Source organism: Caldisphaera sp., assembly GCF_046536515.1.
Lineage (GTDB): Archaea > Thermoproteota > Thermoprotei_A > Sulfolobales > Acidilobaceae > Caldisphaera.
This window is the reverse complement of record NZ_JAWDMQ010000005.1, coordinates 1-50,778: the sequence shown is the minus strand read 5'-3', so window position 1 is coordinate 50,778 and position 50,778 is coordinate 1. Positions and strand designations below refer to the sequence as shown.

The following is a 50,778-nucleotide window of genomic DNA, read 5'->3' as shown; positions in this document are numbered from 1 at the left end:
ATTAAAAATGGTGCCGCTATGCCTCGCAGGCATATGCCGCGGCCGGGATTTGAACCCGGGTCACGGGCTCGAAAGGCCCGCATACTGGGCCGGGCTATACTACCGCGGCACCATCCAGAAAGTAATGAAAAAAGGTTCTAAAATCTTTCTATTCTTAATCCATGAGAAAGATTTTTATCTATCCATAACTGTTTGCTTAAAGGCATGCAAAAACTTACAAAAATCCTTCTAATGTTTTAATAAATCTTATCTTTACAATATCCTTAACTAAAGGAATTGCAACATTATATATTGGAATATTTTGAAGAGTTGCATAAGCTGTTCCCTTATGCGCATGACCGTGAACTCCTACATCAGGTCTGGTCTCAATTATTATTTTTTCCATCTTAGAACTATATAATTCCCCATAAGAATAAGGATTCTCTCCTTTTAAAGTAAGCCTGGATAAAGCATAATGAGACAGCAATATTGTTTTCTGAGAAATTGTTTTAGCTTTAATTATCAATTCCTTAACCTTTATTACTCTTTTATTATAAATTTCTTCTATGTTGCTAATGTTTTTAATTTGCCATCTAGTAGGTTTATCTAAAGCTCCTGGAGTACCTATTACAGCAATAGAAATATTATCGCATGTATAAAGCTTGTAATCATCAACTATCCAATCTATATAAGAGTATTCACCCTTTAACTTATCCCATAGCTCGTTCCACTCATCGTTTCCAAAGGTTGCAACTATCTTAGAGTTTGGAAACTTATTAGCTATAGATTCAAAAACAGTTTTAGCCCCTTCAAATTTTCCTTTATCTATTATATCTCCAGCAAGGAGAAACAAACAAGGCTCTTCCTCAATTTTATCTAATGAATTTCTAAATATGTTAAAATAATGCGGATAATGAATGTCTGAAGATGCATATATTATTGGTATATTATTGGACCTCAGTACTGCAATATATCACCACCTTTCAGACTGCCCATCGGCCTTCATCGGTCCAATTATTAGTTGTTAATTTAGGTTTTTATCTTATTACTGGTTTTGCCCTTCTTTTTCTTCCTTTTTAACTTCTTGCTCTTTTTTCTCTTCTTCCTTAAACTCAACTTTTATATTTAAGTTTATTTCCTTAGGCTTTATATATTGATACAAATCTTTAGTCAACAATTGCATTTTTGACTCAAGGTCATTAACGCCTATTGTTTCTGATGGTAGATTTATGTTTATTTTTTCTTGGTCCCCATTTATCTCTACTTTGTTATTAGGTATACCTAGCCACCTTTCTACCAAATATTTTACTTTATCGCTAAAATCTTCTATTTTTTTAACTACCTCTAAGTCAATTAAAAGCTCCTTCCCTGCTAAAGGATGGTTAAAATCTATGTATGCAAACCTTTCCGCAATCCTTTCTATAACTCCAACCCTTCCACCTATTTCAACTTGTTGGCCTATTCTCAAAGGTACATTATATCTCTTTAATTGCTTTACAGGTATCCTTAATACTAAATCTTCCCTTCTTTCCCCATATGCTTTTGAAGGTTCTGCCTTTATTTCTTTCTTTTCTCCTACCTGCATTTCTTTTATTGCTTCATTAACTGCCTCTATTAACTGGCTTTTCCCAATAACAATCAAGTATGGACCGTATTTCTTATTAGCATCAAAAATTCCTGATTGCTTTGCAACATCTTCATATGTTGTCTCCTGAACTAAATACGTATCGCCGTTCTTTACCTTGATTGTGTAATTTATTAGCACGAAATCTCCATCATTAAATACCATCTTATCCACCTCTTCTTAAATACCAGCCCAAATCTTTTACTGGCTCAACTATTTTAATTCCTTTTTTCCTATTAATAACTTTACCTATACCCCATCCTATTGGCTCATCAATTTCATTTAAAACAACGCTTAATCCTATTTTAAATGATATAATGTTATCTTTAACTTCTTTTCCGTATAAGAATTGCTTTTCCCCCTTTTTATTTAATTTTATGCAATCTATTTCGTTATTGCATAGCCTGGAAACTCTTCTTAACAAAGTTAATCCAGGATAAAATTTACTATTTTTAATATAGCCTAAATAAAAACCAGTTGTATAAATAGATTCAAAGCTATTAATTATGCCTTCTAGCTGTATTGGTAAATCAAAAACATCATTATACTTTTCTCCATCAATTTTTAACTTTTTAGGATTTGAAACTATAGAAGAAATGCTTAAATTTAATTCTGAGGCAAAATTATTTAAAGCCTTTAAATCCTTATCATTTAAATTTACTAATTTTCCACCTTTCTTAGCTTGCATATAAAGAACCCCTCAGTCCCATGTCTATGAGGCCATAACCTAATGCAATTTTTTACCCTATCATCAAACCTAACTCCATTAAATTCTTCATATGCTTTATCTCCAATCGGAGAATCTATTTTAATAACATCGAGCTTTCCTTTATTTAATACCTTATCTATAACATACTCTCCTTCTTCAATTGCTGTTGTACATGCAGCGTAAGTAATTTCTCCATTAGGTTTAACAATATCTATTGCCTTGCTTAACAGCTCGTATTGCAATAAATGTATTTTTTTCATATCTTTTCTTTGTCTGCTCTTTTTCCTCTTAGGATCTTTTCTAATTATTCCCTCACCCGATGATGGGGAATCAAGTAAAATCATATCTGGATTCTTTATAGAGACTTTTCTTGCATCACCTTCTAAAATTACATAGCTTGAAAAGCCCATCCTTTGTAAATTTGATCTCAAAGCCTTTATCCTTTCTTTTTTTAATTCTACAGAAACTAATTTTACGCTATCCCTTGTTAATTGAAGTATTTGACTTGCCTTTCCGCCAGGGGCAGAAGCCATATCTAATATAAAGGAATTTTTTATTGGATTCATTAAATACACAACAAGCATAGATCCAGGGTCTTGTAAATAATAATATCCCATCAAATATTCATGAGTTGCACCAACATTATATGGAGACTCAATTATTTCATATCCATGAGGCAAAAAAGGTATTTTTTGTATTTTAAACCCTTTTCCTTTTAGCCTCTTCTCTAATTCATCACATGAAATTAAGAAATCATTACACCTTATAGTTTGAGGCATAGGTACATCATTAATTTCCAAAAGATCTACGACCTCTTCCCCTAATAATTTTATATATCTTTCTACTATGTAATCTGAATAGCCGTATTTTTCTGCTAAAACCTTTGCCTCATCGCTAATTTCATAGTTAAATATTTTATTTTCTTTTTCGGATTCGTTCAAACTAATACCCGATTAAACTTATAGTCTTGAGAGCTTTTTTATATTGTGGGGATATTTATGCTAGAAAATTACAACAGGCTAATATTTCCGGGAAGATTCCAACCATTGCATATAGGACATATAAAAGCAATAGAATATGCCTTAAAGCTTTCTAAAGAGGTAATAATTGTTGTAGGGTCTGCCCAAGAAAGCTATACAATAAAAAATCCTTTAACTGCAGGAGAAAGGATTGAAATTATAAAAAACGTTTTAAATAAAGAGTTTGGCTATGATTATTGCCAAAAAATCTATATTGTGCCTATAATGGATATAGAAATGAACAAAGTATGGGTTCAATACCTTAAAATGCTATTGCCAGAATTTGATGGAGTAGTGTCTGGAAATCCATTAGTCTTAAACTTATTTAAAGATATGGGCCTTAAAGCAATTATGCAGCCTATGTTCAATAGAAATTTGTGCAGCGGGACTAATATAAGAAACAACATAATTGAAGGTAATGATGAATGGAGAAAATGTATTCCTGATTATTTATATGAAATGCTGGAAAAATATGGCTTTACAGAAAGGCTAAAGTCTTTATCTAAGGGTGATTAAAAAAATTTAAGTCGGTAATCTTAACAATAATATGGTGAAAACTTATGGAAATTCAAGTTTTAGATGTACCGGTTCCTGAGGGGACAAATGTAATAATTGGAAGAAGCCACTTTATAAAAACTGTAGAGGATTTATATGAAACTATGGTTACAAGCTGTCCATCAGCCAAATTTGGAATTGCATTTTGTGAAGCGTCTGGAAAAAGGCTTATAAGATATGAGGGTAACGATAAAGATCTAACAAAACAAGCAATAGATACTTGCAATATAATTTCATCAGGGCATGTCTTTGTTATATATTTAAAGGATTCGTGGCCAATAAATGTACTAAATGCTATTAAATCTGTCCAAGAAGTAACATCAATATACGTTGCAACCTCTAACCCAGTTAAAATAGCAATTGTTGATTCAGGTGAAAGTAGGCTAGTTTTGGGTTTTTCAGACGGATTCAAACCGTTGGGAGTTGAAAAAGAAGAAGATAAAAAGGAGAGAAAGGATTTGCTTAGAAAATTCGGGTATAAGCTTTAGTAGATTAAAACAATAAAATTAATATATTATTATATAAAATTAACTGGGTACAAAAAATGGAAAGGCTTGCTATTGCAATAACTGGCATGCCGGGAAGCGGGAAAAGCATTGTAGCTGAGAAGATTGCAGAAAAGATTGATGCTGAACTATTTATCATGGGAGATTTGGTAAGAGAGGAGGCAAAGCGTAGAGGTATGGAATTAACAATTGAAAACATTGAAAACCTTGCTACTCAACTAAGAAAAGAATATGGAAAAACAGCTGTCGCTAAGCTTCTTTTAAAAAATTTGGAAAGCAAGAAAGAAAAATTCATAGTAATTGATGGTATAAGAGGAATTGAAGAACTAAAAGAATTAAAAGCAACGAACGATTTTGACATATGCCTTGTTTCCGTTCACGCATCTCCTTTAACCAGGTATAAAAGATTAAAAAATAGGAAAAGAGAAGGTAATGATATTTCATGGGAAGAATTTTCTTTTAGGGATAAGAAAAACCTAGAATATGGTATAGGCAATGTTATAGCAGTTTCTGATTTTATAATAATAAATGAATCCAATTTAAAAGAGCTAGAAGATAAAATAAACAAAGTAGTAGAGGTAATAGAAAGTGGGGAATGGAAAAATTATTGTAGAGGCGGAGCTGAGGCCTACTGAAGATGAAGAAAAGGTAATAAAAGCAATAAACAACGTATTTACTTATGAAAATATGGAAATAATGGATCAAGGAGAGTATAAAGTTATAAGGTGCTATTCAAATTCTTATAATTCCTTAAGGAAATTCCATGATTTGCTAAGAAAGCAAGCAATATTAGATGCTGCAAGATCATATTTTTTAAAAAGGGTAAGGGGTAATAAATTACAAATCCTTTTGCATAAACAAGCATTATATCAGGGAAAAGTTAGCTTCATTTCATGGGATGAAGAATCTCCTTTAGGACCAATAAAAATAACCATTGAATCTGATAATATCAATGAAGTTATAGATTGGCTATCCCCTCAAACTGTTAGAGGAAAACCTTTATGGGAAAGGGGCGTTCCAGATTAATAACTTATAAAAATTATAAGACAAATCTATATTTAGCCAGATCCCAGGTTAATATAGTATTTTTAAATTCTTCTTTTGCCTGCTTTTCAATTTCAATAGCTTCAAACCCTTCATACCTAGAGCTTACATGGGTTAATATTAACAAAGATGCCTTAGATTTTTTTGCTGATAAAGCAGCCCCCCTTCCTGTACTATGGTAAAACCTATCTGCTTCGTCTTGATAATCATCGGAAAAAGTAGATTCGTGAATTATTACATCGGAATCCTTTATGCAAGAAACTACACTATCGCAAGGTTTAGTATCTCCTGTATAGCTTAGCCTAAAAGGATTAATTTTAATTAACATTTGCTCATTATTTGATTCAAGATACTTTTCTATATCAGGCCCAGGACTAATGCCTTGTTTTTTCATCTCTTCAACATTTATTCTAGGCCTTAAAATCCATTCTAAAGTATAACAATAAGATTCCCTAGAATGGCATGAGGGATACCAATATATATTAAGTTTATCTCCTTTTTGATTAAAAAGTTCTAAAAAACCATTAGAGCTTATTTCATAAAGGTTTATACTAAAACCTAAGTTATCCCCTTCTACTTCAAGGGCTTCTTTAATAAACTTTATAACATCTTTTGGAGCAATAATGTTTAAAGGTATGTTTCTCGTATTCAAATACATAGATTGTAAAAGACCAGGTAAACCATTTATGTGATCACCATGACCATGAGTTATTGCTATAGTATTAATTCTCGTTAAAGGTATATCTGCTTGCCTTAATCTATGTTGGGATCCTTCTCCAACATCTAACAATATTATATTACCTAACCAATCTCTTATTACATATGATGCAGTAAACCTATTTTCACCAGGATATGCTCCTCCAGTTCCAAGTGTTGTGAGCTCAATCCATCTAGACATAGTTTTTCCCCATAATCTTATGATTTTCTTCGTTTGTTTCCATTAGATATTATAGATAATAATTTTAAAAACCTTAACTAGTATTTTTCTTTTTTCCAATCATAACCTTAAACTTATAATATTGTTTTTCCCAATCTATCTTAAAGCCTATCACACCTATTGCAATGAAAAGAGCTGTTAAAATTATAGCTACATCAGGCTTTGATATAGAAAACAAATAAGATGCTAAAGTAATTACCTTTAACTCTATAAATATTTCAATTGTTGTCTTAAAAAACTTTGCAATTAAAGTTATTAAAATCATTTTTAATAACGATATTTTAACTGCTCCTCCAGCTATATAAAGATAATCGTCAAAAGGCAAAATAGGTATAATAGATAATATAAATAGTGTTAATAAAATATATTTATCTGGTAAAGACAATAGCAATTTAACATTTTTATTCCTTAATAAAGGTTTTTTAAATAAGAAACCGAACAAATAAATAACTATTTTTGAAAGCACTGCCCCCAATGAAGCTAAAATTATGAGTTCCCAAAAATAACTATAATTAAGCTGAATTATTGCTGTTGCTGTTATTATTGTATAAGGGGGACCACCAAAAGGAATTGCATTAGATATAAAAGATATCCAAAAAACTAGCAATGTATAATAAAGAAAGGCATGATCCATAATCCAACTACTCGCTCAACCTGCTAACGGTTTCTACCTCTACATCTTCTACTCCTTCGACCCCTCTAATTAATGATTCCAGATCTTCTGTCCCTCCTTCAGTATTTTCAGGCATGGAAACCAATAATATTAATGCTTTTAATCCAAATGCAACAGGTTCTTCCTTGCTATCTATTATTTGGTAACCTGATGGAAGGGATTTTTGTATATCATTTTTAAGGTTATCTAATTTAATTTCAAGAGAATTGGGCATAACTTTTAACAAAACAGCAACTTTTGCCATAATATATCACCTAAGGTCCTATAAATCCGCAATTGGGACATTTATATTTCATACCTTGTTTTCTGCACTTATTACATCTCCAAATCAATGCTTTTCCGCAATTGGGGCAATAAAACGCTACTGCCTTTTCTCTTGGATGAATTATTTTACCACAACTAGTGCATATTGGGGGCTGAACTGTATCAAGCATATCTAATTTCTTTATTGCTGTGACTGACATCTCTTATTGCACCTCATTATATTCTAAAAACAGAGTTTTAAAACCTTGTTATCTTAAACAACTTCATATTATTAAAGTGAAAGCTTACTTAACCAGTTTTTAAAATACGAATTTTTTATTTAATTATAAACAATAAAATGTAAATAATGCTTTTTAAATTATTCAGAACCAGAAAAATTACTTTTTAAATCAATTTTATTTTTATTTAATCCTTTTTTAACAAAAATTATCCTAGACTTTCCAGGAATTTTTTGCATAATTTCATTTTCATCTAATGCAAGCATATATATCTTTTCCTTATCATCGAGCTTAGAAAATTCTGTTTTTAATTCCTCAGCTACCTCTTTTTGACTCTTTTCACCCGGTAAAATTTTTGCGTAAACTATGGACTTTTGTTTTATGTTTTCTTCATTGCCTGAAATTATTATTGGTATTCCTTCTTTAAATGCTACCCCAATATAAAGTTCTACATTAAAAGGCTTTAAAAAATTCTTTTTGCCATATATCATAAATGATCCTTTAGATAAATATTCTCCCGATGGTGGAGATTTTGAGACTTGGTTACCGTAAACCCAATAAACACCAATACTCCCCATACCTGCCTTCCAAGCTTTACTATAAGCAACAGCTAATATTGCTGCGTCATTAATATCATCATCTTTCACATCGTTATTATCAGTAAACAATACAACTGAAGGAGAACCATGAATATCTGCATGTATGTATATATCCTTATCATTCAAATATTTCTTTACTATGCTTTCATTTTGATCTGCATCTTTTCCCCCTATTGCTAAGAAATTATTTCTTGTTATTATCCAATGATATTTTTCATACCATTCTTTTCTCCTATTTTTTATTAAATTTTTAACTTTTTCAACTTCAATTTTCAATTCCAATTCGTTTAATCTTTTCATCATATCATCTATAGAGCTTATAGCCTTCTTAGACTTTGATTTAAGCTCTCCTGCTTCTTTATATAACCTTATAATTGTCTTATCTAAACTATCATCAAAATATACTTTTATCAATTCACCGTTAAAATCAATAATTGCGTATTTTTCTTTATTATCTATTTTTACTACATTTTTACAATTTTTATTATTTTTATTTATGCAATTAACTATTTCCTCTATTGCTGAATAATTCTGAGCAATTATTTGAGCATCTTTCTCTAATTTTTGTGATTCTTCAATATATTTTGATGAAAGGATTTTATTCTCTTCAATGCTATGCAATATTTTAGATTTCTCCTCCTCAATTTTTGTGTTAACAACTTCAGATACCATATTAAAATAATCATCTAATGCAATATCAAAGCTTTCATATTCTATCATTTTACCTCCACTTTCCAAAACGCTTTTCGACAAAAATGGCGTTGCTTGTATTGGCTTTTCATTAACAAAATAAACATAACCCTTACCTTCCAAGCTCATATCTATTAACTTTTTTACATTATTTATAATTTGTTCTATATTAACCTTATCAATGCTTAAAGGATTAGCTTCTTTTGATATGCCGGATAAATAAAGAGTTTCTTCAGCAACTTCTCCAGGAAGATTTAATCCCATAATTAACCCTCTTGCTATATCTTTATATTTAGATATGTTGTTTAAAATTTCCTCAAAGTTTAATTCCCAAGGTTTCTTTTCAATAATTTTAGGAAAAATATAGTTCATTTTTGTTTTTATTTCTCTGTCCTTAAACCTTAGATACTTCGTTGCACCTAAAATTTGATTTTCTTGATTAGTTAAAACTACAACACCCTTAGGTAAAATTTCAGCAAACAAATTTTCACTAGAAAAACCTATTTTTACAAACCTGTCAAATCCTATTTGTTCTACAGAATTAATTTTTTCATTTCTTATATACTTTCTCAAAAGCATAGCAAAAGGCTTATTTACAAATTCGCTTGAAGGCCTTATTCTTTTAGTAAAGTGAATTCTTGTTGAAGGCTCTATTAATAAAAAATCACTTATTTTTGTTTTTATCTTTAACAATACAAACCTTCCTTCATAATATGCATTATCCACTCTTTGCCCCAATATTAATTTTCCTGATGTGTTTACCCATGAATAAATATCAAATGAAGACATCGTTTTTCTTGCCATAATTTTTCCCCATAATTACCAAGTTCTTTCAGTTTTCCTATCCTTAAATATCCACTTAAATTTATCATAAATAAAACAATCAATTATAACGTTTTTACCATCTTTAATTACTGAAAGACCGTCTAATGGATTATCAGGAGGTGAAGGGAGCCATTTTGGTTTTGTTGTTCCAGAATATATCATTTTTTTACCTAATTTTTTCCACCAATATCTTCCATAATACTCATATATTACTTTATTTTTTCCATTTTTTATTTTATATACTTTATGCACAGGCTTTAGATAATAACCCTTTTGCGATATCTCAGCATTGTATTTATATATATTTTCCTTTATATCATTAAGCAAGCTAATTATATCCAAATAGCCATCATATACTATTATTTTGCAACCGTGGGGCTCATTCGGCTTTTCCAGATCATTCCTCAAATAAGGTCACCTCGTCGCAAGGCATTTCATAGCCCTGTTTTAATAATTGCATTATGTGTATTAAAGCTATTTATTGAAGGCATAAGCCGGGGCCGGGATTCGAACCCGGGAATAACGGGTCTCAGCAAACGATGAGCATGGCTACATTATTACTGCAGCCCGCCGCCTTGGACCGCTCGGCCACCCCGGCCCATTATTAAAAGGGTTACAAAAATATTTAAATTTCATTTAAATTAGCTAACTTAACAATCTTTACTTTATTTATGTCAATACAAACATAAACTTCACTATTCTCATCAAATTTTTCTTCTGAAAATATATTTAAGATTTTATCATAAATTTTTACAGAATATAGAAAACCGCGTGATGTTAAACTAACATCAACAATTTTCCCTAATAAAAAATTATCACAACATTTACTAATGCAAATTTTAGCATCTTCAGGTCTAAAGGCTGCATAAACTTTATCATCGTAATTATTTTTTAATTTATAAAATAAATTTTCAAAGCCATTAAAGGAATTAATCCCTATTATATTAGAATAGCCCAAATACTCTGAAAATTCTAAGGTTTTTGGATTATTAATTATATCAACTGGATTGCCCATCTCAATTATTTTACCTCTATACATAAAAAAAAGTTTCGTAGATAATTCAAAAGCGTCCTCAATAAAATGGCTTACATGTATTATGGTTGTTGTTTTTAACTTTGTAATTTTCTTCAATACATTCCTTAAATTCTTTTTAACATTTGGATCCAAATTAGAAAGAGGTTCGTCCAACAATAAAATTTTAGGCTCAACAACCAATGCCCTAGCTATAGAAATTAATTGCTGTTGTCCCCCGCTTAATTCTTTTGGCTTTTTATTTAAAAGATCTTCTATATTTAAAATATTTGATATCTCTTTAATTCTTCTTTCTCTTTCAGTCTTATTTAATTTCATCAGTTTAAGGCCATATTCTATATTAGATTTTGCGTCCATATTATTAAAAAGAGAATAGCTCTGAGTAACATAACCTATTTTCCTCTTTTCTATTGGTAAATCAGTTATATCTTTACCATATAATATAATTTTACCAGATAATGGCCTGTAAAATCCTAGTATTGATCTAAGCAATGTTGTTTTTCCACTTCCGTTTGGCCCTGCTATAACATAGTATCCATATTCCTCCAATCCTAAATTTATTGGGCCTAAAACAAAATTTTTTAGTTTTATAGTTAAATTTTGTATTGTTAGAGCTTCCAATTCATTCTCTCCTCAAGTTCAAAATTAGCCTAAAAATAATAAATATCCCAATTACTATTACCAATAATGCAGCAGAAAATTTTACTGCATCTATTAATCCTAAGCCTACATAACTTTCATAAATATATACAGAAGAGGGATAAACTGTTGTTTTGCCTAATAATACATAATAAGCTACAATAAATAAAGCCCCTGCCTCTGATGTTGCTCTAGCCCATGTTAAAAGAGCACCATTTGCAACAGATCTCCATATATTTGGCAAAATTACATTAAAGAAAGTCCTCATTTGAGAAGCGCCCAAACTCCTTGATATAAGTTCTATTTCAGGATCTATCATTTTTATTGAAGATTCTATAATTCTAATTGTATACGTTGAAGAGAGATAGGAAACAGCTAATATAGCCCCCAATAATGTATCTAAGACGTTAATCCCAAATTTATGCAAAAAAGGGCCTAAACCGTATTGAGATGAAAAGGCTAATACTATCATTATTCCTACTACAACATGAGGTATTACTATTGGTATATCTATGATTGTTTCTATTACACTCTTAAACTTAAATTCATATCTAGCTATTATATATCCCAAAGGCAAACCAAATATTACAGCAAATATTGCTGCTGTAGTAGATATAATTAAGGTAACGTAGACAGCTGAAAGAAATGAAACATTTTTTAACGATGATATTATACCTTTACTTCCTACCAATAAAAGAACTGTAATTGGATATATAAAAAACAGTAAAAATATTAAAGAAAAAAGAAAAGAAAAAATAAAAAATAATTGTATTCTCCTCAATTCTTTCACTCATGGGAATATGCTCATCAAATTGGTTTGATTAATTGGAATAACAAAGGGTTTAATTATAGATGGCACGCTCGAATAATTTCCATAGACTACTCCAGGCACTATGGGTTGTATGCCATAATTCTTTAATACTTGTTGTCCTTGTGGGCTGTATAATAATAGAATGAAGTTAATTGCTGCTTGAGGATTAGGCGCATATTTAGGTATAGTTATTGTATATACAACGGGATTGCATGTAAAAGTCTTAGTTTGACCTAACTCTGACCAAGTAACATTGACGTTATGATAATAGTTTACATAAGATAAATTTCCTAGGTTTATTAATGGTGGTAAAGTTATGTATGTAATATTATATCCTTCACTTTGGTAGCTCTCTGTTTGAGGCAATGCATTAGACATGTATGCAGATAATATAAAAGGTATTGAATTGTTTGTTGCCATCAATGTTAACAAATCTGTCTCAGTATTTCTCATTTGATATTTCGAAGGGTTATTGTAAACTGAATCATATAAATACGATGCATTATTGAAAAATGATAAAGCAGCTAGCTTCAAGACGCATTGTGCTTGGTACCCGCTAGGATCTGTAAATGGATTGGACACTCCAACAACTATAGATGGATTTAAAGCAATAATTGAAAATATCTCCTTCCACGTCTGGTTCCATTGGCTTGATAAAGGTTGCATATTTTGAGACTCTTTCCACAAACTATATACTTGCCTTCCTGATGCTGTTTGCAAATCAACAATTATAACCATTTGAGTTACCCCAAAAGCTATTTCATAATTAGCTACATTTGGAAATAAAACAGATGGAATTGTTGTTGTGTCTGCAGAAGCAACTATACTAAATTCCTTAGTTGTATTCTCATTTTGTGCAACTTCTCCGCTACCCTTAAACATAGGAGTTCCGACGCTTAATCCTGCATTATATTCACTTAACAAATTAATTAATTTACCAAAGGCAAACTTTAATGTACCAGCAGCTCCTACTGTGAATACGCTTAATTGTTGAGTAGTTGTAGTCTTAGTTGTTTTTGGTACAGCATAATAACCTATACTAGCTCCTATTACTAATCCTACTATTAAACCTGTTATCAAATAAATCCAAACGCTTGCCATTTTTTCCCTAAATATTTATAATATGTTCATTCATAAATGAATTATTGTATCGATTATCAATATATAAAAATTATTTGGTTTCGTTTCTCAAATATTGCTCTATTGCCTTCCTTATAACCTCACTTCTATTACTTTTTGTTCTTATAGTCATCTTATCTAATTTAAACAACGTATCTGTATCTATTCTAAAACTCACTATTCTTAATTCTTCTACTTTTCTATTTAGTTCACTCATAGTCTCACCGATCATAAGTAATACCTATGATCCTTTTTAGCAACCCGAGTATAAACATAACTATACAATTAATTGAAAATAATAAAATTTTACCGAAAGTATTCTAAAGAAAAGGTTAAATTTCAAACATACTTCTCAATTAACAATGGGCCGCCGTAGCTCAGGAGGTTAGAGCGCCGGACTCATACGGCCTTTAACCGAAATCGATAAAGCCTGGGTAATCCGGAGGTCCCGGGTTCGAATCCCGGCGGCGGCATTTTTTAAAAAAAAATTAATAATATATGTTTACTATAGACTTTAACAGAAACGGCGCATATAAACCAATAATTATTAATGCTAAAGCTGAAATAATTAAAGCTGCTGTATACCCTTTTCCAACAGTTATCTTATTTTCACCTTTAGACAATATCTCTCTTGATGCTATTATATAATACACCGCGCTTATTCCACTGTTTATTAACGCTATCAATACAAGCCATATACTATAACCGGATGCCGATAAAAACAAATAAAGCTTCCCCCAAAATCCTAACAATGGTGGTATTCCTAAAAGACTGAAAAGTAATATTGAAGCAGATATGGCTGCAGCTGGATTTGAAGAAAGTAATCCGTGCAAATCGCTCAATTCTCTTTTTGTCTTTCCGACGAAAGCAAATAAAGGCGTCTTTGCAATACCATACGCTATTGATTGTAAAGCAACAGCAAATAAGGCCAATCTTAGAAGACTCATTTCTGAGTTACCTGAAAAATACGCTGCAGCAGCTATGGCTGCAAAAATATAACCAACTTGAGCCATGCTACTATATGATAATATTACTTGAAAATCTCTTGTTGTTAAAGCAGCTATATTACCATAAATCATAGTTGCAACTGATAAGAAAGCTATTAAAAGAGCTGCGTAACCTGCTATTGAACTTATACCATTAATGGAAGATGTCATTATAATTATTGACCTCGTTATAACGGCTACGAATCCTAACTTAATTATACCTGCAACAAATGATATGCCTCTACCATCTCCTCTTCCATATACGCTCGGTAGCCACCAATGGAATGGGAATAGACCTACCTTAAATCCTAACGCTGCAATAAGCAACAAGATTGTTAGTCCAGCAACGCTAAAACCAAATTTTGTTGTAGGAACTAAAGAAGTTAATAAGAAGTTGCTAGAATCAGGCCTTGGAGATATTGCAAATGTTGCTACCCAGAAGGCTAATATTAAAGTACCTATCATACCTACCATAATATACCTTATAGACGCTTCCTTGCTTTCTTTTCCATCAGGTAAAGAAACAAATACATAGCTGGCAACAGAAACTAAAAGCCATGATGCCAATATCATTAATGCATCTGTCGATCCTGATAAGAAAAACAGACCAAATAATACTAGAGGTATTAAACTATATAGTGCAGGTCTGCTAGACCATTTAAGTCCGTCATTGCCTATTGCAACTATGTAAATTATAGATGCTATCGATGAACCTAGCAATATAAGAGAAGTGAAAGAATCTTGAATTACTAATCCATTATAAAATACAAGGTAATTTTCAAAGCTAGCATATAATGATAATATTGATACAACAAAAAATGTACCTATTCCTACAATTCCTATTATTGCAGGCCATTCACTTTTATCATTCTTTACACCTAATATAGGAGAAATTAAACCCATTGCTAGTGTAAGATATAAGAAAAATTCAATAATTCCTTTTTCCCACATCATTTATCACCATCCAAAGAATACAATCAATATTACAATACTAGCCATAATTATGTAAAGGGCTATTAAATAATCAGTCCTCCCTCTGAAAAATGCCCTTAATCCTTTCGATGCTAATTCGCCAGCCTTAGGTATAACGTAATGGTAGAACAGATCTATGGCTGTGTTGATAACTCCCATTAACCATGATAGGCCCATGAATGAATATAAAAACAAATAATAGATAGCTGAGTTTATGAACCACCTATCATATAAGAAAGTATGTAATGATTTTAGAACAGAGCTTCTATCTAGCATACCCATAAAGTCATACCTTCTTAAATAGAGGTAGGCTATTATTGCAAAGTCTATAACAATCAATGTAGTTATAATAATTGTTGAAGCATCAACAACTACATTAAATACTGGAGATGCTTGTATACCAAGGGTTTCAAATATCCCTATTTCTAATCCCTTACCTGTATAGAACCATAAAATACCTAAAATAAGTGCTGCTAAAGCCAATATTGTATATGGGGCAAGCATTAATACTGGCGCTTCATGCAAATGATGTTCTTTAGGCTCTTGATATGGTGGGGAATGGAATACCCTTATAATTAACCTAGATATATAAGCTGCCGTGAAAAACACTGCCAAAACTGCGAATATGTAGATTCCTAAATAGCCAGTTTTCGCAACGTTTTCTAAAACTAATTCCTTTGCAAAGAAACCGCTAAACGGAGGTATTGCTGCTAAGCTAAGGCCTGCCAACCACATTGATACTGTTGTTATTTTCATATATTTAGAAAAGTTACCCATGTTATCGATAAATCTGCTATCAGTTACATGCAGTGCATAACCAGCTATTAAAAATAGTGCAGCTTTAAATATTGCGTGGGCTAAAAGCATTGCTATGCCTGCTAGTTCTGCATCTGCCATAGCTGCATAATTATGCGTTACAACAAATAATCCTCCTGCTGCGACAGCTAATATCATATACCCTAAGTATTCAGCAGTTGAATAAGCTAAAATTAATTTAAACTCATTGCTTACTATAGCCATAGTTGCCATAATAAATACTGTTGTAACAGCTAAACCAGCAACTATATAGAAATATTCCTGTGTTTGCGTCACTGCTAAAGAACTTGCAGCTATAGCGCCAACGAAGAATATTGGAGCAAAACGCAATACATAGTAAACGCCTGCTTTAACCATTGTTGCAGCGTGTATCAATGCTGAAACAGGTGTTGGACCTGTCATAGCTGTTACTAACCATTCGTGGAACGGGAATTGTGCACTCTTAGCTAATGCACCGAGTGTAAATATGAGCAAAAATGCAGTTAGCATTCCTTTAGATGCTAGTAAACCCATCCAAGTGCCTGCAGTAGAGGCTATAGTAGGAATGCTAAAGCTATTTGCAATGAAAAATAATGAGGTAAATCCAACTAGGAAACCTACATCACCGACCCTAGTAAACAAAATAGCTCTTATACCGCTCGTGCTTGGCTCGAAATACATTGGTAATCCTAATGCCTTTCTTCCTGGGACTCCTACCCAATACTCCTCTTCATCAGTATACCAATGACCTATTAACGCATAGCTTGCAAGGCCTGTTCCCTCCCATCCTATAAACATTAATATCATATTACTTGCAGTCACTAACAAAAGCATGCTGCCAACGAAAAATGATATAAAGAAGAAATATCTTTGAACTCCCCAATCTTTTTTCATATATTCTATGCTATATACTGCTATCAAAAAGCTTAGCCATGAAACTATTGTAGACATAATTGCTCCTAAACCATCCAAATATGTACCAATTTTAATTTTAAGAAGGCTTACCCAATACGATGATGTCTCGGCAACTATTATTTCATGCTTTATTAAAACATCGTATAATGCTACTGAAGATATTATTGATGATATAAATATGCTCAAAACGCTTATTATATCATATACTTTTTCATTTCTGACATTTAATAGCCATAATAAGGCTAAAATACCTGCTCCTATAAATGGAGAAAGCCATATTGAACTCCATTCAAACCAATTTGAATATACAGTAATCATTTTAATCACCTACCTAAAAATGATATTATAAAAGTTATTACCGATGTATTTAGGCTTGATATAAGAGGATTTATAAACAAGAAAAACACAAAACCAAATATAGCAACGCCTAATATAGACAATTTAAAGACATCTATGCTTTCCTTACCTTCTATTTTACTTCTAGATTTGCCATAGAATATCCTCCTCATCATTATAAACGAATATGCACCTGTTAATGTTAGAGAAACTATAAGCAACGCAGTAAAACCTATAAGAGAAGCCAAATTATTTAACATATAAGATTGAACTAATCCCATAACAATTAATATTTCACTCCACATACCGACACTAGGCGGCAATCCTGTTAAATTCATAAATCCAAATAGAGCTAAAGCAGCAGTTAAAGGATATTTTCTGGCAAGCCCTCCCATTTTAGTTATATCCCTAAGATTTTTAAGCTCTGTAATAAACACTCCTGCGGACATGAATAATATTGCCTTACCTATGGCGTGAGATAAATATATCAGCATAGCCCCAATAATACCATATGATGTCAACGTAGCTAATCCTAATAACATATAGCCCATCTGGCTTATGCTAGAATACGCTAAAAATCTCTTAAAGTCTTTTTGCCTTAAAGCAACTAGTCCTCCGTATATTATTGTAACAAATGCGAGACCTAACAAATACGGCCTCCAACTTAGCATAGTAGTTGGGAAAAACTGGAAAACAAATCTAGCAATAGCATATCCGGCAAGGCCTATCAAGTTTGGTGATAATAAGGCTGAAATAGGCGTAGGCGCCTCTGCATGTGCATATGGCAACCACATGTGAACTCCAAATACTGCCATCTTAACGAAGAGACCAATGAGCATTAAAAGAGCTATAACTGTTGTTGCGCTACCCAATATAGCTTCTTCAGACCCTACAGGGACTAAAGAACCATTTGATAGTGTCATATAATTGAATGAACCAACTAAATACCCAAAGTATAAAATACCTGTTAATAATAATACTGCTCCAATGTGGGTCCAAACAAAATAAAGTAGAGAAATCTTTTTCCTATCGCCGTAACCGTAATATGCAATTAATAAAAATGATGAAATTAATGTACCTTCTAAAAATACGTAAAATTCAATTAAGTTGCTAGAATAAGCTATTCCAAGCATTGTAACTGCAAATATATTATATAAGAAAGCATATGCACCTAAATTAGGAACCCTTTCATTCTCTTCTCTCATTTCTTCAATCCTTTTGGTCATATATTTAATACCATAAAATGATACAAAAGCTGTAACTATTGATATACCAATTACAATAGGTGCAGATAAACCGTCTATGCCAAGATAAAAGGTTCCTATCCTGTATGACATAAAATTAATATATACGGGGTCGACTATACTTTTAGATATTTCTCCAGTTGCGTAATAAGATAATACTAACGCTAGTGGGACTAATAATACAAATCCTGACAAGTATATTAAAGCTTTGACGGCACTCTCATATTTACCGAGGAGCCAAGCCAATATACCAAGCAATATCGGCAACAAAATAGTTAACCATAAAGCTGGAAACGATAACAACACCATCAAACACCTCCTTCTTCAAGATCTTCTGAACTAACTGATTTGGATTGTCTCATATATGCTACCAAAATGGAAACTACTACTATTACTTCTGCTGAAACAACACTTATTATAACTATACCAAAATAAGTTGCCATTACGGCATTAAAAGATAATAAGGATAAAACCAAAACCAATAAACCATTAAATATTACTTCTATAGATAGGAGCTGCCTAAATAAACTTCTAGAAGAAGTAACACCGTATGCTCCTATACCTATAATTATTGCTGATACTATCATAACTATAACTCCAGTTAATTGATCTATAATTATCATTCCTTTTCCCCCCTCCTTGCTATGCTTATAGCTTCAACCAATGTAGCTGCCTGGGCAATAATTATTAATGCTATTACTGGCAAGTAATTAGACAAAAGACCTGATGCAGCTTGAGTAACTGAAACGTATTCTGGATATGAATACAAATTATAGAGTTTTCCAGCTATTGCTATTATACCTATTGTAACAGCTATTGCAGATGCTGCAGCAAAACCCAAAAAGGGTTCCTTAGATTCCCTTCCTCTAACGCCTATCATTGAAATTGCTATTATTATAAACATAACAGCTGCCCCTACATAAACCAAAACCAGATATGCAGATACTATTCCGAATCCTAACAATGCAACTAATGCAGCTATTAAAGATGCTAAAACTGCCAGCATTGAGCTAGCATAAACTAAGTCTTTTACTTTAATAACATAATATGCTGATATTATAGCTGCAACTCCCAATAATAAAGCAAATAATGGCAAAGAAAGTGTGGGATTCATTGGCTTGCACCTCCTTTATTAATTGACTTAGGCTCAGGATTACTTGCTTGCTGTTTTGTTGTATCTGGCTTAGTTTGCTCCACTGGTTGAGCAGTTACTTTTTCCTCTTGCCTTAATTTTACCAAACCTCTTTTCTCATCAAATACATATCTAATTGGTACACCTTCTTTCGCTGAAATATTTTCCGGTTCTTTTTGAAAATCTTCTAAGGATAATATCATGTCACGCATGTTCATATAAACCAAATCATGATATGGAACATGATATAATGCCTCTGTTGGGCAAACATCTACGCAATAACCACAAAATATGCACCTATTATAATTTATAACTGGGAACTTTTTGACCATCTCTTTCTTTAACCTTTTATCAAAAACTTTTACAGATAGCATCTTCATTGCTCTAGCCGGGCAGATTCTAGCACATGAAGAACAACTAATACACTTGTCTTGGATTAAAACTATAAATCCCCTATAACCTTGCCTTAATTTTATATATTCATGAGGGTATAACAATGTAATCCTATTAGGGTCAAAGAAATACTTTAAACCTATAGCTAAAGCTCCTATGTTACCTGCAAAAACCCTACCTAACGGATTCTTTTTAGGATTCCTCTTTAAAGCAACTTTTGCCGGCATTTAATTCACCTCATATAACTCCAAAATACGCCTCTGCTAAGCCTAAACCAAATGCAGCTAATGTTAAGGGTATCAGAATTTCCCATGCTATCCCTAAAGCCTGATCAACTCTATACCTTCCATAAACGCTTCTCAAGAAACTCATTATAGCCATAACTATTAATGCCTTTATCGATACAATAAGGCTTGGTATAAAGTATCCAGTAATTATTCCCGGTACTGGTTTATATGGTGCCCAGCCTCCTAAAAATACTAGAGCAATTAAGATGCTAAAGACCCACCTTTTTATATAACCTCCTCCCATATTAAGCCCATATAATAATCCAGTGTATTCAGTGTAAGGACCTGCAACTAACTCACTTTCTGAATCTGGTATCTCAAATGGGAATCCGCTTGTTGACATTAATACAGCTATGAAAACAGCTAGCAGAGCTATTGGATTCAATAATCCTAACCATTTTCCGGACATTTGCATATTTACTATATTTACTATGTTAAAGGATTGGGTCATAGCTGCAGCAGATAAAAATCCTAAAACTGCAATCAACTCATATGCTGTTATTATGAAGGACTCTCTTATTCCTCCAACAACGGCAAATTTATTATTACTTGCCCATGACATCAAAACTACAAACAACGGAGACAATGTGCTTAATGCTACCGTTATTAATAAGCTATAATCAGGCGGTATTGGAAAATAAGTCCTGATTGAAGTTAAAGGAACTGCCTCTAAAGGTAATAGAGCCAAAATTATCATTACTATAGGTGATAATATATAAGGCAATGCATCTACTGTCTCAGGAATAATAATTTCTTGCAATGCGTATCTAGTTAAATCAGCAACCAGCTGTATAGCCCCTCCAATCCTTGGGGCAATTTCTCTCGGCCCATACCTCATCTGCACAAATGCCGCAGCTTTTCTTTCAAACCATATTATAAACAAAGCAACTAATAGGGCTGCAATTAATCCAGGTATAATTAAATACTGGTATACTGGAGGATAAAATATTATATCATCAATTATTACCCTATAAACTAAATACCATACATTCATAAAAATCACCTATCCCATTCCGGTGGGAAATAATCAAAGCTACCATATATTGCTGGTAGATCCATTAACCTATGACCTGGCATTAAGTATTTGAACGCTATCACATTCCTGAAAGAAGGTGACACAACTCTTACTCTATACGGAACGTCCTTTCCATCGCTTTCTACATAATAAACCATTTCTCCTCTTCCTGCCTCAACTCTTGCAAAAGCTTTTCCTGGAGGTACTTTGAGAGAAGCAAACAACGGCATCAGCTTTATCCTATATTTGCCAGCATATTCTATTTGGCCTGTATAAACATCTTTATATAATTTTGGAGCAGTCTTCCAGAACTTCTCATGCATGAAGTTTTCCCTTGGATGCTTTTCAAGCCAGTCAACAACTTTATCAATTATGTTAAGGCTCTGCCTCATTTCTTCTATCCTTGCCCATGCTCTTGCTAAAGAGTCCCCTTCTTCAAAAACAGGTATTTCAAACTCTAAATCTCCGTAGGCTTCATATGGATCGTTAAGTCTTACATCATATCTTACACCGCTAGCCCTCAAATTAGGACCTACAATACCTAATTCAGTTGCTAAATTCTTTGACATTACTCCAACATTTTCTAACCTGCTCCTTATATTTGGATTATTTAAGAAAATCTTTGCGTATTCATTAAGCCTGTTCCTCATATACCTAGTAGCCTTCCTAGCTCCTTCTGGAAAATCATCTGGTATATCTCTTCTCACTCCACCAAAAACAGGATACGAATGAGTTAACCTAGCGCCAGACATTTGCTCTGCTAAATCAACAAACACTTCTCTATCTCCAAATGCCCACATATAAAGTGTGGAATGCCCTAAAAATACTCCAAATATACCTGTGCCATATAGATGGCTAGCTATCCTATTTATTTCACAAAGTAATGTCCTTAAATACCTTGCTCTTTCAGGAGGTTCTGTGCCTAATAATTTTTCTACAGCTTCAACATATGGAAGAGTTATATTACATGCATCAAGTATTGCCATCCTTTCAAATAAAGGAATATTCTTTATCCAATCCCTACCTTCTGCTAGCTTTTCCATTGTTCTGTGGACAAATCCGATATCAGGATCTACTCTTACCATTATATCTCCATCTACTTCTACTATAATTCTCATATGTCCTGAACCAGGATGAGCTGGTCCTATGTATACTTCATAGGTGTTCTTAGACAATTCACTAATTTCCATGCCAGGTAAATGAGGAATTCCGGAACTACTTGCTTCCATAATATCACCACCATTTATTTGTATTATATGCTATATAATCAGCTTCTATATCATCGCTCTCTTCTTTAACAACATAGTCCTTTCTTAATGGTTTCAAAGCCGCTATTACAGGAGTTAACAATAGCAAACGCAGATCTGGATGGTCATCAAATACTATACCAAAGAATTCGTAAACTTCTCTTTCTTGAAATTCTGCACTTACCCATATTTTAGATAAGCTTGGAACATGAGGGTTATCTCTATTAATTACAGTTGATAATCCTATAATATATTTTGAAAGCTCTTCATTTAAATAGCTTGAAATATGATATGTTATCTTAAATTGTTTTTTTCCTATATAATCAACTGCTGTAACAGATTTCACGTGATCAAATCCAGAATCCTTTAGTTTCTTAGCAGAATCTACTAACTTATCTGTTGATACCAATACGTCTAAATACCCTTTGTTTTGCTCAATGCTAATTATATTATCCTTTAACACATTTTTAAGTAAATCTTGTATTGATATCAACTTTTTCACCTCTCCAACCACACAAATCCTCCTTAGGAATGATATTTTTCATATCCTCACGCTTTGCTTCCTTTAGCCAATTAGTCGCTATAGATTTATTCCTTAGCAATTTTTGCAATTCAATAATTGACCTTGATACTGCCTCAGGCCTTGGAGGGCATCCAGGTATGTAAATATCTATGGGTATGACTTGCCATGGCCTAACTATATTATAGCTGTTATAGAATATTCCTCCATCTAATGAACATGCACCCATAGCAATTGCGAACTTAGGATAAGGCATTTGATCCCAAGTAATCCTAACAGAGCAAGCCATCTTCTTTGTAACAGTACCTTCTACAATAATTAAGTTTGTTTGCCTTGGAGAAACCCATGGAAGAGATCCATACCTTTCGTTATCAAATCTGGGTCCCCATGCAGCTCCTATTTCACATCCGCAACAACTAGTCATTAAGTGAACAGGCCATAAGCTAAATGCATTAGCCCAATCAACCATCTTTCCAATAGTTCCTTTTAAAAGAGTCTTTTTGGCCATCTCAGCAACAGTATCTAAATCTCCTATAAAGACTCTACCTTTTTCCTCCCCATTCCCTTTTTCCTCATTTTTACTCATATTCATAAATCACCTCAATCTAATATCCACTTCTTAATTTTTTTAGCCTCATATGCCGCATATGCTAACAAAGGCGCAAATACTAAAACTAATACTAAGTATAATAGAAGGGCATGAAATATTAATGTTTTAGGAACAATAGTTATAAAGGTTAGAAGAACAACAGCAGGCTCCATAGCTAAGAACATGACTAAATATCCAAAATACTGGAAAGAAACTTTTCCTTTACCAACTCCTTTCGGTGGGTTAGCAGATTCAAAAGGTAATTTCTTATAAGGCTCTGTTTTCTCTACTTCCTCACTAGCCTTTAATAGCCATTTCAAAAGATATATTACCGCAACTAATAACAAGAAAACAACTATTGGCACTACTATCATTGAGTTCGCGCTTATTACAAATGTATTATAGGCTATTGACAAATTAAATCCACCCTTCACGTATCAAATAAGTGTTAGTAGTTTTATTTATTTTTTTACCTTTGCATTGTATAGTTGTTTTTGAAAAATCTTTATAAACTGTTTTTGAAAAAACAAAAATAATATCCTCCTAGATAAAAAACTTGAATGAAAAAACGTAAAAATAAAAGGAAGAGGCATAACAAAAACTATGGGGAGAAAATTGGTAGAAAGAGTTCCGCCTGAAGCTGAGGCAAAATATAATAAATATTTGCAGTTAAGAGATTCATATAATGTTATAGTCCAAGAAAGGATGAATGCAGAATCATCACTAGGAGAAATTGAAAAAGTATTAGAAAAATTAAAACTATTGGGACCTGATGCAGAACTTTACAAAATGACAGGATTTGTCTTAGTAAAGAGCAAGAAGGAAGATTTAGAGAAAGAGCTGGAAACTAAGAAGGAGGACTTAGAATTAAGGATAAAAGCACTTAAAAATCAGGAATCCATGGTAAAAGAGCAAATAGACAAGATTGCAGTTGAATTAAAACAATTGCTATCAGGTATTGGGAGCCCTGTGAGCAAAGGAGGAATTGGGGGAGCGGGTAGTTAAGAATAGGTAATTATTTTGATAAAAACCAATTCACAAAATTTTTTATCAGAATTCATCGAAGAAATAAACAACGGCAAAATAGGTATTTCTTTTCATTCTAATGCAGATTTAGATGCCTTAGCCTCTTCTTTAATTATATATCAAATATGTAAAAAGTATAATGATAATTGTTGCATCGATACAAAACCTGGTTTATCAAAGGAATCAAAAATAGCATTAAAAGAATTAAATATTAATATTAATGAATGCAATTCGGATTATGACAAACTAATTATTTTAGATGCAGGAGGCATAGAACAGGTCTCAGAAATTATTTCTAAACCAAGAAGAGGGGTTTTGATATTAATAGATCATCATTCTGAAGGGGAATTACATAAAAACTCAAAGTTGTATTATATAGATAGCGAAGCTTCCTCAACAACAGAAATAGCTGTTACGTTTTCAAACAAATTGAATCTTTCATTTAATGAAAGTATTTCAAACTTAGCCATATTGGGCATAATATTTGATAGCAACAAATTAGAAAGGGCTAGAAAAAATACATTTGAATCCTTAGTTTTTTTAACAGAGCATGGAGATTATAAAAAATCCATATCTATATATTACAATATTATTAGATCTTTTGAAGAGGACTTTTCAGTTAGAATTGCAAAACTTAAAGGCCTTTCTAGACTATTAGTTGGAAAAGCTTGCGGGAATTTAATTGTTGCCTTAACGGAAATAGGTTCTTACGAATCTTTAGTGTCAAGCAATATTATACAAAACGGGGCTGACGTCGTTTTCGTTATAAAAAATAAAGAGAGTAATAATAGCAGAATTTCTATTAGAATTTCCGACAGAGCTTTGTTATATGGGATAGACGCATCTTATATTGCCAAGATATTAGGGGAAAAGTTTCAAGGGGAAGGTGGAGGTCATAGAGGGGCTTCAATAGTTTCCCTTCCAAAAAATGTTAATATTGAAAAGGAAAAATTTTTCAGTTATTTAATCAATTTTATAAATGGCGTGTGCAACAAAAGTGAAATAAAAAATGGAAGCAAAAAAGTATAGAGTTTATGCAGATTCTAGAGAAGAAACATCTGGTGTGCCAAAATTATTAGAATCGATGGGCATTATGGTAATTAGGAGACAATTAGAAGAAGGGGACTATATGATACCTGAAGGGATAATTATAGAAAGAAAAAGTGCTCCTGACTTTGTAAAATCTTTATTTGATGGAAGATTATTTGAACAGGCAAAAAGAATGCTAGCAAAATATCAAAACATAATTTATATTGTTGAAGGGGATTTTAAAAAATCATTACTATATTATAGAAATAGAGAGAAACAAATACAAGCCGCTTTAGTAACCCTAATAATGGAATTTAATGCTAAAGTTCTTTGGAGCTTGGATCAATTGTCTACAGCAGAATATATAGAATCTATTGTAAGAAAATCTTTTTTAAATAAAGAAAATAACGAATCAGTTATACATAAAAAACCTAAGCTAGACGAAAACAGGCAATGGCAACTTTATATATTGCAATCTTTTCCAGGTATTGGGGAAAAAAATGCTGAAAAATTATTAGATCATTTCGGCTCTTTAGAGAAATTCTTTAACGCAAGTCTCTCTGAATTAGCGAGCATAATAGGAGAAAAAAAGGCATCAAAAATTAAAGAACTTATAAAGATACCTTATAAAAAAGGCTCCAAAGAATACAGCTCTCTAGAAAATTATTATGATGATAAAGGCTGATAATTTTGAGTCCTTTTGAATATGTATCTAAGTGGTTTGTATTTAAGGCTTATGGTCATGAAAATGTCAGGGCGACACATAAATCTACTATAGAAATTACTAAAGATAATTTTCTTACAACAAGAGGAGATTGTATAATAGGAATAAAATCTGAAGTTTCTGCAAAAGATTTTCCTGAATGGCTAGCCAAAGATATAAAAAATAATAATAAAATACTAGTTGTATTCTGCACAAATAATCATTGTGATAGCTTAATAGGTTATGGCGATAAAAGCATTATGCTTTCTCATGAAAACAAAATCATATTTAGAAAGAGCAATTATATAGAGCCTGCAACTGTATTGATAAAAAGTAATAAAGCTGCAATAGACCTGAATAGAAAGTTAGTTGATGATCTCAGAAGAAGCGAAGAGATTAAAATTATGATTACAACCCTTAAAATCTAAGTAAAAAGTTATATTATACCTATGATAATTTTTAGTCAGAACTAAAGTGAGGGTAAAATTTGAGCAAAAAGTATCAAGAATTAAAGAAGACTAATGCTTCTCAAATACTATCAATTATTAATCTATTAATAATTCAAATAGAGAATACTTATGATGAAGATTACAACCTTTTCGATGCAAAAGTAGAAAGAGATGTTACGGATTTAAAATTAATGCTTAAAAAAATTAATGAAGGCATAATAGATCTTAAGGTTAATGTTCCATGGGAATTTGAAGACTATTTTGCTGAAATCGATGGCAAAAAAATTTCAATAAAAAAAGACCCAACTATTAAGGATTATACTAGTATAAAAGATGTCTATAATTTTATACCTTATATCCCATTTAAAACAGAATTAGATCTTATAAAATCCTTCGCAAAGAAAACTAGCTTAACAAATATAGAATTTTTATTTTTGTATGACAACAAAGGTTATTTATCAATATTAGAAGGGGAACTGCTCAAAGTAAGAATTCCTTTTATAAGAGTAATTTTTAATATGCATACACATCCAGAAGGGCATTGTGGTTTTTCTGTTCCTGATATAAATAGTGGAGTCGATTTGTTGTCAGAAGGTGGATTAGCAACTTCTGTTATAACTGAAAGTTGTGCTATTGTAATGTATAGACAAGGTTTGATAACAGAAAACGATTATATAAAAATTAAATCGAAAAAATATGAAAACGTTATTTTTGACTCAATAAAATTTACAAAAATTTTTTACTAAGGTCCTAATAGATCTTCAAGCTTTGGAGGTTTAGGTGGTAATCCTTTTCTATCCCTAATTTTCTTAATTAAATCTTCAAGTATTGAATCTGGTACTGGAGCCCATCTGCTGAATTCTGTTCCCCAAAAAGCTTTACCAGCTGTAGATCCTCTTAATTCCTGAGATGTGTCAAAGCTTTCGGCAACAGGTATTTCAGCGCTTACTGAAACTTGCATACCTACTTGCTTTACATCTAACACCTTACCTCTCTTCTTAGTTATTATAGCAGTTACTGGACTTAAGTAATCCATTGGAACTTTTATATCCAATTTTTGAATAGGCTCTAAAAGGGTAGGCTTTGATGTTAACATAGCGGCCCATATAGCATTTCTTACAGCAGGATATATTTGCCCAGGACCTCTGTGCACAGGATCTTCGTGTATTTCAGCATCGTGAAGCAATACTTTAAGGCCTCTAACTGGTTCAGCAGCTAATGGACCTTCTTTAACGGCTATTCTAAAGCCTCCTAATATGGTATCCTTTACTTCTTTAAGGTATTGTACACCTGATGTTGCATCAATAAATATGTTTATATTTTCATCTATAGTCCATATCTTTCTTGCTTCATCATAATCCCAATTTGCTTTATCTCTTAATATTTTAGCCCTATCTTTAGGATCTTGATCTTCATTAACTAATCCTTTATGTATAAGCTCTATAGTTTCTTCGTTTAAAGGCTCTACGCTTATATAGAACCTGTTATGTTTGTTTGGGCTCTTACCTTCAAACGTTTCGCTCTTTTGTTTCACTGATTCTCTATAAACAACTATTGGTGGACTTGCTTTTACCTCTACCCCATATAGTTCTTTCAGCATCCACATAGCTATTTCTAAGTGAAGCTGTCCCATACCTGAGATTAGGTATTCTCCTGTTTCCTCATTTATCTTAACAACCAGGTTTGGGTCTTCTAAAGTTAGCTTCTTCAATGCATCTATCATCTTTGGCAAATCCTGTAACTTTGCAGGCTCTATTGCAGAGGTTACAACAGGTTCGCTAATATAGTGTAGCTGTTCAAAAGGTGCTGCTTGAGATTTATATGATAACTCAACTAAAGTTTCTCCAGACTTAAGACCTTCTATGCCCATAAGTGCTCCTACATTACCAGCAGGTATTCTATTTGTTAGTTCTCTAAATGGTCCCATATATAAGCTGACTTGAAGTATTCTTCCATTGCGGTCGCTTGAAACTATATAAACTTCCTTTCCCGGTTCTAAAGTTCCTGAAAAGACTCTTCCAGTAGCTACAATACCTGCTTTCTCCACTTTGATTGCATTAGCATAAAATACCAACGGTCCGTTAGGATCAGCTTCCATCATTGCCTTACCTAAATCTGTATCAAGATTTCCTTTCCATATCTTAGGAATTCTGTACTTTTGAGCTTCCCTAGGGTTGGGTATGAATTTAACAGCCATATTTAATAAAGCATCCCATATTGGGGCTTTCTTAAACAGTTCAACAACTTTATCCTTATTGTTTGATGAATAAGCATCTATAATTTGTTGGAATGTTATGCCTTTCTTTGCTGCATCCGGTACAGTTAGTGCCCATTTGTCCTTTGCACTTCCAAAAGCAACATTTCCTTCAGCTGGATTAATCTTCCATTTGTTTCTAAACTCAGGCTCAGCATACATATCTATTAAATTGTTAACATCCTTTATTATTTCTACAAACCTTTCTTGAATTTGTTGGGGGCCAAACTTTAGTTCCTTTATTAGCCTATCTACTTTATTAATGTACAATACTGGCTTTACTCTCTCTTCCAAAGCTTGCCTTAATACTGTTTCTGTCTGAGTCATAACACCTTCTGCAGAATCAACAACAACTATTCCTCCATCTAAAACTCTAAGGCTTCTTGTAACCATACCAGTAAAATCTACGTGCCCAGGAGTGTCAATTAGATTAATGACATAAGGTTTTCCGTTAAATTCGTGATAAAGGCTTGCATTAGCAGCTTTTACTGTCATTTCCCTTTCCTTCTCTACGTTTAAATAGTCTAGAAGTAATGCGTCTCCTGCTACTCTTTCAGATATAATCCCTGCTCCAGCCAACAGGGTATCGCTTGTTGTAGTTTTTCCATGGTCTACATGAGCAATGACACCAATATTCCTAACTTGCTCTATATTTGCCATTATTTTTTCTATTTCTGTTATTACTTTTACTCTAGCGCCCATTTTTTTCACCTACTTCTTTTAATTAAGAACTAATTAAGGGTTAAAAAATAATATTATTTTCATTTTGATTAAGCTTATTTTTTTCTAAATTTCATAGATTTATTCTAATTGAAATATACTAAAAAATCTTCTTAATGATTTTTAATTTTAAATAAATTTACTAAAAATAAATTAATTAAATATGAATAGTAGCTTTTTCATAAAAAATCTATAAACATAAACAATAATGATTATGAAAATTTGCATTAATTAATTTCGTTATTTGATAGCTTAAAACCGTTATACCCTATTAATGGTACGAAAATTACACTTATATTATATTCAATAGTTATTTTGCCTAGTTCATCCTTTTTTAAGACAACTAGTTTTTGTTCTTCAATAGATCCAACAGGCATAACAGCTATTCCACCATTTTTTAGTTGATCATATATAAAGTTAGGTATTTTAGGAGAGGCCGCAGTTATTAGTATTCTATCATAAGGTTTGTCGTTTTCATAACCAATAGATCCGTCCCCAACAATAAGCTTAACATTCTTATGTAAACCTAATTTTTCAAGATTTTTATATGCAATTTCTGATAATTCTTTGATTCTTTCAATTGATATAATTAGGCCTTTTTCTTTAACTATATAAGACAATATTGCTGTTTGATAGCCAGATCCAGTTCCAATTTCTAATACCTTATCTCCTTCTCTTAATTCTAATAGCTCTGTCATATATGCAACTATACTTGGCGCACTTATTGTTTGCCCATACCCAATTGGTAAAGGTTTATCTTCATATGATTCATTTATATATTTTTGAGGGACAAAAATTGACCTATCTACATTAATCATGGCTTCTTCAACTTTTTCAGTTTTTATAAAGCCACCTTCTTTCAAATAATTTATTAGTCTGATTTTTTGCTGATAAATATAATTATCCAATATTACACCTTTTAATTCTTTTTAACCTAATTAATATATTAAATTACCAAAAATAATATCTTTATATTTGTTCACTAAATAAATTTTTTAAAAGATAAACCAGAACTTTCAAGCATTTTGCTAACCATAAAGTATGGAATTCTTTCAAGCATAGATTTCTGACTTGTATTGGGAAATTCACTTATTGAATTAGACGCCTCAAGAACTATGTCATTTAACATGTTCATTCCATTTTTTACTACATCATCACCCCTATCTTTAATTGTATACTTCTGCATAATCCATTTTTCAAATAATACCTCCCCTGGATCAAGCTTTTCTTTCCTTCCTATTAAATATGAATAATAATCACTTATGTCGTCAGCTAATTGATATGCTATACCTAATTTATCTCCGTAAAATTCTGCATTATCTATTAAAGTTGAATTCTTAGCAGCAATTGTTCCTAAAACTGTTGATAAACTAAATAAAGATGCTGTTTTCAATTTAACCACATTTAAATAATCTGATGGTAACAATTTAAGCGAGGCATAAGCGTCCATAATTTCTCCTCTTACCATAGCTTCCCATGATTTTATACTATATTTTATTGCATCAAACCCATATTTTTCTATTATCCTCTGAGCTACCGGAACTAAAAGGAGAGCAGTTAAAGCTGTTTTTCCTATACCATATATAATCCAGCTCGATAGTTTTCCTCTTCTATTAACATCGTTATCAACTATATCATCTATTGCCAAACTAGCCGCATGAACTATTTCAATTGCTACCGCAGCATCTGATGCAAATTCTATATTAGATCCAAGCGATTCTGCAAAAAGAATTGTTAAAAATCCTCTAAACATTTTACCTCCTGATACTAAGTATTTTGGTATACCTTCTATTCCTAAATTTTCCATAGCCTTTGCAGCATCATATAATTTCGGTTGAAGATACTCTCTAACCCTTTCCCATTTTTCAAGTATTATATTATCGATGTCTTCATAGGAGATTTCTTTATTCAACCTTTGCACACCACTTCTTCCTTTATTCATATCATATTTAGGGGTTATTAATATGTATTCTTACTACTGTTTTTACAACTGAAAGCCTTCGCCTTTTAAGGCGGGGATGAGAAAAGTTTTTTAAGATTAAAAACTTATTAAAAATTAAGACAGCTGTTAAAGGGTTATGTGTCACTGAAACATGAGGTACGCCTCTACCCCAACTAACAAGTGTAATATAGGAATCGTGTAGGGAAGCCCTAAATCAGGGCCAAAGTGTGTATATGTGTTCCCTACACATTAAAAACATATCCCCAAGTCCCTTGGATCCGAGAGAAAAGGGCAACTCTCATCGAGGGATAGGGGTAATTGGCTGAAGGCCCAGCCAGTGGTCTACCGCTGGACGAATGGAGCGGGGTGGGTAAAACCCACTAGCTATGAAATGATGAAAATGAAGGCGGTAAATCACAAACCTATGATCTACCCTGAGGGAACCCTTGTCCTTCAGGGCGGGGAGGAGGTCAGATATGTTAAGAATATAGCATTTAACTTTTCTCTAACTAGTAAATTTTTTTGGATTTGTTGCATATAATATACCTACTATAATAGGCATTTTTTTAAAGGTTACATTTTTAAAATAATTTTTTGCTGACATTACAAACTCTTTTGGTGAGTACATATAGCTAATAGTCTTATGTAAATCTGGATATAAAAGAGCTTCCTTGCCACATCCCATTAAAATACCAGAAATAACTGACAATATGTTAAATTGAAAAAATGATATTATTTTTTCTAAAGCTGATTCTGGCCTATAAAGGTCTAATATAATTAGTTTTCCGTTTTCCTTCAAAATTCTAGAGAATTCATACAAGGCACGATTATAATTTCTTGCGTCTCTAAAAGAAAACATGGCTATAACTGCATCTATAGAAGAATCTCTAATAGGAATGCTTTCAAACATTCCATTAATTGCATTTATTCCCTTTATATTGTCTTTAGCAATTTTTGCCATAACAAATGATGGATCCATAGCAATAATCTGTGAATTATTATTAATAGTTTTAATATATTCCGTAGAAGTGCCAGGCCCGCTTCCCGCATCTATAATAACATGAGAATCTTTAGCCAATAATGCTGTAACTATCCTAAGCTTTTTCAGAGTAAAAAAGCTCATCAATGTGTTTACTTTCTCATAGCATCCTTTTTTAGAATAATTTTCTATCTCTGATATTATATTCTTCCAAAATTTTTCTTCTAATCCCTTGTTTTTAATCTCTAACTCATTATTATTTTTCACTTTTAACTCCATTGATTTTATTATAACAACTGATTTTATAGTTTATTAAAAAAATGAAATTAAAAAGAAAAAAATTAATTATCTTTTGGGTCAGAGGCCTTAACAGGTGCTATTGAATGAGCTGCTTTCTCTAAATCTAATCCTAATAAGTTTTTGTTCCCAGTTTCAAATCCTTTGTAATACCAAGCTATTGTTCCTCCAACTCCTATTAACGCTATTATAAGCATTGAAGCAGCTCCTATGGCAAATGGTAATGGTATTAATATTAATAAACCTGCTATTATAGCTGAAGATACCCAAACTACAAATCTTACTAAAGAAACATACAGGCCTCTTCTATTTGTTGGGAATAATTCAGGTTCTAATAAAGCCCTAGATGCCCATGTTAATTCTACAGGGACCATCAATAGAGTAAACATTGATAATATAGCGAATGAAGATTTCGTTATGCTACCAACCACCCATAATAATGCCCAAAATACAGCTAACATTGCATAGGAAATCATTGAAAAAGTCTTTCTGCTTACTTTTGATGTTATTAATAGACCTGCAACAATGCCAACTACTGTCATAGTAAAGCCTCCTATTAAAGGAACGTATGCTGCAACATTACTGAAATATGCAAATGATGCTCCGTATGTTATATAAACAAACGCAACGTCTTGAACAATCCCTATAAGGATTAATGTCAAAAATCTAAACCTTAAACCAGTATTCGGATTTACTGTTTCAGATGTGTTGTCTATTTTCTTCCATGCTTCCTCCACATTACTCTGTTTTTTAACAGCCCTCCAAGGTAGTGTTTCGGAAGCCTTTAACCACGCTAATATTAATCCGATTGTAGGTGCTATATACATCAAGATTAAAGCCAATTCATAATTTGCAGATGCTGCGATAGCACTATTTATTCCAAATATAAGTAAGGGAACGTATGCCAATGCAACACCTAAATTTCCAAAATTTGGCCCTATAACAAGCAATTTACTCCTGTATTGAGAATTGACGCTTTCAGATATCATAGCTAAGACAGGACTCTCTAAGCCTATAGCGGCCATTCCTACAATTGCAATAGATACTAAGAGAATAACTGTTCTCATAATACCTGAAACAAAATTAAGCCAAATAGGCAAATATAAAATCATACCTAATAGAACTAAACCTGACGACAAAATAAATGCAAGTTTTCTTCCTAATGCATCAGCAATATATCCAGCTAATAAAGCTCCGATACCCCCAAATAAATATGGTAAAGTGAACCCAAGCCATGCTAAATTTGATGGTATGACCTCTGTTAGTGCAGATAACGGACCATAGCTTTCTGCCAATCCAAATACTATCATACCCAAAGATAGTGCGACGAAAGCCGCCCATGGAAATCCTATAGATGATTTTTCTGCCAAATACTTCACCGAATTTAGTCAATTTAACTGACAGTTATAAATTGTTAGCAAACTTCATAATGAATTTTTACTTGGTTAAATAAAATCAATTTTATTGCGCCACCTTAAGTATTATTTATTGAGCTCTTCTTATCGACTAAAATAAAAATAATTGAAGCTGTGAGAATTAAAACCGATGCAAAAAATGAAACAATACCTATTCCAAATGAAAGGTTCAACATACCAACTACAGACGTTATTTCTGGAGCAAATCCACCTATAAATCTTCCAAACATAAAAACAAAATTTGAAGCAGTTGCTCTCAAATCTATTGGATAGTTTTCGCTAACCCAAATTCCATCATATGAAAACAGTCCAGATGATATGTAGAGCAAAGCTAATAGAATTATTATAAAATAAGGATTTTTAGCAAGTATTAACAAGAGACCTGAAATAAGTCCTAACGCCGAAAAAATTAATGTAGTTTTAACTCTTCCAACTTTATCAGATAAAAAGCCGGCTAACCAATATGAAAAGAAGCCAATAATTGAAAGCAATCCTATATTTGATGTCATATTAATTTTTTCAATCAAAGTTGGTGCTATACTTAACAGAGGAACGCTCAGCAAAAATGCCCCCATAACTATTAATGAAAGTAAAATTGTCTTATATCTATATTTGCTTTCAAAAATTCTACTTATATTTGATGGCTTTCTTTGATAAATTTTTAGCGTTTCTATAATAATTATCGATGACATTATGCCAAAGACCAAACTTGCTGTTCCTATAATTAAAAATAGAAGCCTCCAATATTTAACAAAACTATATGTTACAACATCCAATCCAAAACCTACATAATAAAGACCTTGAACTAAACCCCCAAAAGATCCAGTGTATGAACCCAACGTTTCAACTATTAATGAATACGCAACACCGTTTTCTGCATTTACACCAAATCCTACAAAAAACCAGCTTATAAACAGTTCAGCTATTGAACTTGTAAATGAAGAAAAAATGAGAGATAGAGAAAATATTATTATTGACAAAATTGTAATTTTCTTTCTGCCTATTTTATCAGCATATCTTCCTAGAATAAATCCTCCTATAGCCCCTCCTATAAAATCTATAGGAAATGTTAAACTAATTATATAAAGAGGTACATCAAAATAATTTGAAATTTGAGTAAGAACCATGGATATGGAAAATACAACGTAAGCTGATAGGGTAAAAGGAATCAATATACCAATCATATTGTTAATTTTATCTGTCTTCAAAAGATCCCCATTAGAACAACTTTAAAAATTAAAAATTAAAAACTTTATATATATTATGTTAATAATTAGTTGTGCATAAGACTTAAGATTTATTGAATTTTCATGAATTTATACTTAATTACAAGCCCTCAGCTTAACAAAATTCAAGAATTAATTAGTTCTTCTTAACCCTTTAGCTGAATTAACCCTAACTACACCTTTATTGATGAACAGAAAACTACACATTTTAATATCATCACACCTTTAATGAAAAATCATCAAAATCTAGTCTTATGATTTAGCTTCAAAACTTATAAAGCTCGCAATTTACCAAAAATTTTAACAACATATAAACAAAAACAAATTATAAGCCTGTTTTCAATAAGTATAAAATGCAATGAGGAGTGTGGTGGACCCTGAAACATAATGGTTAATGAAGACAAGGAGCCCTCCGAGCATAAAAATTTTTTTCTAATATTGTCTTGCATACCTCATAACAGTGAATGCCCTTTCTCCGCATATTGGACATTTTTTGCCGGATAGCTTTTTAGATGGCCATGGCGTTCCCAGGCTTTTTGCTTCAAGTTCTTCCATAATTTTATTTGCACACGTTTCCTTACCACACCAAGGAATTTCAACAATACCTTTCTTATTTATATAATCTTTTGCTTCTTTTAAGTTATCAACTTCATATATTTTTTGTTCTAAGTTCTTCCAAGCTTTTTCATATAAATTATTCCTAATATTTTCCAAAATTAAACCAATTTCCTTTATAGCATTATTCTCTTCAACAACTTTTCTTTCTAAGGTGTCTCTCCTAACTATTGTTATGTTATGATTCCTTAATTCCCTTAAACCTATTTCTATTCTAATGGGGACACCTTTAGCTTCCCAGTAATAATATTTTTCTCCAGGAGTGAGATCGGGTCTATCATCAATTTTACACCTTATTTTAGACTCAGTGAGTTTGTTAAGCATATTTTTGCTATATTCCATTATAGATTGCGTTTCTGATTCATTGCTTGATGGTATTGGAACAATAATTACTTGTATTGGAGCAATACTGGGTAGCAATACCAACCCATTATCATCACCATGAACACTGATTATTGTTGCAATGACCCTATCGCTTATGCCATAGCTTGTCTGCCATGGGTGGTCAAATGATTCATCTCTTAATTGTATCTTATAATTAAATGCCTTTGAAAAACTTTGACCCAAATGATGCACAGTTCCTATTTGTAATGTCCTACCGTCAGGCATTATTGTGTCAAAAGCTATAGTATATAATGCTCCTGCAAATTTATCCCAGTCGGGTCTCTTGCTGATTATATAAGGTATACCTAATTCATCGAAGAACTTTTTATATATATCTATAGCTTCTTTTATTTGATTTTCTGCACTATCAAAGCTATCATGAATTGTGTGAGCTTCTTTAAAACTAGTTACTTCCCTTAGCCTTATTAATGGTCTCGTTGCCTTGGTCTCATATCTAAACATGCTAACTATTTGGTACAATTTTTTTGGTAATTGTTTATAGCTTTGGTACCAAAGAGATTCATAATATGTTATGATCGTTTCGCTAGTTGGCCTAAGGGCCAATTTTTGATCTAACTCTTCGGTCCCTCCATAGGTAACCCAAAATACCTCATTTTCGAAACCTTTTATATGCTCTCCTTCTTTCTCTAACATCCATTTTGGAATTAAGAGGGGAAATAAAATTTCCTCATGATCTCTTGAATCGAGTAAATCCCTCATCAAATCCATTGTTCTTTTTCTTATCTGAAATCCGTATGGTAACCAAATACCCATACCTTTAACTGGGTACCTTCCATAATCGTAAATCTCAGCCCTTTCTAATATCCAATCATACCATTGAGAAAAATCCCTTTCTTTCTTCTCTTTTTTTGGCTCCACCACTCCTAACACCATCTAAATTAATCGTATTAATTCAAGCATAAAACAAAATATAAATGTTGCATGTTAAAAAAGATTTAATTACGGTAATACGAACAATATTATTATTGCTATCAACAATCCGTATATTGCTATTCCTTCCCCTAAAACCACAAATATAAATGCTGTACCGAATAGTTCTCTATTCTCTGCAACAGCGCTTATTGCTGCAGCGCCTGCAACACCTACAGCATAACCTCCACCTATTCCTGCAAGTCCTATTGCCAAACCAGAACCAATAGCCTTACCTAATTCAGAGTATGGAGATACTGTTGCGCTAGAAGAACTTGTTGCAGCATGAGCTATGGCTAAACCTGTTCCAAAAGCCGCTAATAAAGAGATTAATGCCACAGCTATCATTATATACCTATACTTTGGGTTCTTCAAAGACTCCCTTATAACCAAGCTAAGCCCTTCCATAAATTTGTCCATTTTAACTCACCATAACTTTATTTTTAAAACAGTTATTTAACTTTTATCATTTAATTTTAATAAACATCTTTTCATTACTACTATAAATAGTAATTTCTTCCTTTTATTATGATTACATAATCTATTAAAAGAAATTTAAAATTTTATCATTTTACAAATTTATAAAAGGTTTATTTGTAGTATTACCAGTGGTGGAGAAAGTGCAGATACCACTAGACAAAATATGTGTCAAAAGCGGAATGCTATGCCCAAATTGCCAAGCAAAGATAGACAAAGGACTTTATGAAAAATGGGAAGTTGATGTTATGAAAGTTTTAATAGAGATGGAAGAAAAATTTAAAGGAATGAAAGATGTAAATTATAAAAAATCCATAATCTTTGATAAAAAGCTATATATAATGTTGGAAAACTTAGGTCAGCATAAACATGAAATTGAAAAATATTTAAGAGAAAAACTAAGCAATTTTGGGTTCAATAAAATTGTTTTAATTGAATACACAAATAATCCAAAAGAATTAGTATATAAATTACTGCACAACATAGAGATAAAGACTGCCAACATATATTATAGCCCTGATGGAAACATATACTATATAGTTAAAATCCCATCATATGAAAAATACAAAGTTGATGAAATAGGGGATTCAGCTAAAAGGATATTTAAAATATTGACAAACAATGATATATATTTTGAGTTTGTAGAGTCCGCAAGGTCAACAAAAATAATTAATGAAGAGGAAAAACTAAATCAACACATTGATTCCGATAAATTAAATAAAATTTTAAAAAATATATAATTTTTTAGTAAAATTTTTTAATACTATTTAAACCAGTTATCTAGCCTAGCCTGTTTTGATTTTATGGACTCTTTATAGGATTTTCTTAACCTTTCTATAGCTTTTTTAACCCTATCTTCATTAAAATCGTGTTGTTTAACTAGCATATCTAATATTTTTTCTTCATCTGGTTCTTTCCATTCTATTTTATAATTTTCATTCGATGGTGGATTTAAAAAATAATTATATATCTTCATAGGATCTACTTCCCCCCAATCTATTTTCATAGAATTTAAAGCCTTTATTGGATCCTTGTATTCTTTAACAAACTTTAATGCGGTTTTTGGCCCATATCCTTTTACTCCATCTGGATTAAAATCAGTTCCTAATAAAATACCTATTAAAATTAATTGTTCCCTGCTGATATCCAATAACTTGAGCATATCAAACAAATTTATTAGTTCAGGCTTTATTTCAACATATTCTTCTTTATTAGGAAGCTTTCTTTTACCAGTTATTGCAAGATTTCTTACTAATTTAGGAGAACCAAAGAGAAGGCTATCATAATCTTGACTTCCAGCTGCATATACATCGCCCTTCTTAGCCATGTAGGCTGCCTGTGCTTCTCCATCGGCTGGTGCCTGAATCCATGGTATGCCCATATAAGTTAATAGTTGCTTTGCATCATTTACCATAGTATTTGAAAGGGTAGTCGATGCTTGAGCATATTTTTTTGCCTCTTCTATACGGCCTTCTTCCTTTGCCTTTTGATATTTTTCTGCATACTGTTGCCTTCTAGAAATTCTTTCCTCAATTTCCCTCTTTTTCATTTCTGGAGGTTTTCCATCAAAAACGTATATAGGCTTTATACCTTCTTCAATTAAGTTTATAGTTCTATAAAATAGCCCGCTTATATGGCTTGTTATGTTACCTTGTGAATCTATTAAAGGAGTTCCATCTGGTTGTCTTATTGCGGCAAGAAACTGATATAGCATATTATACCCATCTAAGGCTATACTGTAACCTTTTAGAGACTTTATTTCAATGTCTTGTTTTGCGTTTTCTGGTATAAGGTCTTTTAGGTTTACTCCCAAAAGCTTCACCATTTATTTTAAATAAAATTGAAACGTTTTAATCTTTCATTAACTTTCGTTATCTACTTGATGAGGAATTTTTAATTGCTCAACCGATTTCTTTAATTTAATAAGCCTTTCTTCCTTTGTACTAGAACTCACCACTATTAAGTCCATTATCTCTAATTTTATTAAAATTTTTATTAGATCTGCAGGAGATATTTCATATCCTTGACGGGCCAAACTTGATACAATTTCCCTTTCAGAAATAGGAATTTCTCCATTTTTAGTTAACTTCCTTATTTCATCATATATTATGTTTAAATACGGAGCCTCAGCCCATATACTCAAGTTTACCACCTCAATAAGTTATTGATGTTGCTGTAGACCTACCTGGATTTATTTGTCTAGCTGTTTCCAACCATTTCATGTAGTATTCTATCATATATTGAGTAACGCTTGGCTTCACTTTTGATAGTGCAATATCGAAGTGCTTCTTCTTTACTATCCCATTTTGTAAGTCTTCTCTTAAGGCGCCCATCGCAGCTTCCCTTACCAATGCTGCCAAGTCTGCACCTGTATATCCATTAGTTCTTTTTGCTATGTCTATCAAATCAACATCATCTCCTAATGGGACAGTTCTAGTGTGTATTTGTAAGATTTCTAACCTACCTTTATCATCAGGAGGCGGAACATAAACAAGCTTTTCTAACCTTCCTGGCCTTATTAATGCTGGATCGACCATCTCTGGCCTATTTGTAGCAGCTATAACAACTACATTTTGAAGATCTGTAATACCATCTATTTCTGTAAGAAGTTGACTAACTATCCTTTCTCCTACCCTTGTCCCTTCATCGACACCCCTCAAAGCGGCTATTGCATCTATTTCATCGAAGAAAACAACAGCAGGTGCATATTGTCTAGCCTTTTTAAAAATTTCCCTTATTGCTTTTTCACTTTCTCCAACCCATTTACTTAATACTTCTGGCCCTCTTACAGTAATGAAGTTTGCCCCGCTTTCTGTTGCAACAGCTTTTGCTAGTAATGTCTTACCAGTTCCTGGGGGACCAAAGAGAAGAACACCTTTAGGTGGCTGAACACCTATTCTCTTAAATGAGTTTGGATATTTTAAAGGCCATTCTACTACCTCTCTCAATTCTTGCTTTAAGCTATCTAATCCACCTATGTCTTCCCAATGCACTTCTGGTATTTCAACCTGAATTTCTCTTAATCCGCTCGGCGTTATTTCTTTGAATGCAGCAATAAAATCTTCCATAGTAACAACCATTTTCTCTAAAACTTCCACCGGAATTTTTTCCTGCTCTATGTCAATTTCAGGTAAATACCTTCTTAATGCGTGCATAGCAGCTTCTTTTACTAAAGCTGCCAAGTCTGCACCTGTATATCCTTTAGTAATTTCTGATAGCCTTTCCATATCAACATCGTTATCTAAAGGCATATGCCTTGTGTGTATTTGTAAAATTTCCAATCTACCCTGCTTATCAGGTAAAGGTACCTCTATTTCCCTATCAAACCTACCTGGTCTTCTTAATGCAGGATCTACTGCATTAGGCCTGTTTGTTGCTCCTATTACTATTACTTGACCTCTATTTTCGAGACCATCCATTAAAGCTAAAAGCTGAGCAACTACTCTTCTTTCTACTTCGCCAACAACTTCGTCTCTTTTAGGTGCTATAGCATCTATTTCATCAATAAATATTATTGCAGGAGCATTTTTCTTCGCTTCCTCAAAAATCTCTCTTAATCTCTGCTCGCTTTCTCCATAAAACTTGCTCATTATTTCAGGACCGTTTATTGCAACAAAGTATGCATCGCTTTCTGTTGCAACAGCTTTTGCTAGTAATGTCTTACCAGTTCCTGGGGGACCAAAGAGAAGAACACCTTTAGGTGGCTCAATTCCAAGTCTTGCAAAAAGTTCTGGATGCCTTAGTGGTAACTCAACCAATTCCCTTATTCTAGATACTACTTCTCTTAAACCGCCTATATCTTCATAAGTAACCTTAGGAACATTAATTTGAGCCATTGGTTTTTCAAGAATATCAACTGATGTCTTTTCACTTATTATAACAATTCCTCTTGGTCTTGTATCTATTACCGTTAATTGAACAGCTTGGCCTATTACAGGTACAACTATCACATCTCCTTCAATAACAGGAGTTCCAACAAGCTTCTTTTTGACATATTTTTTGAACCCCTCATCAACTGATATTGAATGAACAGTTGGAGCTAGCTTTACTTTTGTGGCCTGCTTTGGAACCGCTTTTCTTACAATTACCTTATCCCCTATATTAATGTCTGCATTTTTTCTCAATATTCCATCCATTCTTATTATATCAAGGCCTTGATCTTCTGGCAATGCTGGCCATACAACAGCAACTGTCTTTTTCTTGCCTTCTATTTCTACAATATCTCCTGGTTCAACATTTAGTTGTTTCATTATATCTACATCTATTCTTACTCTTCTTTTACCAGTATCTCTTGGTCTTGCCTCCGATACCCTTAAAATTATTTCTTTTGAATTGTTTGATTGGTTCTCTTCTGACATAATTTTACCCCTACCATCTCCACAAAACAACTATGTTTCAGAGCCTTTAAATTAGCATTTTATATTATTTCTATTAATATTTTTATTTTAAAATATAAATAAAAATTAGTGCTCTCTTTTCGACTGACCTCCTCCCCACCCTGAAGGGCGAGTTTCCTGAGGTCTTAAGGGTTACACCCCTTTTATGGGTATTACTCTATTATCCCCCAAGCCGATATTGCGGGAGAAATCGGCTCCCGCTCCTCATGTTTTAAGAGTTGATCGGCTTGAAGTCTTATTTTACTATTCTCAGAAAAAGTATTTGAGTTTTTACCCCGTCCTGAAGGGCGAGGTTCGCCGTTCATTTTATCAAAATTTATAGATAATATTATAATTATTTTATATTCATATTAAAAATTATTTTATATATTTATTATTAATAGAAATTATAACAATATATGATAAGATTTATTTAACCTATGCATAATATATATTAATGCATAGGGGGAAAGGCTTGCCTGAAATGCAAAATACAATGAAAAACCAAAATAAACTCGAGGTATATCATATTAACTGGGATTCTACAACAGATCCAAGTTATGTAAAAAAAGAACTTGTTAACGCATTTAAGGCTAGGGCAAAAAGAGTTATAATTCATGTTTATAATTCCCCTGATTATTCTTATATGGAAAAGCTTAGAGATTTTTTAGGCGAATTTTTATCTCAAACAATAATAATTGTAAGAGAGATGAGTGATAGTAATTTAAGGTGATAGAATTGGTATTTGATGTAATATTAACTACAGATAGGACAATGATGAGTGATCATCATAAGCATGAATTTTTGGGGTTTATGACAACAGGACCTTCAATTGGCTTGCCTGAATCTATATGGAAATGGATTGCAGCTCCAAAACCAAAAGTAGATAAATTAGGTAGGCCTGCTGTAGCGCCTTATGGCATTAGAAAAATAGAGGCCGCTTTAATTGATTCAGGTATAAATGCCTCAGTAGTAGATCCAGATCATATTAATAAACATTTAGATACAGTTAAGGTAATAATGATAGGTCATCATGATTATTTTGCCTACGGCCCACCAAGTAGCGAATGGTGGAGTATAACAGGTAAAGAACCTATTAATAGGGTTTCATTTAGAAAATTCATGGAAAGCCCCGCTATGAGAAAAGCTAAAGAAAAAGGAGTAAAGATAATCGTCGGTGGCCCTGCAGCATGGCAGTGGTTATGGTCTCTTGAAGAGTGGAAAAAATGGGGAGTTGATACTGTAGTAGATGGAGAAGCAGAAAAAGTATCTGTAGAGCTAGTTAAAAAAGCCCTTAATAATGAAGACTTGCCAGATTATGTTTTTATAGGGCCTTCTGATGTACCATCATTGGACGAAATACCAAAAATAAAACACGCAAGTGTAAATGGTCTTGTTGAAATAATGAGGGGATGCCCAAGGGGATGTAAATTCTGCAGTGTAACTCTAAGGGCGTGGAGATCAATACCGCCTGAAAGGGTTATTGAAGAAGTAAAATTAAATCTAAGCGAAGGTGTAGATCAAATACTGCTTCACAGTGAAGACAATTTACTCTATTTTGCCGATGGAATTAGACCAAGGCCAGAAAAGCTTTTGAAATTGCATACTATGGTAAGAGAAATATCTGATTTACCTATAGCGTGGTCTCATGTAAGCCTAGCAGCTGTTAAATATGCTGAAGAAAACTATAAACTAATATCGAAGCTCACTGATATTATGTATAGCGGAAATCAGGACTTTTTAGGAGTAGAAATAGGTTTAGAAACGGGTAGCGTTAAGTTAGCTAAAAAGATAATGCCAGCAAAATCTGCTCCTTATAGTGCAGATAAATGGCCTGATGTAGTAGAATCTGCATTTTCAATTTTAATGGATCACAATATAATACCTGCAGTAACATTAATTGTAGGCCTTCCTGAAGAAGAGCCTGACGATGTAATGGCAACAACAGAACTCATAGAAAGATTAAGACCTTATAGAAGCTTAATAGTCCCTATGTTCTTTGTGCCAATGGGTGTATTAAAAGAGAAGGATTGGTTTAGAAAGAACTTCTTGAAAAAAGAACATATAGATCTTCTTAAAGTCACATTAGATCATAGTGCCTATTGGGCAAAAGATATTGTAAGCAGGTTCTATATAAAAGGATTTAAGTATGGCCCTGTAAGATTTTTGCTTAATTACATAACAGATTATATAAAAAAGAGGGCCACAATTGCCGCTGAGATGGTAGAAAAGAGTTGGGAAGAGAATAAATTACAAAATGAAAGCAAAGCTCAAATACCAATAAAAAATGAAGCTTAAACTAATTTAATTTTTTATTTAAAAGCTAACATATACAATTTAATTCTCTTTTAATTGCACCACATTGCTGGGAATTAAGATTGAGCAGAAAAAATATATTAATGATCGCAGTATTATTAATTATAATGATGGCAGTATTCTCAATAATTACAGAAAATCCGATCAAAGTCCTTTACATAATATATAAAGGTAATGTTTTATTACTATATTCGTTTTTATTGATAATATTATCAGAAATTGTAAAATCATTTAGGCTCTATTATATCTGCAATTCATCAAAAAGATGCAAATTAAATTTTATAGAGGCTGTAGAAATTCAATTCAATGGATTCTTTGCTGGCACAATTACTCCAGGAAATTTTGGAGGGGTTCCAACAGTTGCTGGATTAATAAATAAATATACTCAAAGTCCTATGGGAGAAGCATTCGGTATTTCCTCCCTTCAGTCTTTTTTTGATGGTATCATACCATCAATTATATCATTTATACTGTCATTATACTACTTACCTAAATCAATAGGTATAACTATTTTCTCGCTTTCTACAATAATATTTTGGATTTTAGTCTTTAATGTTAATATAAAAAATTTCTTTATGAAACTTATTAGCAAAATAGGTAAAGATAGTTTAAAACAAAAAGTTATATATGAGATAGACAAATTTCAAAACTTACTTAAAATAATTGGAAATAAAAAGTTAATAATTAATTCTATTGCCATTACATTAATAGCATATATAATTCAGATATTCTCAATAAAAGTTTTATTAGAAAATTTAGATATATCTTTTCTAAATATTTTTATTGCTTTAATGTTTAACTACTCTATGGCCACCTTTCCTACTCCTGCTGGAGAAGGAGGAACTGAATATGGACTCTCATTACTATTACCTTTAAATGTTGTTATATTATGGAGATTAACCTATGTACTTTCTGGATTATTATCAGGAGGATTTTCTTATTTAACTTTTAAAAGGTTAAAGAAATAATAAAAGCATATTTAAATATTTTTGAGTTTAATTTTATCAAATGATCAGAGGTGAAAAAAGATTTCAATAGAAGAAGAGGAGAAAAGACTCATAATAACCCCACCAACACACCCAATATTTATGGGATTTTATTTAATGGCAGGAATTATTATCGCATTAATAGCATTTAGGTTTCCAGTATACGTTGCCCAATCATCAACTTTAAGCTATGCTCTACCTTTAGGCATATTATCGGCAATACTGATAGTATTAAGTCCAGCTTTAAGTTTTGTTAACCTTATAGTAAAAAGAATTAAAACTGGAATAATAGAAAATGTTTTAGAACTACAATATGTAGATTTTTTCGGAATTCCAATACCAGTTCCTAAGATGACCTTTAGAGAAGAAACAATGTCTATTGCTGTTAATATAGGAGGTGCTCTAGTGCCTTTATTTGTATCAATAACCCTTTTTATATTAATGATGTATTCCCCTTATTCAAAAATATTTTACACAGCGCTTATAGTTTCTCTACTTATTAATACTTTAACAACATACTTTTTAGCAAAACCTATAAAAGGAGTTGGAATAGCAGTACCAGCATTTATACCTCCCATTATTTCATCAATTCCAGCAATATTAATAGCTGGTATAAGCCCTGCGGCAGCATCAGCAGCATATATTAGCGGATCTATGGGCAGTTTGTTGGGAGCAGATATATTACATTTAGCAAAAGAGCCTGAAAAAATATTTGCTCCTCTAGTAAGTATTGGTGGAGCAGGAATTTTCGACGGTGTATTTATAACAGGTCTTATAGCATTTGTAATAGCATACTAATTATATTTTTATGTTAACTTCGAAAATAGATTGCTTTGGACTATAATCTAATACCCTTTTTAATTCGTATATTTCAAAATTAAATTTACAATACATTTTCAATTTATCTAAAATTTTCTCTAAATTTTGCTTTCTATTATCCAATAAAGTATATAGATGTATATTACCTTTTCCATTTATCAAGTTGCAGGCAGTCTTTAGAAAAGAAAGAGAATCAGTGGGATGGTTCATTATTATCCTGTCAAATTTAATTTTGATGATGTTGTCTAACTTCATAGAGTCACTTCTTATAAAAAATGTATCTCCTTTTAGTATATTTTTATTAATTTTTGCATTCATTTGTGCAAGACTTATTGCGTAAGGATTTAAATCAACACCTAGGATTCTTGATCTACTTTTCTTAGCAATGTTTAGTGTAAAGCCTCCTACGCCTGTAAACATATCTAATACAAATTCTCCATCTTTTACCATATTGGCTATTCTATTATGCTCTCCTCCAAGCCTTGGATTAAAATAAACCTTTCCTATATCCACATTAAAAACCAAACCGTTTTCTTTATGTATAGTTAATGTATTGTCCTTCCCATAAAGTAATATCAATTTCGGAACTCTTAATTCTCCTTCGGTATCTATTTTTGCATATACACTTTCTATTTTAGGATTAATCCTAACGATCTCACTTGCAGCCTTTTTTAATATATCTAAGTCACCTTTATAATTTATTATAGCTATGTTTCCTATAACTAGATAACTTGATATGCCTTCTATAACGGCATTTAATTTCCTTGATTTAAATTTATATTCTTCAAAAAAATCATCACATATTTCAAAGCCAAATTTTTTTTCTACTATATCTAAGGATTTTTCATTTATTATAGGTATCAATAAATAATTACCTTCTTTTCTTGGCTTCAGATCTTGATTTAATAAATTCATTTGTTTGAGCATATCAATTACATTGTTTCCTAGTTCTTTATTTATTTTAATGCATTTACTACTTACTTTTGATGTCATTATAATTACCTATTTACCTTCAATTTATTAATTCTGCACAGTCTATATAATTTTTGTAGGCCAGGATAGTGGCTGACGGGCCAATAGGCCTGAGGAAACACCGCCCTCTCGGTGGCAGCTGGGCCTCTGGCTGAGGTGATACCTCAGGCAACGGCACAGAAATGACACGGCCTCCGTTAGATGATAATGATGCAGAAAGATCTTCTTGGCAACAAGAAGATAGTAATCTGCTGAAGATAACGGAGGATGCGATGAAACAGCCGACCCCAGCGGAGCAAGGTAGAGGGTAATGAGGAGCCACGCGAGCCCTCTAAATCCGCATAGTCAAATGCCACTAAACAGAAGGCGGGTTATTATCCTGGCCTACAAATATTTAAAGAATAAAAAAGGAAATTTTTATTATAATTATTTGTTAAGAATAGGTTTTATAGACTTCTTATAGCTTATTATAATTGAATGGTGGACGGTTTGTCAACCGAAAAATATGGAATCGTAATAAAACCAAATAGTACAGCAGCAAAAGAAATCGCCCTTAAAGTTATAAAAGTTCTTACAAAATATAACATAGTACCAGTTTTAGAAAAAGAAAGCAAAGAAAATTATAACGATATAGATATAGCAGATAACTTTAACATTGAAATAGACCCACCTGAAAAAATTATCGTAATTGGAGGAGACGGCACCTTATTAAGAACCGTGATGCGAGAAAAATCAGGAAAATCTATAATAATGGCTGTTAGAGCTGGTAAAAGGGGCTTTATGTTAGACGTTGAAGAATATGAAGTAGAAAATAAAGTATATGAATTTATAAATAATAAATTTACTTTAGTTGAATATCCAAGATTATTACCAATATTTAATGGAGAAAAGAAAAATTGCGCAATGAACGATATAGTAATTTTCACCTCCGATGGGTTATTGGTAAAACTTGATGCATATTATAATGGTGATAGAATTTACGGTGTAGATGGAGATGGTATAGTTGTATCAACATCTGTTGGGTCAACTGCTTATAGCCTAAGCGCAGGAGGGCCTATAATTGATCCCAGATTAAATTCAATTATCTTAACCCCCCTAAATCCGGTTCAACTTCATATAAGGCCTGTAGTATTTCCATATAGCGGATATATTGATATTAATATAAAAGATGACAGTGGAAGCTATTTTATAAACATTGATGGACAAGAAAAAATACCTAGTAAGTCTAAGTCATACCTTAGAATAACTTTATGCGATAAACCAGCTAGGATAGCAAGGTTTAGGTGGTGGGAAAATTATTATGAAAGATTATTCTCAAGATTACTATCATATTGGTGAAAGATGCATAATATTAGATACAGGAGCAATATTCTCAGGGTTTGTTTTGAGCAACTTAGATAAAAGCATAACTGTTCCATCGGTTATTCAAGAAGTAAAAGATGAGCCCTCTAAAAACATTTTAAATATAGTTGTAAATGCAGATAAATTAACCATAATAAATCCTGACAAAGAATTCTTATCAAAAATAATAGAAGAGGCAAAAAAATGGAAGCTATCTAATAAACTAAGCAAAACTGATTTAGATGTTTTAGCACTTTCTTTACAACTTAAAGAAAAATGCAAAGAAGTTTATTTAGCTACCGATGACTATTCTATTCAAAAATTGGCTATAAAACTTGGAATTAGAATAATAAAAATTAAGTACAGAGGTATAAGAGAATTAAAGAAATAGTTAAGGATATGTTAATTTTAAATTATTTAACTTATCGGAGCTGAATCCTTTTTCACATTAATAGAAATCTTTTTATCTGTAACTATAAACGATGATCTCTCATGTTGATGTGGGCTGTGCCCAAAAGAGAGTAATACAAAAATGTGAGCCCTGCGTCTTTGTGCTTAAAGGAGTATTATGATTAATCTACCGTTTGTAGGTGGCTGAGGGCTAAGTCTCTACACTTTATCATGAATAAAAATGATTGAAATGAAAGTGAAGGGATAAACGTAGGGCGAAAGTCCCCTAACTCACGGAAGGAGATGGGTAGCACCTAAATGTTTTTATAGTTATTACAAAAGAAACATAAATATACCTTGGCTCTGACCTCCTCTCCGCCCTGAAGGGCGAGGGTTCCCCTCATCTGTTCGGGATTACATCTGTCATCTGAGGGGCAGTCGGGGTGGTCAGAGATCCCCCCATCTTTTTGTATGCTTTCTTTTCAATGTTTATTACTGCTATAGTATCCCTATCAGCTTCAAAGCCACACTTAGTACATTTAAATCTCCTATAACCAACCTCTACAAGCTTTGAACCACATATTGGGCATATTGATGATGTACCTTTAGGGTTAATAATAATTGATGGTACCCCCTGCTTTTCACATTGCCAATCTATCCAATGCTCTAGTCTTCTATAGCTTAGAATGAGCAAAGAGACTTTGTGTTCTTTTGGAAGCTTCCTTAAGTTCTCTACCAAGCCTGTTAGGTCTTCTCTAGCTACTTCATATTGGTATTGCTTAGCTAAAGCTACTATTTCATGCGAAGTCTTTTTTGCACAATCCTCTATAATGTTCCTAGCCTTCCTGTGAAAGCTTTTTATTCTCCTCTTAATGCCTCCTCTCCTAAGCCAAGCAATGTATTTAGAAGAAGAGTATCTATTATGAAGGTTTTCAGCTAATTGTTTATAATGCAAGGCTCTCTCAATATTTGTATCAAGCCTATATTCGCTTTTTCTATTACCTACAACTATTTGTCTTTCGTTAACATCAACAGCTAAGACTCCACTAGGGCTATACTTAGCTGGCTCAGGCACACGCTTAGATATCTTAAGAATAAACTTACCATCTTTAAGTAACAATCTAGCCTCTTTGTTTTGGTAGCTATTATATCTCCTATCCAAGCCAATAATTTTAAGCCTATAGCCTCCCAATAGCTCAACATAATCACCTTTAATTCTGTAGCTATGCTCATATGTTAACCAAATCCTTAGACTCCTAACTATGGGTATCTTGCCCTTGTCGAGATTCCTAAGCCAAGACTTAGCTATAGCAATAGCCTCTCTATAACAGTCAATAGCAATTTTAGAGGGCAAGCTAAAGCTCTCCTTAAGAACTTTGTATAAAAGTCTATGGGCTTTTCCAAGGCTTATTGCTTTATTCTCTATTATAACTTTTATAGAATAGTTGAGGGCTTCC

55 protein-coding genes, 3 tRNA genes, 1 other RNA gene and 1 pseudogene are annotated in these 50,778 nt (G+C 32.4%); 19 read left to right on the top strand and 41 right to left on the bottom strand.

The genetic code is table 11. The features are described from left to right. Positions 1-34: 34 nt before the first annotated feature. The 5 genes from RXO53_RS01735 to RXO53_RS01715 all read right to left on the bottom strand — a co-directional run bounded on the left by RXO53_RS01735 (position 35) and on the right by RXO53_RS01715 (position 3,253). Positions 35-109, bottom strand: a tRNA-Glu gene (locus tag RXO53_RS01735). 105 nt (positions 110-214) lie between these two features. Further along, positions 215-916 carry a metallophosphoesterase family protein gene (locus RXO53_RS01730; RefSeq protein ID WP_410712553.1) on the bottom strand — a complete coding sequence of 234 codons (702 nt, stop codon included), beginning with the start codon at positions 914-916 and terminating at the stop codon, positions 215-217. A 108-nt stretch (positions 917-1,024) separates the two neighbouring features. Beyond that, positions 1,025-1,768: an FKBP-type peptidyl-prolyl cis-trans isomerase gene (locus RXO53_RS01725; RefSeq protein WP_410712550.1), complete on the bottom strand. Its 744-nt coding sequence runs from the start codon at positions 1,766-1,768 to the stop codon at positions 1,025-1,027. Between the two features lies 1 nt (position 1,769). Beyond that, the gene (locus RXO53_RS01720; protein WP_410712549.1) at positions 1,770-2,291 is read right to left on the bottom strand and encodes a hypothetical protein; all 522 of its coding nucleotides are present in this window, start codon (positions 2,289-2,291) and stop codon (positions 1,770-1,772) included. Beyond that, positions 2,264-3,253 carry an RsmB/NOP family class I SAM-dependent RNA methyltransferase gene (locus RXO53_RS01715; protein ID WP_410712548.1) on the bottom strand — a complete coding sequence of 330 codons (990 nt, stop codon included), beginning with the start codon at positions 3,251-3,253 and terminating at the stop codon, positions 2,264-2,266. Before RXO53_RS01715 ends, RXO53_RS01720 begins: the two co-directional genes overlap by 28 nt. A 57-nt stretch (positions 3,254-3,310) precedes the next feature. On the opposite strand from RXO53_RS01715, the gene RXO53_RS01710 reads away from it, so the two are divergent. From RXO53_RS01710 to RXO53_RS01695, 4 genes are read left to right on the top strand one after another with little or no spacing between them, the layout of a single operon-like run. Further along, positions 3,311-3,847 carry a nicotinamide-nucleotide adenylyltransferase gene (locus RXO53_RS01710; protein WP_410712547.1) on the top strand — a complete coding sequence of 179 codons (537 nt, stop codon included), beginning with the start codon at positions 3,311-3,313 and terminating at the stop codon, positions 3,845-3,847. 44 nt (positions 3,848-3,891) lie between these two features. After that, the gene (locus RXO53_RS01705) at positions 3,892-4,374 is read left to right on the top strand and encodes an adenosine-specific kinase (protein ID WP_410712546.1); all 483 of its coding nucleotides are present in this window, start codon (positions 3,892-3,894) and stop codon (positions 4,372-4,374) included. Between the two features lie 56 nt (positions 4,375-4,430). Beyond that, positions 4,431-5,027: an AAA family ATPase gene (locus RXO53_RS01700; protein ID WP_410712545.1), complete on the top strand. Its 597-nt coding sequence runs from the start codon at positions 4,431-4,433 to the stop codon at positions 5,025-5,027. Next, the gene (locus RXO53_RS01695) at positions 4,981-5,418 is read left to right on the top strand and encodes an RNA-binding domain-containing protein (RefSeq protein ID WP_410712544.1); all 438 of its coding nucleotides are present in this window, start codon (positions 4,981-4,983) and stop codon (positions 5,416-5,418) included. Before RXO53_RS01700 ends, RXO53_RS01695 begins: the two co-directional genes overlap by 47 nt. A gap of 13 nt (positions 5,419-5,431) precedes the next feature. On the opposite strand, the gene RXO53_RS01690 is transcribed toward RXO53_RS01695, so the two are convergent. The 11 genes from RXO53_RS01690 to RXO53_RS01640 form a co-directional block, all read right to left on the bottom strand. Next, complete coding sequence (locus RXO53_RS01690; protein ID WP_410712543.1) at positions 5,432-6,334, bottom strand: ribonuclease Z; 903 nt, start codon at positions 6,332-6,334, stop codon at positions 5,432-5,434. 73 nt (positions 6,335-6,407) lie between these two features. Then, entirely contained in the window at positions 6,408-7,007 is a 600-nt protein-coding gene (locus RXO53_RS01685) for a VTT domain-containing protein (protein WP_410712542.1), read from the bottom strand. 7 nt (positions 7,008-7,014) lie between these two features. Then, entirely contained in the window at positions 7,015-7,290 is a 276-nt protein-coding gene (locus tag RXO53_RS01680; protein ID WP_410712541.1) for an elongation factor 1-beta, read from the bottom strand. 10 nt (positions 7,291-7,300) lie between these two features. Then, positions 7,301-7,510 (bottom strand): zinc finger domain-containing protein, encoded by a 210-nt coding sequence (locus tag RXO53_RS01675; RefSeq protein ID WP_410712540.1) that lies wholly within the window; start codon positions 7,508-7,510, stop codon positions 7,301-7,303. Positions 7,511-7,668: 158 nt separating this feature from the next. After that, positions 7,669-9,621 carry a ribosome rescue protein RqcH gene (gene rqcH / locus RXO53_RS01670; protein ID WP_410712539.1) on the bottom strand — a complete coding sequence of 651 codons (1,953 nt, stop codon included), beginning with the start codon at positions 9,619-9,621 and terminating at the stop codon, positions 7,669-7,671. A gap of 15 nt (positions 9,622-9,636) precedes the next feature. Beyond that, positions 9,637-10,050, bottom strand: coding sequence for a hypothetical protein (locus tag RXO53_RS01665; RefSeq protein ID WP_410712538.1), 414 nt, complete (start codon positions 10,048-10,050; stop codon positions 9,637-9,639). Between the two features lie 84 nt (positions 10,051-10,134). Further along, positions 10,135-10,240: transfer RNA gene (locus tag RXO53_RS01660), tRNA-Cys, on the bottom strand. A gap of 27 nt (positions 10,241-10,267) precedes the next feature. After that, on the bottom strand, positions 10,268-11,296 hold the full coding sequence (locus RXO53_RS01655) for an ATP-binding cassette domain-containing protein (RefSeq protein WP_410712537.1): 1,029 nt from the start codon (positions 11,294-11,296) through the stop codon (positions 10,268-10,270). A gap of 1 nt (position 11,297) precedes the next feature. Continuing rightward, positions 11,298-12,005, bottom strand: a complete 708-nt coding sequence (locus RXO53_RS01650; protein WP_410712536.1) for an ABC transporter permease — start codon at positions 12,003-12,005, stop codon at positions 11,298-11,300. A 99-nt stretch (positions 12,006-12,104) separates the two neighbouring features. Further along, entirely contained in the window at positions 12,105-13,226 is a 1,122-nt protein-coding gene (locus RXO53_RS01645; RefSeq protein WP_410712535.1) for a substrate-binding domain-containing protein, read from the bottom strand. A 70-nt stretch (positions 13,227-13,296) separates the two neighbouring features. Next, complete coding sequence (locus RXO53_RS01640; RefSeq protein ID WP_410712534.1) at positions 13,297-13,461, bottom strand: ribbon-helix-helix protein, CopG family; 165 nt, start codon at positions 13,459-13,461, stop codon at positions 13,297-13,299. 149 nt (positions 13,462-13,610) lie between these two features. On the opposite strand from RXO53_RS01640, the gene RXO53_RS01635 reads away from it, so the two are divergent. Beyond that, a tRNA-Met gene (locus RXO53_RS01635) sits at positions 13,611-13,717 on the top strand. A gap of 15 nt (positions 13,718-13,732) precedes the next feature. On the opposite strand, the gene nuoN is transcribed toward RXO53_RS01635, so the two are convergent. The 11 genes from nuoN to ndhC are packed head-to-tail and all read right to left on the bottom strand — an operon-like array spanning position 13,733 to position 24,091. Beyond that, entirely contained in the window at positions 13,733-15,181 is a 1,449-nt protein-coding gene (gene nuoN / locus RXO53_RS01630) for an NADH-quinone oxidoreductase subunit NuoN (protein ID WP_410712533.1), read from the bottom strand. 6 nt (positions 15,182-15,187) lie between these two features. Then, complete coding sequence (locus tag RXO53_RS01625) at positions 15,188-17,230, bottom strand: NADH-quinone oxidoreductase subunit L (protein WP_410712532.1); 2,043 nt, start codon at positions 17,228-17,230, stop codon at positions 15,188-15,190. 5 nt (positions 17,231-17,235) lie between these two features. Then, positions 17,236-18,801: a complex I subunit 4 family protein gene (locus RXO53_RS01620; RefSeq protein WP_410712531.1), complete on the bottom strand. Its 1,566-nt coding sequence runs from the start codon at positions 18,799-18,801 to the stop codon at positions 17,236-17,238. Continuing rightward, entirely contained in the window at positions 18,801-19,115 is a 315-nt protein-coding gene (locus tag RXO53_RS01615) for an NADH-quinone oxidoreductase subunit K (protein WP_410712530.1), read from the bottom strand. The genes RXO53_RS01620 and RXO53_RS01615 overlap by 1 nt, the downstream gene beginning before the upstream one ends. Next, positions 19,112-19,606, bottom strand: a complete 495-nt coding sequence (locus tag RXO53_RS01610; protein WP_410712529.1) for an NADH-quinone oxidoreductase subunit J — start codon at positions 19,604-19,606, stop codon at positions 19,112-19,114. Before RXO53_RS01610 ends, RXO53_RS01615 begins: the two co-directional genes overlap by 4 nt. Beyond that, entirely contained in the window at positions 19,603-20,244 is a 642-nt protein-coding gene (gene nuoI, locus RXO53_RS01605) for an NADH-quinone oxidoreductase subunit NuoI (protein ID WP_410712528.1), read from the bottom strand. Before nuoI ends, RXO53_RS01610 begins: the two co-directional genes overlap by 4 nt. Positions 20,245-20,254: 10 nt before the next feature. Further along, complete coding sequence (nuoH, locus tag RXO53_RS01600; protein WP_410712527.1) at positions 20,255-21,298, bottom strand: NADH-quinone oxidoreductase subunit NuoH; 1,044 nt, start codon at positions 21,296-21,298, stop codon at positions 20,255-20,257. Positions 21,299-21,303: 5 nt separating this feature from the next. After that, complete coding sequence (locus RXO53_RS01595) at positions 21,304-22,548, bottom strand: NADH-quinone oxidoreductase subunit D (protein ID WP_410712526.1); 1,245 nt, start codon at positions 22,546-22,548, stop codon at positions 21,304-21,306. A 4-nt stretch (positions 22,549-22,552) separates the two neighbouring features. Then, positions 22,553-23,068 (bottom strand): NADH-quinone oxidoreductase subunit C, encoded by a 516-nt coding sequence (locus RXO53_RS01590; RefSeq protein WP_410712525.1) that lies wholly within the window; start codon positions 23,066-23,068, stop codon positions 22,553-22,555. Beyond that, positions 23,034-23,672, bottom strand: a complete 639-nt coding sequence (locus RXO53_RS01585) for an NADH-quinone oxidoreductase subunit B (RefSeq protein WP_410712524.1) — start codon at positions 23,670-23,672, stop codon at positions 23,034-23,036. Before RXO53_RS01585 ends, RXO53_RS01590 begins: the two co-directional genes overlap by 35 nt. A 14-nt stretch (positions 23,673-23,686) precedes the next feature. After that, a complete protein-coding gene (gene ndhC / locus RXO53_RS01580) occupies positions 23,687-24,091 on the bottom strand; it encodes an NADH-quinone oxidoreductase subunit A (protein ID WP_410712523.1) in 405 nt (134 codons plus the stop codon). Between the two features lie 199 nt (positions 24,092-24,290). Between ndhC and RXO53_RS01575 the strand changes: the two genes are divergently transcribed. Genes RXO53_RS01575 through RXO53_RS01555 form a run of 5 tightly spaced genes read left to right on the top strand, consistent with a single transcriptional unit; the run spans position 24,291 to position 27,628 of the window. After that, entirely contained in the window at positions 24,291-24,680 is a 390-nt protein-coding gene (locus tag RXO53_RS01575) for a prefoldin subunit beta (protein ID WP_410712522.1), read from the top strand. A 15-nt stretch (positions 24,681-24,695) separates the two neighbouring features. Further along, on the top strand, positions 24,696-25,730 hold the full coding sequence (locus RXO53_RS01570; RefSeq protein ID WP_410712521.1) for a DHH family phosphoesterase: 1,035 nt from the start codon (positions 24,696-24,698) through the stop codon (positions 25,728-25,730). Beyond that, on the top strand, positions 25,711-26,415 hold the full coding sequence (locus tag RXO53_RS01565) for an ERCC4 domain-containing protein (RefSeq protein ID WP_410712520.1): 705 nt from the start codon (positions 25,711-25,713) through the stop codon (positions 26,413-26,415). The genes RXO53_RS01570 and RXO53_RS01565 overlap by 20 nt, the downstream gene beginning before the upstream one ends. A gap of 5 nt (positions 26,416-26,420) precedes the next feature. Then, positions 26,421-26,861 (top strand): DUF371 domain-containing protein, encoded by a 441-nt coding sequence (locus RXO53_RS01560; protein ID WP_410712519.1) that lies wholly within the window; start codon positions 26,421-26,423, stop codon positions 26,859-26,861. A 59-nt stretch (positions 26,862-26,920) separates the two neighbouring features. Further along, a complete protein-coding gene (locus tag RXO53_RS01555; RefSeq protein WP_410712518.1) occupies positions 26,921-27,628 on the top strand; it encodes a hypothetical protein in 708 nt (235 codons plus the stop codon). On the opposite strand, the gene RXO53_RS01550 is transcribed toward RXO53_RS01555, so the two are convergent. The 3 genes from RXO53_RS01550 to RXO53_RS01540 form a co-directional block, all read right to left on the bottom strand. Beyond that, positions 27,625-29,838, bottom strand: coding sequence for an elongation factor EF-2 (locus RXO53_RS01550; protein ID WP_410712517.1), 2,214 nt, complete (start codon positions 29,836-29,838; stop codon positions 27,625-27,627). The two genes, RXO53_RS01555 and RXO53_RS01550, sit on opposite strands and share 4 nt — an antisense overlap. 245 nt (positions 29,839-30,083) lie before the next feature. Beyond that, positions 30,084-30,764 carry a protein-L-isoaspartate O-methyltransferase gene (pcm, locus tag RXO53_RS01545; RefSeq protein WP_410712516.1) on the bottom strand — a complete coding sequence of 227 codons (681 nt, stop codon included), beginning with the start codon at positions 30,762-30,764 and terminating at the stop codon, positions 30,084-30,086. A gap of 74 nt (positions 30,765-30,838) precedes the next feature. Further along, a complete protein-coding gene (locus RXO53_RS01540) occupies positions 30,839-31,768 on the bottom strand; it encodes a polyprenyl synthetase family protein (RefSeq protein ID WP_410712515.1) in 930 nt (309 codons plus the stop codon). A 286-nt stretch (positions 31,769-32,054) separates the two neighbouring features. Between RXO53_RS01540 and RXO53_RS01535 the strand changes: the two are divergent. Continuing rightward, positions 32,055-32,339, top strand: a pseudogene (locus RXO53_RS01535) (hypothetical protein); the annotation flags it as partial. Here RXO53_RS01535 and RXO53_RS01530 read toward each other — a convergent pair. The 5 genes from RXO53_RS01530 to RXO53_RS01510 all read right to left on the bottom strand — a co-directional run bounded on the left by RXO53_RS01530 (position 32,304) and on the right by RXO53_RS01510 (position 38,064). Further along, positions 32,304-33,044, bottom strand: coding sequence for a class I SAM-dependent methyltransferase (locus RXO53_RS01530; protein WP_410712514.1), 741 nt, complete (start codon positions 33,042-33,044; stop codon positions 32,304-32,306). The pseudogene RXO53_RS01535 and the gene RXO53_RS01530 sit on opposite strands and share 36 nt — an antisense overlap. Before the next feature lie 74 nt (positions 33,045-33,118). Further along, on the bottom strand, positions 33,119-34,453 hold the full coding sequence (locus RXO53_RS01525) for an MFS transporter (RefSeq protein ID WP_410712513.1): 1,335 nt from the start codon (positions 34,451-34,453) through the stop codon (positions 33,119-33,121). 95 nt (positions 34,454-34,548) lie between these two features. Next, on the bottom strand, positions 34,549-35,697 hold the full coding sequence (locus RXO53_RS01520) for an MFS transporter (protein WP_410712512.1): 1,149 nt from the start codon (positions 35,695-35,697) through the stop codon (positions 34,549-34,551). Positions 35,698-36,147: 450 nt separating this feature from the next. Then, positions 36,148-37,593: a proline--tRNA ligase gene (proS, locus tag RXO53_RS01515; protein ID WP_410712552.1), complete on the bottom strand. Its 1,446-nt coding sequence runs from the start codon at positions 37,591-37,593 to the stop codon at positions 36,148-36,150. Positions 37,594-37,674: 81 nt separating this feature from the next. Then, on the bottom strand, positions 37,675-38,064 hold the full coding sequence (locus RXO53_RS01510; protein ID WP_410712511.1) for a hypothetical protein: 390 nt from the start codon (positions 38,062-38,064) through the stop codon (positions 37,675-37,677). Between the two features lie 200 nt (positions 38,065-38,264). Between RXO53_RS01510 and RXO53_RS01505 the strand changes: the two genes are divergently transcribed. After that, a complete protein-coding gene (locus RXO53_RS01505; protein ID WP_410712510.1) occupies positions 38,265-38,861 on the top strand; it encodes a hypothetical protein in 597 nt (198 codons plus the stop codon). 23 nt (positions 38,862-38,884) lie between these two features. Here the strand turns inward: RXO53_RS01505 and fen are convergent, their stop codons facing one another. The 4 genes from fen to RXO53_RS01485 all read right to left on the bottom strand — a co-directional run bounded on the left by fen (position 38,885) and on the right by RXO53_RS01485 (position 42,823). Continuing rightward, positions 38,885-39,934 (bottom strand): flap endonuclease-1, encoded by a 1,050-nt coding sequence (fen, locus tag RXO53_RS01500; protein ID WP_410712509.1) that lies wholly within the window; start codon positions 39,932-39,934, stop codon positions 38,885-38,887. Between the two features lie 48 nt (positions 39,935-39,982). Beyond that, positions 39,983-40,264 (bottom strand): hypothetical protein, encoded by a 282-nt coding sequence (locus RXO53_RS01495; protein WP_410712508.1) that lies wholly within the window; start codon positions 40,262-40,264, stop codon positions 39,983-39,985. 10 nt (positions 40,265-40,274) lie between these two features. Then, positions 40,275-42,479, bottom strand: coding sequence for a CDC48 family AAA ATPase (locus tag RXO53_RS01490; RefSeq protein ID WP_410712507.1), 2,205 nt, complete (start codon positions 42,477-42,479; stop codon positions 40,275-40,277). Between the two features lie 191 nt (positions 42,480-42,670). Beyond that, complete coding sequence (locus tag RXO53_RS01485) at positions 42,671-42,823, bottom strand: hypothetical protein (RefSeq protein WP_410712506.1); 153 nt, start codon at positions 42,821-42,823, stop codon at positions 42,671-42,673. A 149-nt stretch (positions 42,824-42,972) separates the two neighbouring features. Here RXO53_RS01485 and RXO53_RS01480 point away from each other — a divergent pair, with 149 nt between their 5' ends. From RXO53_RS01480 to RXO53_RS01465, 4 genes are all read left to right on the top strand, one after another. Then, positions 42,973-43,230 (top strand): hypothetical protein, encoded by a 258-nt coding sequence (locus tag RXO53_RS01480; RefSeq protein ID WP_410712505.1) that lies wholly within the window; start codon positions 42,973-42,975, stop codon positions 43,228-43,230. Between the two features lie 41 nt (positions 43,231-43,271). After that, entirely contained in the window at positions 43,272-44,795 is a 1,524-nt protein-coding gene (locus RXO53_RS01475; protein ID WP_410712551.1) for a B12-binding domain-containing radical SAM protein, read from the top strand. An 80-nt stretch (positions 44,796-44,875) separates the two neighbouring features. Then, positions 44,876-45,781: a lysylphosphatidylglycerol synthase transmembrane domain-containing protein gene (locus RXO53_RS01470; RefSeq protein WP_410712504.1), complete on the top strand. Its 906-nt coding sequence runs from the start codon at positions 44,876-44,878 to the stop codon at positions 45,779-45,781. Between the two features lie 135 nt (positions 45,782-45,916). Further along, positions 45,917-46,597 carry a DUF1614 domain-containing protein gene (locus tag RXO53_RS01465; protein ID WP_410712503.1) on the top strand — a complete coding sequence of 227 codons (681 nt, stop codon included), beginning with the start codon at positions 45,917-45,919 and terminating at the stop codon, positions 46,595-46,597. Here RXO53_RS01465 and RXO53_RS01460 read toward each other — a convergent pair whose 3' ends face one another. Beyond that, on the bottom strand, positions 46,598-47,611 hold the full coding sequence (locus RXO53_RS01460) for a class I SAM-dependent methyltransferase (protein WP_410712502.1): 1,014 nt from the start codon (positions 47,609-47,611) through the stop codon (positions 46,598-46,600). 57 nt (positions 47,612-47,668) lie between these two features. Here RXO53_RS01460 and rnpB point away from each other — a divergent pair. From rnpB to RXO53_RS01445, 3 genes are all read left to right on the top strand, one after another. Continuing rightward, positions 47,669-47,976: RNase P RNA component (gene rnpB, locus RXO53_RS01455), an RNA gene on the top strand. A 103-nt stretch (positions 47,977-48,079) separates the two neighbouring features. Beyond that, positions 48,080-48,928 (top strand): NAD(+)/NADH kinase, encoded by an 849-nt coding sequence (locus tag RXO53_RS01450; protein WP_410712501.1) that lies wholly within the window; start codon positions 48,080-48,082, stop codon positions 48,926-48,928. Continuing rightward, positions 48,891-49,322: a hypothetical protein gene (locus tag RXO53_RS01445; protein ID WP_410712500.1), complete on the top strand. Its 432-nt coding sequence runs from the start codon at positions 48,891-48,893 to the stop codon at positions 49,320-49,322. The genes RXO53_RS01450 and RXO53_RS01445 overlap by 38 nt, the downstream gene beginning before the upstream one ends. A gap of 399 nt (positions 49,323-49,721) precedes the next feature. Here the strand turns inward: RXO53_RS01445 and RXO53_RS01440 are convergent. After that, positions 49,722-50,778 (bottom strand): RNA-guided endonuclease TnpB family protein (locus RXO53_RS01440; protein WP_410712499.1); only part of this gene is annotated, 1,057 nt, incomplete at its 5' end.

Coding starts and splice junctions, on each gene's coding strand:
- RXO53_RS01725 (WP_410712550.1), bottom strand. CDS start 1,768: ATGGTATTTAATGATGGAGATTTCGTGCTAATAAATTACACAATCAAG.
- RXO53_RS01720 (WP_410712549.1), bottom strand. CDS start 2,291: ATGCAAGCTAAGAAAGGTGGAAAATTAGTAAATTTAAATGATAAGGAT.
- RXO53_RS01710 (WP_410712547.1), top strand. CDS start 3,311: ATGCTAGAAAATTACAACAGGCTAATATTTCCGGGAAGATTCCAACCA.
- RXO53_RS01705 (WP_410712546.1), top strand. CDS start 3,892: ATGGAAATTCAAGTTTTAGATGTACCGGTTCCTGAGGGGACAAATGTA.
- RXO53_RS01700 (WP_410712545.1), top strand. CDS start 4,431: ATGGAAAGGCTTGCTATTGCAATAACTGGCATGCCGGGAAGCGGGAAA.
- RXO53_RS01690 (WP_410712543.1), bottom strand. CDS start 6,334: ATGTCTAGATGGATTGAGCTCACAACACTTGGAACTGGAGGAGCATAT.
- RXO53_RS01685 (WP_410712542.1), bottom strand. CDS start 7,007: ATGGATCATGCCTTTCTTTATTATACATTGCTAGTTTTTTGGATATCT.
- RXO53_RS01680 (WP_410712541.1), bottom strand. CDS start 7,290: ATGGCAAAAGTTGCTGTTTTGTTAAAAGTTATGCCCAATTCTCTTGAA.
- RXO53_RS01675 (WP_410712540.1), bottom strand. CDS start 7,510: ATGTCAGTCACAGCAATAAAGAAATTAGATATGCTTGATACAGTTCAG.
- rqcH (WP_410712539.1), bottom strand. CDS start 9,621: ATGGCAAGAAAAACGATGTCTTCATTTGATATTTATTCATGGGTAAAC.
- RXO53_RS01645 (WP_410712535.1), bottom strand. CDS start 13,226: ATGGCAAGCGTTTGGATTTATTTGATAACAGGTTTAATAGTAGGATTA.
- RXO53_RS01640 (WP_410712534.1), bottom strand. CDS start 13,461: ATGAGTGAACTAAATAGAAAAGTAGAAGAATTAAGAATAGTGAGTTTT.
- nuoN (WP_410712533.1), bottom strand. CDS start 15,181: ATGTGGGAAAAAGGAATTATTGAATTTTTCTTATATCTTACACTAGCA.
- RXO53_RS01625 (WP_410712532.1), bottom strand. CDS start 17,230: ATGATTACTGTATATTCAAATTGGTTTGAATGGAGTTCAATATGGCTT.
- RXO53_RS01620 (WP_410712531.1), bottom strand. CDS start 18,801: ATGGTGTTGTTATCGTTTCCAGCTTTATGGTTAACTATTTTGTTGCCG.
- RXO53_RS01615 (WP_410712530.1), bottom strand. CDS start 19,115: ATGATAATTATAGATCAATTAACTGGAGTTATAGTTATGATAGTATCA.
- RXO53_RS01610 (WP_410712529.1), bottom strand. CDS start 19,606: ATGAATCCCACACTTTCTTTGCCATTATTTGCTTTATTATTGGGAGTT.
- nuoI (WP_410712528.1), bottom strand. CDS start 20,244: ATGCCGGCAAAAGTTGCTTTAAAGAGGAATCCTAAAAAGAATCCGTTA.
- nuoH (WP_410712527.1), bottom strand. CDS start 21,298: ATGAATGTATGGTATTTAGTTTATAGGGTAATAATTGATGATATAATA.
- RXO53_RS01595 (WP_410712526.1), bottom strand. CDS start 22,548: ATGGAAGCAAGTAGTTCCGGAATTCCTCATTTACCTGGCATGGAAATT.
- RXO53_RS01585 (WP_410712524.1), bottom strand. CDS start 23,672: ATGAGTAAAAATGAGGAAAAAGGGAATGGGGAGGAAAAAGGTAGAGTC.
- RXO53_RS01565 (WP_410712520.1), top strand. CDS start 25,711: ATGGAAGCAAAAAAGTATAGAGTTTATGCAGATTCTAGAGAAGAAACA.
- RXO53_RS01550 (WP_410712517.1), bottom strand. CDS start 29,838: ATGGGCGCTAGAGTAAAAGTAATAACAGAAATAGAAAAAATAATGGCA.
- RXO53_RS01510 (WP_410712511.1), bottom strand. CDS start 38,064: ATGGACAAATTTATGGAAGGGCTTAGCTTGGTTATAAGGGAGTCTTTG.
- RXO53_RS01490 (WP_410712507.1), bottom strand. CDS start 42,479: ATGTCAGAAGAGAACCAATCAAACAATTCAAAAGAAATAATTTTAAGG.
- RXO53_RS01485 (WP_410712506.1), bottom strand. CDS start 42,823: ATGAACGGCGAACCTCGCCCTTCAGGACGGGGTAAAAACTCAAATACT.
- RXO53_RS01475 (WP_410712551.1), top strand. CDS start 43,272: ATGATGAGTGATCATCATAAGCATGAATTTTTGGGGTTTATGACAACA.
- RXO53_RS01465 (WP_410712503.1), top strand. CDS start 45,917: ATGGCAGGAATTATTATCGCATTAATAGCATTTAGGTTTCCAGTATAC.
- RXO53_RS01460 (WP_410712502.1), bottom strand. CDS start 47,611: ATGACATCAAAAGTAAGTAGTAAATGCATTAAAATAAATAAAGAACTA.
- RXO53_RS01445 (WP_410712500.1), top strand. CDS start 48,891: ATGAAAGATTATTCTCAAGATTACTATCATATTGGTGAAAGATGCATA.